The organism is Viscerimonas tarda, from assembly GCF_054601255.1.
Map to the genome: position 1 here is coordinate 1 of NZ_BAAHWV010000007.1, position 57671 is coordinate 57671.

Consider the following 57671-nt stretch of genomic DNA (forward strand, 5'->3'; position numbering starts at 1 on the left):
CTTGTTTGATTGAAAAAATAGTTGTAATTTTGTGCCGTAGTTTTATGCAGACATGGGCAGGACAAGCGTAGTCAAAAAAGACCTCTGCAAACGCTCTAAATCGTACCCCATACGAAAAAATGAAAGCATAAAGTGCTGGTTTATAAGACTTTCCTACACATAATGATATACTCAGTAGAGTTGTATCAAAAGTATAAATAGCACACGGAATACACGGAAAATATGGAGTAACAAATTATTTTTAATTTCTACGTGTTTTATAATTAAAATAAGCTCCGTGTTCATCCGTTCATTCTGTATAATCCGTGTGCGAATATCAACTATTGAGACAGTCCATTGGTGTTTATGATACCAAGCTATTTTTTGTTCAACCGCCGGTAAATTACCGAGAACCAAACAGGTAAAATAATCCCTTTGCATACGGTTGTTATGGCCATTGCCCACCAAACGCCTATTATTCCCATTTGATTTGCCAGCACGTAGGCCAACGGGATGCGCGCTATATTGAATGTGATGCTAATCAGCGCCGGTGGTACGGTTCGCCCTACACCGTTAAACATTCCCTGGGTTGTCAGTTCCAACATCATAAATACCTGAACCAGCCCCATTATACCCAGGTATTCGGCTCCTGCTTTTATGGCATCTTCTTCGGGAACGATTATGCCAAATATACTTCCACCGAATAGTAGAAAACAGATACTGACAACGATTCCAAGTGTCATCATCAGCCGGATGGTGTGTATGTAGGCTTTCCTGCCCCTTTCCAAGCGTCCTGCTGCATAGTTCTGTGCAATAAATGCGCTTAAAGCGGTGGAAAACCCTTGCGAGGTAGTCCATGTAACACCTTCAATCTGTCCTCCGGTAGTTTGTGTCATTAATCCGATGTGTCCGCCATAGACAGAGGCTACACGCGCCAAATTCATATTTATAATTGCATACAAGGAATTCATGATAGAAACCGGCGTTCCCAGATTGAATATACGTCGAATGTATATCTTCTCCGGTTTAACCAAAAAATTAAATCGTCCGATAATTCCTTTCCCAAATTTAAGCCGGTAAGTAAAAGAACCACATATGTATAATTGTGCAATTACTGTTCCGGTAGCAGCGCCATACAGTCCCATTTCGGGAAAAGGACCTATACCAAATATAAGGAATGGGTCGATAATCATATTCAATATCAGCCCCGAAGAATTGATAGTAAATGGAATAAAACTGCGTCCTGCGCCGTTGTATATCCCCGAAAAGCAGAAGGTCATAAACTGAAAAGGGATGCAAATTGTCAGTATGCGCAGATAGGTCGTTGCCTCTTCGGTAACAGAGGGCGGAAGTTTGAAGAATGATAGAATTTCGGGTGCGAAAATCAGGTATATTATTGCCCATATTATACCTATTCCAATAGCTAGAGTAGTAGTATGTGAGGCATATTTGAGCGCTCTCTTAAATTTTCGGCCTCCTATCGACTGTCCGATGGATACTTCCGCCCCAATCATTGTCAGGATAGCCACCGAAGCCGTTAGCCACGACAGCATACCTATCGCCCCAACAGCAGCCTCCGCCCGGCTTCCCAAGCGTCCCACCCAAAACATGGCCATCAGGTTGTACGACATTTGGACAAAACTGGTACCCATCAGCGGCAACGCCAGCTTAATCAGGCTGGAGAATATTTTTCCGTCCGTCAGGTTTTGGATATTTGCACTCATTTTTTTTGTAATTGCGAATAGAGGAGTCTCCTCTACTTAAAAATGTCTTTGCATAGAACAAAAACAAGCTTTTATTGTTCATGGGGTGCAAATATTTATAAACCAAAAAGGGGCTGTGCCAAAAGAACGCTGATTACGCGAATTACGCAAATAAGCCACTATATCTTTTTCTTATTTAATTGATTTTCAACAATAAATGGATTGCGATAATTCGCGTAATCAGCGTAACTCGCGTTCAAAAATATTTTTGAGACAGACTCCTACATTATTCACATCACTCCAACACCTGATAAACCGTATTTAAAAACTTTTCCCACACTTTTGTGTCGGGGGTGCGATTGGTGTACAGGAGGATGATTAGGCCTTCTTTGTGATCGATGATGTAGTCGGTGTTGGCCATGCCGCCCCACGACAGGGCGCCCGGGGATACCATCGGCGTGAAGTTGCTGACTGCCGCCCTGGTTTCTACTTCGGGGTATATCTGGAATCCTAGCCCGAAACCGAAGCCGTTGCCTCCCTTGTTGGGGTGTGGAAGTTGGTCTTTGGCCATCATTTCGATGGTTCTGCGTCCCAATATCCGGTTGTTGTTGAACGCTCCGTAGTTGAGAATCATTTGGCAGAAACGGGCGTAACCTTCTATCGTTCCGTTCAATCCCGAACCGGAGCCTGCATAAAGTCTGTCTTTGCCAAAGGGGTAGCGACCGCTCCACATATCGGGGGCGTGTTCGAGGCTGCCCTTGTTGTCGCGGTATATCTTTACAAAACGCGATTCGTATGCCTTGTCGTAATAATAGGCCATGTCCTTTATGTCGAGCGGCTCAAACAGTATCTCGCGAAGGTACTCCTGCAAAGGTTTTCCCGAGAAATACTCGACCAGATAGCCCCATACGTCCGATGCCGGATGATAATTCCAGTTGCTGCCCGGGTCGTAGGCTAAAGGCGCTTTAACCAGTAATTTAACGTATTCTTCCAAGGTTTTGTAATCGGCGTTCCTGTCCACTCCAATGCCCGTAATGCCCGACGAATGGCTCAACAGGTGGCGTATTCTGACGGGTGATGCGGCTTTGCGGGTAGTGGGAGCCGCGCCGTCTTTCGATTCAACCAGCACCTGATCGGTCATCTCGGGGATATACATCGAAACAGGGTCGTCAAGCTGGAATTTTCCTTGCTCGAAGAGGGTCATCAAGGCAACCGTAGTCATTGCTTTGGTTTGCGAATACATGCGGAAAATATCGTCTTTGGCAAGCGGAATTTTCTTTTCCATATCTTTCCAGCCGAAAGCCTTGTTGTGTATTACCTGACCGTCTTTGGCCACAAATGTGAGTGCGTGGGGCAATAATCCCTTGTCGATGTACTCCTGAAGCAAGCGGTCTATCCGGTCGAGCCGCGACCGATCAACTTTCAATGCTTTGAAATCGGGCTTGTAATTGAATCCCTGAGGATTCTCTTTCTGTTGCCCGTAAACGCCCGAAACGGATAGCAACAGGATAGCGAAGATAAATAGTGATTTTTTCATAATGGTAAATATTCACCTCCCCCAACCCCCTCCTTCTGAGGGGGCTTAAATGCCTCCCCCTAGGGGGAGGTTGGAGGGGGCTGGGTTTATTAATCGGCCAGTTCCAAGCGGATATAATCATACATGATACCGTTGTTAACAGGCCCTTCGGGTACGGTCAGAACCAAGGTATTGCTTCCTTTTTTTATCAAAGAGGCATCGAACGACACGGCACGTTCGTACCATATACCTTGTCGGCCATGACGTGTAATGGTACCATCCCCTGGTAAGTTTTCCAGTTTTCCGGCTGGTTGTCCGTTAACGGCTATATCAACCGAACGAACACCTGTGCCACAAATGGCAAAACGCAATGTAGCCTTCCCTTTGGCAGCCGATGGCATATCGAATACAATAGAGTAGGGGCTTGCCTTGCCCGGAGCGCTTGCTCCACGAAATGGAACCGGTTTGGCGTTCGGGTCGTCATTGTGTGGCACGTGTTGGAAAAACCAATCTTTGGCGAAATTGCTTTTGCCGATGGTATAAGTAATATCGTTCGGAAACAACAGGCCATATTGGAGCGATATTTCGGGATTTGAAAATTCTTCTGCTTTAAAAAATTCCGAAGCATTGCGATTGGGGATTCCTATATCCCATACCTGTTTCCCGTACCTTACCGGCGTCCAGGTGAGTTTGCCCAAATCAAGCGGTTTTCCGGCTTCTACGGTTACATTTTCCGACAGAAATTCGCCAAGTATGCCATCGGCAAATGCGTAAAACGTATATTTTCCGGGACGTACATTGCTTATTTCAAATGTACCGTCGGTACGACCTTTTGTCCAGAACTGATAGTGTTTGGCATCGCGTTGCCAGTTTGTAACGGCTTCGGGCGATCTTTCGGGACGTGCCGAAACGTAGGCTGCATGGGTCAATCCAACGCTCAGGTTCGAGAAGCTTTTGTTATCTCCATCGTTCAAAACGAGTTGCCCCTTAACGGCTACACGCTCTTTTGCGTTGGGATAATCCGTGCCTTTTACCCATTCAAACGGCCATTTTCCGGCTTCTTCCGCGGCGCGGGCTTTGGCATCGTTGTATATGGCCTGAGGATTTTCGCCTGCATTGACATAAATCAAAAAAGGGCCTACTACTTTTGTCCATTGTTCACCGGCAGCTACATTGATTTCCGCTCCACCGTAGTGGCTGCTCCGCCAATAGTTTAGCACGCAGGGCGCTGCCACCGGATTGGTATCGCGGTGTCCCATAAATTCCCACTTCGTTGGGCCGCCACTCATGTATTCCATCGAAGGATTGATGAAGAAAAGTCCCACATTTTTTGTGGTACTCGACCATCCGAATGCCGGATTGATTGATTGCAGGGCTGTATAAACGTACTTATCGCCTTCTTTAAGTTCTTTCGGAAAGTACTTGTTGCGTTGTTCGTCCACGCTCAGCCAATCGAAGAAATCGGCCAATTTGGCGCAAAAGCGGGCTTCGCCAAGTTGCGTATAAGGATAATCGGGCTGATGTTCGAATATGGAGTAGGTGTATATCCCCTGATCTCCTTTTCCGAGGGTGTAGCGAAGTTCTACATCGGCGGCAAACTGACCATCGGCGCTTGCACCGGGGCCTGTTCCCATTTTACGGCCTTTGGCTATGCCTTTTACCGATACTTCGGCCCGTTCTCCTCCGTTTTTCGAAGGGTCTATGGTGATGCGTGTAATTGTTGGGGCAGTACCTCTCGGCCCCATGGCATCGTGCGACCAAAAACCGTATTGATGGTCTGTCATGCCGCGGTTAAGCCCGTTTGGGTTTGCTCCCGGAGGGTCTTTCTCGAGGTCGGGTTCTCCTTCGGGCGTCAGAAATGTAGCGAGCATTTCCAGTCCTTTGTAGCGGAACGACACGAGGTCGCCCGATACTTTGGCTATTTTGGCGGTAACCAGGCCGTTGTCGAGCGTATAAAGTTCATTGCTCTCGGTCAGTGTTACTTTCGTTTGAGAAAAACACGGCTTGGGAGAGCTTGCCAGCAGGAATAAACCGCACAAAGCCACTCCCAGCATTTTGATTTGTCCGAAAAATTTCATGATACACTATTTTTTAGATTGTTGCATTTTTAATCGGCCAGTTCCAGCCTTATATAATCATATACCATACCATTGTTGATGGGGCCTGCGGGTACTGTCAGCACAAGTGTATTTGTTCCTGCTTTCATCAGTTTTGCATCGAAAGCCAGTTCGCGTTCGTACCAAATGCCTTGTGAGCCGTGGCGGGTAATAACGCCGTCTCCCGGCAGGTTATCGAATACGCCGGCAGCTTGTCCGTTTACTGCAACATCAAACGAGCGGGCGCCTGTTCCGCAAATGGCAATACGCAGAATAGCCTTGCCTTTGGGTGCAGACGGAAGGTCGAATGTAACGGTGTAAGGAGTGGCTTTTCCGGGTGAACGTACGCCGTAGAACGGAGCCGATTTGGCGCTCGGGTCTTCGTTATGAGGCACGTGTTGATAGAACCAGTCTTTGCTAACATCGCTTTTCCCAATTGTAAAGTGTACATCGTTGGGAAAAAAGCTGGCATATTTGATGGATATTTCGGTATCGCGGTACTGATCTGCCTGAAAAAACTCCGAAGCGTTGCGGTTGGGGATGCCTATCTCCCACAGTTGTTTGCCTTTGCGTACGGGTGTCCATGTAAGTTTGCCCAAATCAACGGATTTTCCTTTCTCAATAACTACATCGGCCTTGTTATATTCGCCCAACACTCCATTAGTAAAGGCATACAGGGTATATTTTCCGGGACGTACATTGTTTATCGCGAATGTTCCATCGGCATTGCCTTTAGTCCAGAACTGATAGAATTTGCCGTCGCGTTGCCAGTTTGTAATGGCTTCGGGCGATCCTTCGGGACGGGGCGAAACGTAGGCTGCATGAGCCAATCCAACGGTCAGGTTCGAGAATTTGGTCGATTTCAGGCCCAAGTCATCCAAAATAAGCTGTCCCTTGACTGTCGCCCGTTCGGCTTTCGATGGATAATCTACCCCTTTCACCCATTCGTAGGGCCATTTGGCTATTTCGGTTGCAGCTTGTTTTTTTGCATCGGCATAAATGACCGCATGCCCTTCACCCGAATTGGCATAGATAAAGAATGGGCCGATAATTTTATTCCACTCTTCACCCGCTGCAATATTGGCTTCGGCGCCGCCATAGTGGCTGCTCCGCCAATAGTTCAGCACACAAGGCGCTGCTTCGGCATTCGTGTCGCGGTGTCCCATAAATTCTACTTTTGTGGGGCCGCCGCTCATGTATTCCATCGAAGGATTGATGAAGAACAAGCCCACATTTTTTGTTGTACTCGACCATCCGAATGCCGGATTTGTCGATTGCAAGGCGGTATATACATATTTATCTCCGGCATAATGGTCTTTTGGATAATGAAGATCGACTTGCGGGTCAACGCTTATCCAGTCGAAGAAACCGGCCAGCTTGGCGCAATAACGGGCTTCTCCGAACTGTCCGAGGGGATAGGTGGAGTTGTGGTCGAAAATGGAATAGGTATAAACGCCCGCCGCCCCTTGCTCCAGGGTGTAACGGAGTTCAATGTCAACGGTCAGGTTTCCTTCGGCGCCTGTTCCGGGGCCTGTTCCCATTTTACGGTCTTTGGAAATGGCTTTCACCGATACTTCAGCTATTTTTCCTCCATTGGTTTTGGGGTCGATGGTGATGGATGGAATGGCAGGAGCCGATCCCCTGATTCCCATGGCATCGTGCGACCAATAGGCATGAGCGCGGCCACCTATCGACGGTTCGCGCCAGTTGGGATTGTTGGCTGGTGTATCGCCTTTGGCTGCGGGATGAAAATCGGGCGAAAGGGTAGTGGCAAACATTTCGGTACCCTGATAACGGAACGAGACCAAATCGCCCGATACTTTCGATATGCGGACACTCACTATTCCGTTGTCCATCATATAGGTTTCAACATCTTCGGTTAATGTTACCGGTGCATTGGCTGCAAACATAGCCGGAACAGCCAGACAGGCCAGTACGACTGTAAAAATTAGTTTTTTTAGTGTTTTCATTCTTGTTTTTTTATTCTGGTGATTTATTTCTTGTTGTTTTTCTGTATCCATTCGATGATGTTGTTTTGTGTGGCCGTAGTCAGTCGCGCATAATCATCGGGTTCTTGTAAACCTAATTTATCGCTTGCCTTGTATAGCGAATAAACGGCTTTCGCTTGTTCAATGGCCCATTTCACCTCTTTCGGATTGGCTTCCCTGTCCATTGTGGGCTGAACGATAAGCACGGGACGGGGGGCAATGAGGGAAATAACATCCTCAAAATCGTAGGGAAGACGCTGTTCGTTGCCCGCAAAGAATCCCAGACGAGGTATTAGTCCGTACAGATGGCTGTAACGGCTCATGCCACTTGTGCCTTTGTCGGCTGTGTCGGTACGCATGGGTGTGAATCCGCTGACAGATACTACGCCCGAAATCCGCTGGTCGAGTGCGGCAGCATACAAGCCGACCGTACCGCCGAGGGTGTAGCCGAAGAGCGAGATATTGCTTGCGTCAACAATGGCTTCTTTTTGTAGCGCATCTATCGAGTTGCTGACATCCTCAACCATTTTTCCCATGCGCGACCAATGTGGATAGCGTCCGTAGAAAGTTGCCGATTCGCCGGTGCGCATTCCAAAGCCTGTCTGGTCGAATGCCAATACTGCATATCCGGCTTTTACTAGGGCGAGGATGGGGTGCAAATCGCGACGGTAAACCCACATGTAACCCAAGGGATAGTGGTAGCCGTGCAGCCAGATGACCGTAGGCAGTTTGGCGCCTTCGGGAAGGTTTTTGGGGAAGTAAAAATCGCCCGTTACATTGTCTGTGCCGAAGCGTATCCGGCGCGAGTCCACTTCGTTGCGTTCGGGACTGAGCCATCCGTATTCGGGGCTGGTTCCGCTGATAACCCATGCCGGCACATCGGGCGCCAGCTGACCGGGGTTGCCGGTATTTCCCAGTGCAATGGTGGTTGGGCCCGGAATCTCCCGCGCGCCGCCTCTCATAGGCATTTCGAGGGAACTTACGGGCATGGCGGCCGGTGTGTCGCCCAGCATCCAGCTAATGGATTTACGGACTTGCGCAGCCTTGGCATCCCATGCCGACTGCGAAGCAACCGGTTTAAGGGCTTTGTATGCCGGATAGTTTGATATGTCGGTTTTTTCGCCCGAAAGTACGCGCCAATCGGCGAAATTCCAGGGGAAAACAAAGTCGTATGTCCATTTTTGTGTCGATCGACCGAACTGTATATCCAGAAAGTCGATGCAGGCTTCCTGATCGTTACTGCCGTGGAATCCGGGTACATGCATCAGGTTCAGACGCGTTGGCTGTCCGAGTACTTCATATACTTTTTGCGCCGACTGGCAGGCTTGTTCCATCGCCCAACCGTTGGCCACCTGATCGCTCAATCCCCATTCGAGCAAGGCTGCACGTGGCGCAACTAAGCTCAACAGCAGGTTGGCATCAACAGGCAAACGGTCTTCTTTCCCCGAAAAATAGCGGAAACGCGGAATAAACCATCCCGGGAACATGCGAGTGGTGCTCTCGATGCCTTCGCCGCCGCCACGTTCACCGGCATAACGCCAGGGAACTGCGCCGCCCACGCCGGTACTGCCGGCAATAAGAGCCGATATGCGTTCGTCAAGCGCGGCGGCATAACTGGCCATCTTACCATCGCGCGAATAGCCAAAAATAGCAATCTGCTTCATATTCACCTGAGGCGTTGTTGCCAAGTAATCTACCACCATTTGTGCAAGCCAGGCTCGGCGCGGCAATGTCGCAAAATCGTAATCGGGGTAAATATCTTTCAGCGCTTCGGCATCGTCCATCCGGTCGTTTCCGGCATAACCCGCCGAAATGTAGCCGCGGCGAACCAGCGATGGCGCCCAACCGCCCAAATTAGGACAGATAAGCGCCGGAAAAGTTTCGCCCGCCACGCCATCGGGAATCACCAGACGGATACGCACACTGCCTTTACTTTGCGGCCCGAACAACACACGCACATTGCGCAGGGTGTAACCGTTCCCCTTAGTTTCGTCAATCAACTCCACCTTATCAATCGGTGGTTTCGGCGGAAAAGTCCCGGTAACATACTTTTCAAAAAGCTGCCATATTTCGGCGCGCCGGGCTTTCCAGCCCTCAGGAGTGGCATTCACTTGTCGCCCGTCAAAAAAGCGGAAAGGGTCGGGGAGGAGGTTCGTGCGTGGGAGCTGGTCGAAATCGGGAGGCAATTCCCCCGTTTTTTGCTGCCATTCAGTCCATTCGGGAACAGCAATCAGGTTCTTCTTCATCCACTCCAAATAAGCGGCGCGTTCATCGCTACTCATTGGCCGGATAGCGCTACACAACAGCAAAAGCGCAAAACATAGTGTTATTTTTTTCATTTGTTATAATTATTAAGTTTAAAGTTCAAGGTTCAAAGTTTCAAGTTTCAAGTTTCAAGTAGGGACGGGTTTCAAACCCGCCCCTACACAAAGTTTCAAGTTTTTTTTGTAGAGACGTGGCGTGCCACGTCTTCTTTTCCGATTTTATAATGAAACAAACGGCCTTAGCAAGCTGCCCTGTCTCGCAGGGACGGTTTCTGCTTGTTGTAACTACTTTGCGCAGGGCGTTGGTGCAATCTTCCTCTATTCGTATTTTGTAATACAATAGGATATTTTTCTGCTGGCGCAGGCTTGCAGCCTGTGTCCAAAATGAATTTGTATGTAGGACATGGACAATATGTCCGCGCCAAGCCTTAACCCAAGGAGCTGTGTCAAAAGCCTGTCATCTCGTGCCTGACACGGGATCTCCTAACAAACATCAGCTGAATGTCAGGAGATTGCGGGTCGGAGCCCGCAATGACAACCTTAGAAAAAGACTTTTGACACAGCCTCTGGAGGGGCTGCTATTTCTTCCCCACAGCCTGAATCACCACCGAAGCCCCTTCAAGCCCATCGGCAGAAGCTGTTAGCTTAATGGCGCCCGATGAAGCAGTGGCGCGGATAATTGCCATTGCCCGGCCTTTATAGTTGGTTTTTTCGTTGGTTTTGTATCTCTCGTGGCTGAAATTGTTGCTGTTGTCCACCGAAACAATTTCGCCCGGACCGCTGATGTTGAATTTGATTTTGCTTGGGCTGTTTGGGTAGCGGATGCCGTTTTTGTCAACGATGGTGGCCGTTACATACACTACTTCTTCCCAGTCGTTTATTGCTTCTTTCTTTTCGGTTTCGAGGAGTAGTTTCACCGGTTCGGAGGCGGTGGTGTGTTCGTGAACCGCTACCTCTTTGCCGCCGTTGCGACCAATCACCTTAATTGTTCCCGGCGCATAGACCACTCTCCACGAGTTGGGGCCGTCATCCTTTGGGGTTTGTTGTTTGCCGAGCGATGTGCCGTTGAGGTAGAGTTCTACCTCTTCGCAGTTGCTATACACATTCACAAAGGCCGTGTCGAGTTTGTAGGCCGGTGTCCAGTCGTCCAGCCAGCTAGCCCGTTGAGCGGTGTCGCGGCGAACGATATGCGCCATCGGTTCGCTTGTCCACCAGCTTTGGCGTTCCCAGGAGGTGTGCTTCCAGCCGGCGTTACGGTCGAAGAGCGCTTCACTCCACGAAATTTTCGGCCAATCGGCCTCGCCCAAATAGTCGAAGCCCGTCCAGATAAACATGCCGGAGTAGGCGGGGTTGTCTCTGGCTACGAGCCATGCCGAGCGGCTGGGCGTGTTTTCGGTTCCGATAATCTTTCGTCCGGGTTTTTCGCTCCAAGCTGCCAGCAGGCCGGTTTCGGCATAGTTTTGCCCTATCACGTCCAGCATTTCCGAGAAGCCGTTTTCGTACAAGCCCATCATTTTGGCACGGAATAGCGCCATGGTGATTGGACGGCTTGAGTCGATGCTTTTGGTGAGGGCGCGCAAATCGAGGAAGCGTTGTCTTCCCTCGGGACTGTTGACATTGTCGCGGATTTCGTTACCCAGACTGTACAGAACGATGCTTGGATGATTGCGCACGCGTTTCAGTGCAATGGAGGTATCAATATTCCACCACTCGTTGAAGTATAGGTTGTAGGCTTTTTCGCCGTTGGGTTTTGCTGCCGTCCAGGTGTCGAAAACCTCGTCCAGAAGCAACAGGCCCATCTTGTCGCATAGTTCGTAGAAAGCCGGATCCATGGGGGCGTGAGCGCCGCGTATGGCGTTGCAACCAACCGCTTTAAGCCGTTCAAAGCGTCTTTCCCATACTGAGGCCGGTACGGCAGAACCAAGGGCCCCGCCATCGTGGTGAACGCAAGCTCCCAATAACTTGATATTCTTCCCGTTCAACCAGAATCCCGTTTCCGATTCAAAGGAGAAAAAGCGGATACCGAAGGTATTTTTTTGGTCGTCAACCACTTTTTTCCCATCGGAAAGGGTGGTTAGGGCTGTGTAGATATTTGGAGCGGAAATGTCCCACAATTCAGGTGAAGGTACGGCAATTGTCTGGTCGCAAACGATTGTCTCACCGGCTCCAACAGTAACAGAACTTGGTTCCGACTTAAAACTTTTGCCTGATGGAGAGCTGATGGTAGTCTGCACCAATAATGTGCGGCTGGCTTTCGATTTGTTGCTAACCGATGCCTGTACGGCTACCGTAGCCTTTTCGTGGCTGGCTTCAGGCGTTGTGATGAAAACGCCGTAGCGGTCGAGCTGCGTTTGAGCGACTGTAAAGAGTTCCACATGGCGATAGATGCCCGCGCCTGTGTACCAGCGCGAAGCCGGTTGCACGGTATTATCGGCTTTGACAGCCAGAATATTGGCTTTGCCGTCGAAAGTGATGTAGTCGGTTAAATCGTACACAAGAGGTACATAGCCAAAGGGATGATGTCCCAGCAGATGCCCGTTAATCCACACATCGCTGTTGGCCATTATGCCGCCAAATTCGACGAAAACACGCTTCCCAGAATCGGACTTGGGCAGAGAAATAGTTTTGCGGTACCAGCCAATACCGGCGGGCAGGTAACCGCCTCCGCGCTTGGTGATAGCGTTCTGGTCGTAATCGCCTTCGATGCTCCAATCGTGCGGAACGTCGAGTTTGCGCCAGTTGCTATCGTCGAAATTGACTAATTGTCCGTTTTCGACATCCCCCAGATGGAATTTCCAATCTTTATCGATGCCGGTTATCTTGCGGACATTCTGGCCATTGGCCGGAAAACATAAAAACAACAAAATTAAAACGCCAACAGACATGTAAGCTGCTCTGTTAAAAATGTTTAAGGACTTCATGATAATTAGTTTTATGTGTAAATTACAGATGATTTATATTAAAAGCAGTTGAAATTAGAAACTTATTTGCTAATTCGCATTATGATAGGTGATGAAAAAAAACGATGTGATAAAAAATACATGAAAAAGTACGATTTTACATAAAGTTTCAAGTTCAAAGTTAGAGGCGGGTTTAAAACCCGCCCGTACACAATTCTCAATTCAAAAGTAGGGTCGTGGCGTTCCGCGACCTAATAATGTCATTTGATTGGTTAGGAGATTGCGGGTCGGGGCCCGCAATGACAAACAGGTAGGGTAACTTGCACCAAACGAGAATTAATTACTCCGTGAAAAACTCCGTGTTTAAAAAATTCTCTACCTCAAACTTTAAACCTTGAACTTGAAAATTTTAATCGTTTATAATTTTATGGTCTTACAATAAAGTATTACTTTTGTGCCTGTTTAATTTATTAACGTATATCACAAAAAAGTTATGAATATTTCGCACATCGAGCATCTTGGAATTGCTGTAAAAAGCATCGAAGAAAGTCTTCCCTATTACGAAGGCGTTTTGGGTTTGAAATGTTACAACATCGAAGTTGTAGCCGATCAAAAAGTGAAAACTGCTTTTTTTAAAGTAGGTCAAACAAAAATCGAATTATTGGAGCCAACCAGCCCCGATAGTACTATTGCAAAATTCATCGAGAAAAAAGGCGAAGGCATCCATCACCTTGCATTCAGCATTCAGGACGGTGTAGCCAATGCCTTGGCCGAAGTGGAAGCTAAAGGCGTTCAGCTGATTGACAAGGCTCCACGTGCTGGCGCCGAAGGCTTGAGCATTGCATTCCTTCACCCCAAATCAACATGCAGCGTACTGACCGAATTGTGTGAAACTCCCCAATAATCAGCAAATTCGTTAATTTGCTAATTAGCACATCAGCACATTGAAAGTATAAATTATAAACAAAAATACAAAAAACATGAGCCAACTTGAAAAAGTAAAAGAGCTTATTGAACTTCGGGTAAAAGCCCGTTTAGGCGGTGGCGAAAAAAGAATCGAAGCTCAACATGCGAAGGGTAAATATACTGCGCGCGAACGTATAGCTCTCTTATTAGATGAAGGAAGTTTTGAAGAGTTTGATATGTTTGTAGAACACCGTTCTACGAACTTTGGAATGGAAAAACAAAAATTTCTGGGCGATGGCGTTGTTACCGGTTGCGGCACAATGGGCGGACGCTTAGTTTACGTGTTTGCGCAGGACTTTACAGTAATAGGCGGTTCGTTGTCGGAAACGATGGCGCAAAAAATTTGTAAGGTGATGGATTTGGGAATGAGAATGGGAGCGCCGGTGATTGGTATCAACGACTCGGGTGGCGCCCGTATTCAGGAAGGTGTGAACGCACTTGCCGGCTATTCCGAAATTTTCCAGCGCAACATATTGGCATCGGGGGTTATTCCTCAAATATCGGCTATTTTCGGCCCTTGTGCCGGAGGAGCGGTGTATTCGCCTGCCTTGACCGACTTCATTATCATGCTCGAAGGAACTTCATACATGTTCCTCACCGGGCCAAAAGTGGTGAAAACAGTTACCGGGGAAGATGTAAGCCAGGAAGATTTGGGTGGCGCTTCGGTGCATACCACCAAATCGGGCGTAGCTCAGTTCTCTGTGCCGAACGAAGATGACGGTATCGAACTCATTAAAAAATTATACAGCTTCCTTCCTTCCAACAACATGGAAGAAGCTCCACGTGTAGAATGCAACGACCCGGCAGCGCGCATGGATGATTTGTTGAACGACATCATCCCCGACAATCCGAACAAAGCATACGACATGTACGAAGTAATAGGCGCTATTGTTGATAACAACGGCGAATTTTTGGAAGTTCACGCCAATTATGCTAAAAATATTATCGTTGGTTTTGCCCGTCTGAACGGACAATCGGTGGGTATCGTAGCCAATCAGCCACGTTATATGGCCGGTGTTCTGGACATCAACGCTTCGCGTAAAGCAGCGCGTTTTGTACGTTTCTGCGATGCCTTCAACATTCCGTTGGTAACCTTGGTGGACGTACCCGGTTTCCTTCCCGGAACAGGACAGGAATATGGCGGCGTAATTACTCATGGAGCCAAATTGCTGTACGCTTACGGCGAAGCAACTGTGCCTAAAGTAACCGTTACCTTGCGCAAATCGTATGGCGGTTCTCATATCGTGATGAGCTGTAAACAACTTCGCGGAGACATTAACTACGCATGGCCAACAGCCGAAATTGCCGTGATGGGAGCCGATGGCGCTGCGGAAGTGCTGTATGCCAAGGAAATCAAAGCCGAAACCGATCCTGCAAAACAAGCAGAGGTGGCCGAAGCCAAGAAAGCCGAATACAACAAGCTGTTCTGCAATCCGTACAATGCTGCCCGTTATGGATACATTGATGATGTAATTGAACCTCGTAATACCCGTTTCCGTGTGATTCGCGCTTTGGAGCAATTGAGGACAAAAAGGCAAACGAATCCGGCTAAAAAACATGATAACTTACCACTGTAATTTATTGGTGTAAAAGAAAGGAAATTATGAGCAATACAAAAAATGATATTCCGGCAGATGTTTTAGCAGCTATTGCTATGGCATTGTATGATATTCAGGATGAAGTTCACGACCCCGAAAGCAATGTGCTTACACTAAAAAGAGCGCCTCAGGCTTATTTGCCCTGGTGCGATAAAATATTCGGTATGTTGCAAAATCCAAACAAAAAGTAAAAAACATTCGTATGAAACAATTCAAATATAAAATTAACGGCAAAGAATATGAAGTTGCTGTTGACAAAATAGAAGACGCTCAAGCGAAAGTAACCGTTAATGGAACTTCGTATGATGTGGAACTGGAGAAAAAGGAAGTGGAAGAATCTGCTCCTAAAATTCAGCGTCCTGTTGCATCGGCATCAGCAGCCAGTCAACCGGCAGGTTCTACCGCCGGAAACATCAAGTCTCCGCTACCGGGAATCATCATCGACATTAAAGTAAATGTGGGCGATGAAGTAGCAAAAGGACAAACAGTTGCCATTCTCGAAGCGATGAAGATGGAAAATAACATTGCCGCTCCGCTAGCCGGAAAAGTAACGGCTATAAACGTTGCCAAAGGAGATTCAGTTCTCGAAGGCGTTGTTATTTTGGCGATAGGATAAATTTCCCTTTCGATAGTTATATAAATGGTTGTCTCACGCAAGTGGGGCAACCGTTTTTTTGGGGGTAGGGGCGAAATATCTTTCGCCCTTAAATTTTTGATACAGTTTCACGAGACAGCAAATACGAGAATTGGGCGAAAACTATTTCGCCCCTACAAATATTGAATTTAACTCTTAACCTTCCTCAATTCAATCCTGAACGTGGCGCCGATGCCTGTTTCGGAGGATTTGACGTATATTTTGCCTTTGTGGTAGGATTCGATGATGCGTTTGGCGAGCGACAATCCCAATCCCCAACCGCGGGCTTTGGTGGTGTATCCGGGTGAGAATACGGTTTTGAACTTCGATTTTGGGATTCCTTTGCCGGTGTCGGCAATGTCCAGATAGATGAGGGACGAGCCTTCGGTGATGCCAAATGTAATGGAACCTTTGCCTTCCATGGCATCCACCGCATTTTTGGTTATATTCTCAATCACCCAGCTGAATAGCGAACTGTTCAGGCGCACAAATACGGGGTTGTTGGGGAAAGCAAAGGAGAAGTTTACCTTCTTCGATATGCGGTTTTCGAGGTAACTGATGGATTGCCTCACAACATCCCGCAGTTCCACTACATCGGGAGAGGGGGAGGAGCCGATTTTGGAGAAACGCTCGGCTACAACCTCCAGCCGGTTGACATCTTTCTCCATTTCGCGGGCAATGCTCGATTCGGGGTCTTTCAGTTTCAGGTATTCGGTCCATGCTATTAGCGACGAGATAGGCGTACCCAATTGGTGGGCGGTTTCTTTCGACAGGCCGACCCATACCTTGTTTTGCTCGGCTTTTTTGGTGCTCAACAAGGCGAGGAAAGAGGTCAGTATGAATATGGCCAAAACGCCGATTTGTATATAGGGAAATACCTGAAGTTGTTTCAAAGTATAGGAATCGTCGTAATATACATACTGCTTAAACGATTCGTTATCAATAACTATCGGGCTGTGGCTATTCTTAAACCGGATAACCTTTTTGGCCAGAAAAGCCGAATCGTCCTCTTCGGGAAGTTTGATGTTGGTATAAGCCATCACATGATCGCCCGAATCGCATAATATCACCGGAATGGTGGTATTCCCCTCCAGAATATGCAATATCAGGTTCATATCGGTGGCGTCGTTTTCGGTGGCGACAAGGCGGGTAGCTTCGGCCCACAATTCTATTTTCTGCCGTTCTTCTTCGGATAAGTCTTCAACCAGATAATTGGAAACAACGAGCGAACTTATAGCTATAATAATAGCAATGCATACGAATATGTATTTGAAAAGGTCGTTATGTTCTGAGAATTTCATATTCTACAAACGTATATTTAGGCGTTTTATTTTAATAATTAACCACGGAGTAGGGGCAAACCTATGTGTCTGCCCAAATTATGGGGGCGAACACGCAGGTTCGCCCCTACAAACTGTGTATCTGGTCGTGGCACGCCACGTCTCTACAAACTTTAAACCTTGAACATGGAACTTTGAACTATAAACTCATTCAACCAATTCCATCTCCGGGAAATCTGCTTTCAGTTTATCTGTCAATTCGCTGTTTTTGGGTGTTAGCAGAATGTCCTGCGTATCTTCCGTAATTTCTACCGATATGCGTTTGTATTTTGGATGCGAGGCTATTAGCTGGTCGCCTTTTTTACACGGAATGCTGTATTCTCCTTTGTCGCCGGTAAAGGTTTTTGTTGGCGTTCCCTGTATCTCTATCGTTGCCTTGACTACTGCATTTCCGTTTTCGCGGTTGGTAACTTGTCCGGTAACTATTACAATACCGGTATCTTCTTTTGTTTTGGCGGCGTGTCCAAATTGTTTGTCCAGAAAGTACGAGACAACAAGCAATACCAGCATCAATGCGCCTAATTTCCCTTTCATAATCTGATTGTTTTAAATGTAAATATTCATTGTTTCTTACTTGCTAGATAAAGCTTTTCAAGAAATTCCATAAAAATAAGCGCTTTTTTTGTCATCTTTGATAAAAAGCATGTAGTTTTGTGAGAAATTGAAGATATAAAAATTTATACCGCTTTTCGTGAGCGATAACAGAATCGGTTATAGTTGAAATTTTTTAAGACAAATAAGGCAGATTATACAGACGAGGAATTATTGCTTCGTTACAAGGAAACAGGTAAGACCGAATACTTTGGCGACCTGTACAACCGGTATATTCCGCTGGTATATGGTCTTTGCCTGAAATATTTGCAGGATGCCGACAAGGCTCAGGATGCCGTTATGGAGATTTTTGAAAACCTGTTGACGAAAGTTTCGGGTTACGAAATCAAGGTGTTTAAAACCTGGCTTTACAGCGTGGTGAAAAATCACTGCTTCCACCTGTTGAAGGAAAATAAACGCGAAATTTCGATAGATTTCGATTCGCAGTTTATGGAATCGGACGATGTTTTGACTCTATTGGATGAAGGAACAGATGATGAGCGTGAAGCCGTTTTGGGCAAGTGCCTCGAAAAATTGCCCGAGCCGCAGAGAATAGCTATTGCTAAATTCTTTTACGAAGAGATGTCGTATGTGGAAGTCTCGGAATGGACGGGCTATAGCTTGAAGGCTGTGAAGAGTTACATCCAAAACGGGAAACGCAACCTCAAGATTTGTATCGAAAATAATATAAAGGAATGAGCTTACTGAATTACATAACTGGTTTACGAAAAGGGAAAGATGCCCATTGCACCGAAGTTGAGGCGATGCGCGACCCGTTTCTGGCAGAGGCTATCGAAGGATACAATTCGGTGGCAGGCGACCATGCATCGCGGATTGCCGGTATGCAGAAGCAGATTTCGGGACGCAGCAGGCAGCGGAAGACGGCTTTTTGGTTGTCGTCGGCGTGCTCTGTGGCGGCAGTAGCCTTGTTTATCATTTACCTGACCGTGTGGAATAAGCCCTACGGCGCCGGTTATGCCGACACCGAAATACTGTACGTGTATCTGCCCGAAGATTACGATATGGAGAAAAAAGTACTGGACTATAACCTGCCGCCGAATGTGGAGGTAGAGGATGATTTGTTCGCTCAGGTTGTGGAGGTTGATATATACGTCCCCGAGGATTATGTGGAAAAGAAGAAGAGGGAAAGCCGCAACAACGAAAACGCCGGAAGCATGGACGAAAAGCAATTGCCGGTTACCATTTCAAACCTTGACGAACTGTTTGCGCCCGATGAGCCGATAGATATTTATCTGCCCGAAGTCTATGAATCGAAAGAAAAACAAACTGCCACGCCTAAAGTCAAAATAGATAACATTTTGTATTAAAAATCCGGTTTTAACAAGAGTATAGTGTATCTTTGTATCCGTAAAGATAACCGGAGCATGTCGAAGAAAAAGTTTTATGTAGTTTGGAAAGGAGTGAATCCCGGCGTTTATGACGATTGGGACAAGGCCAAAGCACAGGTTATGGGATACGAAGGCGCTGTGTATAAATCCTTTCCATCGAAGGAAGAGGCCGACAGGGCGATTGATGACAATCCGTATAACTACTTCGAGAAAAAAGACAAATCACCCACTTTGAACTATAAAAACAATCCGGCGGTAATACAGGAGAGCCTGGCGGTGGATGCGGCATGTAGCGGTAATCCGGGTTTGCTCGAATACCGTGGGGTGTATCTTAAAACAGGTGAACAGGTTTTTCATCAGGGGCCTTTTGAGCAGGGCACAAACAACATCGGCGAATTTTTGGCGATAGTACACGGACTGGCGCTGCTGAAGCAAAAGCAGTTGTCGATTCCGCTCTACTCCGATAGCGCCAATGCCATTAAATGGGTAAAAGAAAAAAAGTGCAAGACAAAATTGGAACGAAAGCCCGAAAATCTTTCGCTGTTTTACCTGATTGAACGCGCCGAAAAATGGTTGCACGAAAATACCTATACCACCCGTGTACTGAAATGGGAAACGAAAGTCTGGGGCGAAATACCTGCCGATTTCGGACGAAAATAAAACAAATTACGAGAAAATAAAAAATGGTTTATACACTAAAGAAGGTATTTTACAGGGGAGACAGATTTTTTTATGTTCTCCGAAACAGTAACATAAAAAAATGGGGATCGCTGTTATTTAAATCTAACTCACAAATATTGTACGAGACGATTATTCTCAAGAATGAAGGGAATGACAAATACCGGAAAGAGATTGACTTTTTGCAAGAGGAAGGAAAAATCAGCGTATTTTCGTATAAAAAGCTCAAACACTTAGGGGCTATGGTTTCGGGATACGATGCGGAAAAAAACCTGCCATACGTTATGCATAAACACCGAAGGCTCTATTTCCCAATCACATGGACGGAGGCGAAAGTGCGGAAAAGCTATAAAGATTTTATAGAAAATGAAAATATTTTAGGTGGAGGTTACCTGGAAAAATCACCCCATCAATACCAAACCGAAACGTTTCGCATTAAAGCGGGCGATATACTGTTGGATGTGGGATGTGCCGAAGCTTTGTTTGCTTTGGATGTTATTGATAAGATAAGAAAAGTGTTTTTATTTGAATCGAACCCTCTTTGGTTCGCTGCCTTAAAAGCGACTTTTGAAGGAGAGATTGCTTCGGGTAAAGTGGTGTTGATAGAAAAATATGTAGGCGACGAAGATACGGATACAGCAACAACGCTCGACTCTGTTTTGAAGAAGGAAGTTTATGAAAGTTTGTTTATAAAAATGGATATAGAAGGCGCTGAACCGGCAGTAGTGAAATCGTGCGAAAATTTGATGAAAACCGGCAAAGATATTCGCTTTAGCTGCTGTACTTATCATAAACACAATGATGCAGCGCTGTTGAAATCTATTTTTGAAGCGAACAACTATCAAACGGAATTTTCGGAGGGTTATATGTTGTTTACCAGAGATGGCCTGATGCGCTATCCTTTTTTCAGGAGAGGGATTATCCGGGCATCACACAAAGAGGCTCCTGCCGGTTTCGGACGAAAATAAAACTAACGAGCTATGACAAAGATTGATGCATTTAAGGGCTTTACACCCGCAACCATTCAGTTCTTCAAAGATTTGGAAGCGAACAACTATAAGGAATGGTTTGAAGAACATCGCGGCGTATATGAAAAGGAATTGCTGAACCCTTTCAAGCAATTGGTAACGGCTTTGTCTCCGGTAATGTATAATATCGACCCGCGCTTCGAGCTTCGCCCGCACCGGGTACTGTCGCGCATATACCGCGATATTCGGTTTTCTAAAAATAAATCGCCCTACAAAAATCACATGTGGATGACTTTCCAAGCGCCTGTTCAGGCTTGGGAAAATTATCCGGGGTTTTTCATGGAACTCAGCGCCGAAGGGTATAATTATGGCATGGGTTTGTACATGGCCAAGAAAAAAGTAATGGACGACTTCAGAGACCGGCTCGAATACGATGCGGCTGAATTTGAAAAGAATACCCAAAAGAATGTGCTGGAACGAGGATTCCAGATTTGTGGCGAAGACTATAAAAAGCCTTTGGAAAACAATCTCCCGGTCTGTTTTCAGCCATGGTATCAGAAGAAAAGCGTGTATGTATGGAAAACGCTCCCCATTGGAGACGAGGTTTTCGGCCCGCATTTTGCCGATGTGCTGCGCGAGGATTTTGAGGCGCTGACTTGGTTGTATAATTTTATGAAAGAAGAATAAGAATAATATGCTGATGTGCTGATGTGCTGATTGGCGCGAAGCGACAATAAAAGCGTTGTCGTCTCTACTTGTAACTTAAAACTAAAACATGATTTCTTTTCCAAATGCAAAGATAAACCTCGGTTTGAACATTGTTTCAAAGCGGGAAGATGGTTACCACAACCTCGAAACTATTTTTTACCCGATAGCTATTCGGGATGCGCTCGAAATAGTTCCGGCAAAAGATGGCAGGGATAGTTTTATTGAGGCGGGAATGAAAGTGGGGGTGCCCGCCGGAAACAACCTGGTGATGAAAGCCCTTCATTTGATACGGGAGCGTTACTCCATTCCGCCCTTGGAAGTGCATTTGCTCAAGAAAATTCCTTTTGGCGCCGGTATCGGAGGCGGGTCAGCCGATGCATCCTTTATGCTTAAATTGCTGAATACTACCTACAATCTGGCTATTTCGGATGATGAATTGGCCGGTTTAGCGGTTAAACTGGGCGCCGATTGCCCCTTCTTTATCTATAATCGCCCCATGTTTGCCAGTGGAATAGGGGAGGTGTTGGAAGATGTGCAGCTATCCTTGGCAGCTTATTCCATTGTGCTGGTCAAGCCCGATGTGCATATTCCTACCCGGGACGCTTTTGCACTGGTCAAGCCACAGCAGCCCGAAATATCTTTAAAGGAGATTATCAAACGCCCTGTGCAGGAATGGAAAAACCTGATGTTCAACGACTTTGAAAAGAGTATCTTTCCCAACTATCCGGTTATTGAAACCATCAGGCAGCAACTTTACGATTGCGGCGCTGTCTATGCATCCATGTCGGGTTCAGGTTCGTCGGTGTATGGTATTTTTGAGGGAACGCCGGATATTGCGGCTGCATTTCCTGCGAATAGTTTGGTGGTTAGGGTGTAGGGGTTTAACCACGGAGTAATTCGTCTGAACCACGATTTTTACAAGATTAATAAGATTTACAAGATTTTTATTGTAGGGGCAGACCTGTGTGTCTGCCCTGAGAATTTTGTGTTGCGACCATAATAATGGTTAGTGGTTAATATTCAAAGTTCAAGGTTTGCACCAAACGAGGGCAGACACATAGGTCTGCCCCTACGACTTTAAACGTTTACAGACGTGGCACGCCACGTCTCTACAAACTTTGAACTTGAAACTTTGAACCCTACTCAAACCGTATCGACTTAACGGGCGATATTTTTGAGATAAGGTAGGAGGGGCCTATCATCATCAGCAACGAGACGAGGAAGGTTCCCGCATTAATTAATACGAGGTAGAGCAGATTCAGGTCGATGGGCATTTCGGATATGTAATAGACTTTGGGGTCTAAACTTATCAGGCCGAATTGTTTCTGGATAAAGCAAATGCTCAAAGCTATCAGGTTGCCCCAAAACATTCCCCTGATTATCAGGAACGAGGACACATAGAGGAAAACCTTTCGTATATTCACATTGCTTGCCCCCATTGCTTTCAGGATACCAATCATATTGGTTCGCTCCAGAATCAGTATCAGCAGGCCCGAAATCATGGTAAAACCCGATACGGCCAGCATCAGGATAATAATCACCCAAACGTTCATGTTAATCAATTCCAGCCAGTTGAATATGGTTGGGTTCATTTCTTTCACCGACCGGCAGAGGAATGCGCTGCCCTGCCTGTCGCGGTAAGCGGCCATGTCGAAGAACATGTCTTGCTGTACATCGTCCAGCTTGTCGAAGTCGTTCAGGAATAGTTCGATACCGCTCACTTCATCTTTTTCCCAGGCATTCAGTCTTTGTACGATAGCCAAGTCCGTCAGTACAAACAGTTTGTCGTAGTCCGAAAAATTGGTCGCATAGATTCCCTTAATCCTGAATTTTCGGAATTTGACAGGCTCCTGTATAAAATAGCTGATGAACGAATCGCCCGGTTTTAGTTGTAGCTTGTCGGCGATGTATTTCGATATAATGGCGCTGTTTTCGGTGGCCGTGTCCGATTGCTGCAAAATACTACCTTCAACCATGTTCTGTTCAAAGAAGTTCCAGTTGTAATCTTTATCAATACCCTTAAAAACAACCCCTTGAAAATCGTTGTCGGTTTTTATAATTCCGGGTTTGGTAATAAACAGTTCGGCATGTTTAATGTATTCTCTGTCTCTTAAATCGTTCAGGATGGAATCGTTAACGCAAATGGGATGGGTTTCGTACGAAGTGTTATTGTCGAAACTGGTTATTTGTATATGGGAACTGAATCCCACCACTTTATCCCTGATTTCTTTCTTGAAACCAACGACTATGCAAACCGACAAAACCATCGCCGCCAGTCCGAGGGCTATGCCGGCAATAGCGATTTTGATTGCAGGGGAAGAAACTTTTTTATCCTTATCTTCGTTAAAATGAATGCGTTTGGCGATAAATAATTCCAGATTCATGCAATAGCAGGCGTTTTGTTAATTGCTGCAAAGATAAACAATAAAATTCAAAGTTTCGAGTTTTAGTCTTAAACCACGGAGTAATTCGTTAAGGCAGGGTCGTGGCGTGCCGCGACCAAAATACTCCGTGAAACTCTGTAGGGCAAACGCATGAAAAAATTTACTATTACTGTTACGGATGAGCTTCCTCCCTTTGGTCGGAATGACTCGCCTGTTAGTGGTTTAAGGGATGAGAAAGTGGCGGCGAAACCGCCACTTTCTCATCCCCTCTCCCCAAAAGGAGACTGTCATTTCGAGCGTAGCGAGAATTGGAAATAGACGTAGTCAAATCCCTGCTCATATCAGCAACTTTACCGAAAGGTATAAGCAGTAAAATTTTTCATGCGTTTGCCCTGGAAACTCTGTGGTTAAACGATAAAACTTGAAACTTTTATACTACCTTTGCAATTTGTATAACATAAGAATGAGTAAATTATTTGTCCGCATACTGGTTTGTTTGCTATTTGTTCCGTTTGTTGCTAGTGCGCAAAATGGGGAAGAGGTGTTTCGTTTTCTGAATCTCCCAACCTCTACGCATATCAATGCTTTGGGCGGTAATAATGTTTCGCTGGTCGATAACGATATATCGCTGGTTTTCCACAATCCGGCGCTGCTTGGCGAGGAGATGAATATGAATCTCAACCTGAATTATATGTCTTATATTGACGACATTAGCGCCGGTAGCGCGATATTTGGCAAAACCCTCTCTCCGATAAGTACCTTTGCCCTTGGGATGAGTTACCTCGATTACGGCAGTTTTAAACGTACTTCTGCCGATAACATAGCATCGGGTGAGTTTTCGTCCAAAGACATTGTTCTTAATGGCATATACAGCAGGGATTTAACCCCTTATTTGCGGGGAGGCGTAACGGCTAAATTTATCTATTCATCCTACGAAGAATACACATCAACGGCTATTGGCTTCGATTTGGGGCTGAGCTATTACAATGAAGATCGCTCCTTTTCGGCAGGCTTAGCCCTTAAAAATATAGGTACACAGTTGTCGGCTTACGACGAAAAAAGGGCAAGATTGCCTTGGGACGTTCAGCTGGGGTTGACAAAAAAACTGGCAAATGCTCCTCTTCGCCTCTCCCTCACAGGGATGTATCTCACACAGTGGAACTTTGACAAGATAAACGAAGCAAACGGAATAGAATCGACCGGCGATAATTTCACCAAAACATTTTTCAAGCATACGGTGATAGGAGTCGATATTTTACCCTCCCAGAATATGTGGATTGGCGTTGGTTTCAGCCCAAAAATAAATGCCGACCTGAAGTTGCAAGAGGGCAATAAATGGGGCGGATTCAATGCCGGAGCCGGATTTAATATCAAAAAATTCAAGCTGGGATTCTCGTTCGCACAGTATCATCCATCGGCAACCTCCTTCCACTTTAGTTTATCTACCGATTTGTCAATGTTTTAAGGATGCAAATATTATAAGTTCTGTGATCTTTAATATCTGATATTATTACTACATTTGTAACTCAGTTAATGGGGATGAAAACAAATAATATATGGATATGAAACTGTTCTTGGCGTCATTTTTTGCAAAAGACATCGCAAAATTGTTTGAAAACTTTGCAAACGTGGAACTTAAAGGGAAAACTGTAACTTTTATTCCTACGGCAAGCAAAGTCGAAAAAATGGCTTTTTATGTCAATTCAGGCAGGAAAGCGCTTGAAAAATTGGGTTTAATTGTTGATGAACTTGACGTTTCAACAGCAACGCAAACGGAAATTTCCGGCAAATTGCAAAAAAACGATTTTATCTACATTACAGGCGGAAATACTTTCTTTTTGTTGCAGGAATTGAAAAAATCGGGCGCTGATAAACTGATTGCAGAGCAAATAAACACAGGGAAAATTTATATCGGAGAATCGGCCGGCTCTGTGATTATGTCGCCGAATATCGAATATGTCAGATTTTTAGACGATACGAAAAAAGCGCCTGAGTTGGAAAGCTTTGACGGCCTGAATGTTGTAGATTTTTACACATTGCCGCATTATACAAATTTTCCGTTCAAAAAAGCCGTAGAAAAAGCCATTGCCGAATATGGAAATACGCTTGATTTACGCCCAATCAGCAATGCGCAGGCAATTTTGGTTGATGGTGAGAAGGTAGAAATCATACAAAAATGAAAGAACAGATACGAATAATTTTCAACCTGCCTACCAAATCAACTCATTCTCCGAAACAATCATATCCATTTTAATGTCGTGATTGTCGGATGGTATCGTGTCGAGTAGCTGAAAATCGAAGCAGACGCCTATTTTGGGCGCTTTTATTTTGGCCAGGAAGCGGTCGTAATACCCTTTTCCCCGTCCCAGACGATTCATTTTCCGGTCGAAAGCCAGGCCGGGGACTATTACCAAATCAATTTTGTTGTAGTCTGTGAAATCCGTTCCGGCAGGTTCTTTGACGCCTAAAGCCGAGGTTTCATAATTTTCATTGGCGTTGTATGCCCTGAAAATCAAATTACTCCCCGACACAACGGGCAGGAAGAAGTTTTTTTCGTTGCACCATCTTGCTATAAAAGCCGGGGTGGAGACTTCATCTTTCAGGCTGTTGTATATAAAAAGAGTTGTGGCCGATTGAAATATGCCGGTTATTTCCAAAACGGAGAATACTTCTTCCGATTTTTCCTGTAAGCAGGCCAGGGGATAGTTTTTTTTGAGGGCTGCTATTTCCTGCCTTAACGCATCTTTTGTGGGTTTCTTTTCCAAAATCGGGCTACTCTTTATTGTAAGATGAGGCTTTGATACTTTCGGGAAAAGCTTTTCCGGTTTCAATCAGGCTGACTGCTTTTTTCAGTACAATATCATTGGTTAGCAATGTCTGGTAATATCCTTCATCGCCAAACAGGTTTTTGATAATGTAGGCTTCCAGTTGTGTTTGCATCAAATGACTCGATTCCGAAATGAGGTAGGGCCTTTGCCGCACACCTTTACTATCGGCATAACTAACCAGGTTCATCACCAGATTCTGGCGTTTGAGAAACTCAGATAAAGCAGTCCAGTCGGTATATTTGCTTAATTTGGAGCGGTTTTGGTCGGTGTAACTGAATGCATATTCGTGAATCAATCCCGAATTGGCCAGTTTGGTGTAGTACGAATTAACACCGCTCGTATCTCTGGGTATAAATATATCGGGCATGATTCCGTGATTGCCATATACAGGCCTTCCGCCTGCCGTATGAAACAGCGGATAGTTGTCCAGTTTAATGCTGTCCTGGAAGTCGAATTCACCTCGCAGGTAACGCCGCATCAAATCCTGATTGTAATCGTCCGAATTACCTTTTTCGTAGGCCTTTTGGGTGCATCTGCCCGAAGGGGTGTGGTAACGGGCGATGGTTAGCCGTAGCGCCGATCCGTCTTTGAAATCGCGTTGTCCCTGTACCAATCCTTTCCCAAAAGAATGCCGTCCGAGGATTAATCCTCTGTCGTTATCCTGAATAGCTCCGGCAAAAATTTCACTTGCCGAGGCGCTGCCTTCGTCTATCAGTATAACAAGCTGATCTTTTTTGCAGGTGCCCGTACCGTTGGCATAACTATCCTGACGGGGAAATGACCGCCCTTCGGTATATACAATCAGCTGTCCTTTTTCGAGAAACTCGTTAATCATTTCCACGGCGGCGCCTAAGTAACCGCCTGTGTTTTGGCGAAGATCGATTACAAAAGAGTTGCAGCCTGTGCTTTTTAGTTTCGAGATGGCCGATATAAATTCGGGGTAGGTTGTGCTACCGAATTTACTGATTTTTATGTAGCCTATTTCGTTTTTTATAACATACGAAACGTCCACGGTATTCACCGGAATATCGCCGCGGGCAACCTGAATATCCACTATCCCATTGTTTGAATATCGTTTGATGCCGAGTTTGACGTTGGTTCCTTTTTTACCGCGAAGACCACGCAATACATCATCGTTTGTAATTCCTACTCCCGCATAAAGGCTGTCGTTCACAAACACAATCCGGTCTCCGGCCATGATTCCGGCTGCCTCCGAAGGCCCCCCCGATATGATGTTCATAACCACAATGGTATCTTCTTTCAACATAAATTGTACTCCTATTCCGCTGAAATGGCCTTCCAAATCGTCGCCGATTATTTCCATGTCCTTGGCCGAAATATAAACGGAGTGAGGATCTAAGCCCGCAATGAGGGCAGGTATCGAGTTTTCTACCAGCTTCTGAATATCAACCGTATCAACATACGATTCGCTTACATATTCCAATACGGCTTCGAGCTTGTTGCCCCGGTTGAAGAGGCTTCCCCGCGCACTAAAGTTGGCGAATATGTTGCCAATTACGATACCAATGGCTACGCCAAAGGCAATCCACAACGGCATCCATACCGACGATTTTTTCTTATTATTGTAATATCCCATTAAAACAATAAATATGTTTGTTATTAAATCTTCATATCAATAAAAACTACTTCAATGCCGGCACGTTCCAGTAATTCGCAGCCGTCTGCTTTTCGGTAACTCTCGCTATACACCACCCGTTTGATGCCTGCCTGTATGATTAGTTTTGCGCATTCGATGCAGGGCGAGGAGGTTACATACATTGTTGCGCCATAACTGCTGTTGTGCGAACACGCTACTTTGGTTATGGCATTTGCCTCTGCGTGAAGCACGTAGGGCTTGGTTACGCCGTCTTCGTCTTCACAAATATTCTCAAATCCCGAGGGGGTTCCATTGTACCCGTCCGAGATAATCATTTTATCTTTAACAATCAATGCGCCCACCTGACGGCGTTTGCAGTAAGAATTTTCAGCCCATACCGATGCCATCCGCAAATAGCGTGTATCCAATAATTGCTGCTTTTCTTTTTCGGTCATTACAAGTTCATAATGTAAGGGTGTTGCCTCAAAAATCTCTTTCTTCTGAGGTTGTCATTGGCTCAGGCCGATTTAGCTCAGGCTGATTTCCGCCGTTGGCTACAATTCCGCTCCGCTCCAATTGCAGGCTCCGACCCGCAATCTCCTGACAAAAGTACATGCTTTGAACCTCTGTCGGGAGATCCCGTGTCAAGCACGGGATGACAGGCTTTCGAGATAGCCCCTTACGTTTTAATTCTCAATTATATTTCGCGTCCAAAGTTACATAAATAATTATAATTCACGCGAATCAGGGCTTGAAAAATACAGGCCTCCCCCAACCCCTCCAAGGAGGGGAGTTAAAAGCCTCCACTACGGAGGAGGTTGGAGGGGGCTTTAAATCGACAATGTCTTCAGCGTTGTCATTAATCCTTCGGCCAAGGGTTTATTCTTTTTTATTGCTTTGGCAAAGGGCACATGAACAATCACATCATTCTGAATACCTATCATCACATTTCGCTGGTCGTCGTTCAGGGCGTCTATGGCGGCTGCTCCCATGCGGCTGGCAAGGATGCGGTCGCTGGCAGTCGGCGAACCTCCACGCTGAACATGGCCGAGTATGGATACGCGTACATCGTACTGCGGATATTCGTTTTTCACCCGTTCGGCCAATGCCAGGGCGCCACCTGTAATGTCGCCTTCGGTAACCAGCACAAGGCTGCTGTTCTTACTCTTTCTGAATCCGTTGGATATAAATTCTTCCAACTGGTCTTTTTCCAAAGCCATTTCGGGGATAATAGCCGCTTCGGCGCCGGTTGCGATGGCTCCGTTCAAAGCCAGAAACCCGCATTCGCGTCCCATGACTTCGATAAAGAACAGTCGTTCGTGCGATGTGGCGGTATCCCGTATTTTATCCACAGCTTCCATGATGGTATTCAATGCTGTATCGTAACCAATGGTGGTATCTGTGCCGTACAGGTCGTTGTCGATAGTGCCGGGCAGTCCAACAATCGGATAATTATATTCCTGAGCAAAAATGCGGGCTCCGGTCAGCGAGCCATCGCCACCTATAACTACCAAGGCGTCAATGCCTTCCCGTATCAGGGCTTCGTAGGCTATTTTCCGGCCTTCGGGGGTCATAAATTCCTTCGAACGGGCTGTTTTCAGGATGGTGCCGCCTTGCTGAATAATATTACTTACGGAGTTTGTCTTGAACGGAACGATTTCGTCGTATATGAGGCCTCTGTAACCACGCATAATGCCTTTCACTTCCATTCCATTGTATATTGCAGCACGGGTTACTGCCCGTATAGCTGCATTCATTCCGGGAGCGTCTCCTCCCGAAGTCAGAACGCCAATACACTTAATGTTTGCCATAACCTGATAACTTAATCTTTTAATACTACCTTAAAACCTTTTCAATCTTTATTTTTCTTATGTACTTTTCTATTTCTTCCATTTGCCACATGGGAGTAGATGTTGCACCGCATATTCCTATTGATAAGGAATCCTTTATCACATCCGGATCAATTTCGGACGGCAAAGATACGAAATATGAATTTGAATTGTACATCCGGCACTCGGCAAAAAGCACTTTTCCGTTTGAACTTTTTTCTCCGGCAACAAAAAATATCAAATCGTGCGTAAGGGCAAACTCCTTGATATTGGGAATCCGGTTGGAAACCTGCCTGCAAATGGTATCAAAATATTCAAACTTGGCGCTTGCATCCATCCGGCTTTGTATTAAGCCGATAATTTCGCTGAATCCGTCCAAGGGCTTTGTGGTTTGCGAAAACAAGCAAATATTTTTTGTATAGTCGAGCTTATCAAGGTCTTCCTTGCTCTCTATCACTATTGCGTTATCGTTGGTCTGACCGAGCAAGCCATTTACTTCGGCATGTCCTTTTTTTCCGTAAATAACTATTTGCGTACTGTTGTGCAATTCGGCTTTATACTTCGCGTTTATTTTCTTCTGCAGCCTGAGTACAACAGGGCATGAAGCATCAATAATTTCTATGTTATTTTTCCTTGCAATGCGGTAAGTTGAAGGCGGTTCGCCATGGGCGCGCAGCAGCACTTTCGCATTTTTCAGATGGGCGAATTCTTCGTGATTGATTGTTTTGAGACCCAACTTTTCCAGCCGTTCTACTTCCAGGTTGTTGTGAACTATATCTCCCAAGCAATACAACACTTCCCCCTTCGACAACTCTTCTTCGGCTTTTTTAATGGCATTGACCACGCCAAAGCAAAAACCCGATTTTTGGTCTATCTCTATCTTATTCATTTGCCGTTTCGTTATATTTATCAAGGAGCCATTGCTTCTGCTGCTCTATTGTTATGTTGGTGTTATCCAATAGAATAGCGTCATCGGCTTTCCGCAGAGGCCCTTCTGTCCGGTGTTGGTCGGTGTAATCCCGTTGTTTTATATTTTCCATCACCTGCTCGAAAGTGGTAACCGTATCACCTTTTGAACGAAGTTCGGACAGCCGCCTTTGGGTTCGCACTTCGTCCGAAGCGGTAACAAATATTTTCAATTCGGCGTTGGGAAAAACAACCGTGCCTATATCCCGTCCGTCCATCACTATCCCTTTGGCGTTGCCCATTTCCTGCTGAAGCTTTACCATTTTGTGGCGGACAAAGGGAATGGCGCTCACCTCGCTCACCTTGTTGGCAACATCCATGCCCCGTATTTCGGCCTCAACGTTCACACCGTTGAGATAGGTGTCGGCTTTCACCGAACCGGAGTTCAGCTTAAAATCAACCTTTATGTTGTCGATGTTCTCTTTCAACCGGCTTTCGTCCAGTCTGTTACCATCTCCGAAAAGATTATTCTGCAAGCAATACAAAGCCACAGCCCTGTACATGGCGCCACTGTCGATATAAATATAATTGATTGTTTTTGCTAAATCCTTAGCCATTGTACTTTTACCGCAAGAAGAAAATCCGTCGATTGCAATAATAATCTTTTTCATAAGATTCGTTCGAAATTATAACAAAACGCTAATATAACACTCTATTCACCTGCAAAGTTAAGCAATTAATACCAAGAAATTGTTGAAATGAGTGGCAAAAGTAGAAAAGTAGCCCCCCCACCCCCCTACGGGGGGTGGGGGGCTGGACTAAAACGGAAACAGCAGCGGCAAAACAACTATCATCACAACCCCAATCAGTATTTGCAGAAACAGTCCTACTTTTATGTAATCGGTAAAGGTATATCTGCCGGCTGACATCACCAGCGCATTGGGTGGGGTGGAGAACGGACTGGCAAAACACATACTGGCGGCAACCGTAACAGCAAACAGAAAAGGGTAGGGACTTACGCCCATGCTCAATGCGGCTTGCATGGCTATCGGGGTGAAGAGGACGGCGGTTGCGGTGTTGCTTATAAACATGGTGAGCAGGGATGTGCTGAAATAGATACCTGCCAACAATGCATAAGGCCCTATTGAACCCAGATTGCCTACCAAGCTGGTCGAAATAGCGGCGGCGGCCCCCGTCTTCTCGAATGCCAGCGACATGGGCATCATGGCGGCAATAAGCACCACGCTTTCCCAATTGATGTTTTTATAGGCTTCTTCCATGTTGCGCAGGCATCCGGTGATGATCATCAATATGGCGGCAACCATTACGGCGGTTACTGCCGGAACAATATTCAGCGCCATGGTGAGTACCATCAACACCATAATGGCTGCCGCTAAGGGGGCTTTCTGATCCAGCGTAATTTTCGACGCTTCTTCCAGAGGCTGACCGACTACCACCAGCGAGTCTTGCCTGTCGTCCAGATTGCTGATGTCGTTCCACGAACCTTGTACCAGCAAGGCATCACCCGAGTGCAGTTTTTGCTCTTTTATGTTGTACATTTTATATTCCTCTTCGCGCTGGATGCCCAAAACGGTAACATTAAATTCTTCCCTGAAGCGGGTTTCTTCAACCGTGCGGTTCACCAATTTGGAGTTGGGCATGATGATGATTTCGGCAATCCCCACCTCTTGAAAATCGGAAAAAGTCTTGCTCGACTTGTTGCTGCTAAGCAAAACGCAATTATTTTCGGCGACAAAGGCTTCGATATTTTTTTCGTTCCCATAGCAGTGGATAATATCTCCTTTCTCGATGAGGGTATCGGGCCCCACAGCTTCCAGCATTTCTCGCTTCTTAAACGGGGAGGAACCGGCAGATTTATCTATTTTTACGATATTGATGTCGTATTTTGTGCGGATTAGCAACTCACGCAACGATTTGTTATTCAATGCCGAATCGTCTGAAACCTGTATGCGGGACAGTTGTTGTAATTGGTATTCTTTTACCAGTTCGTTCAGCGATTTGCGGTTCTTCTTTTTACCGGAAGTGTCCTTATCGTCCTTGGATAAAAATAGTTTGCTCAAGAGAGGCAATACAATCAACCCGGCTACAATACAGACAATTCCGACCGGCGTAAAGGAGAAAAAGGACAAAGCCTCGTATCCGGCATTCTCCAATGCCTCGCTGATAACCATATTGGGCGGTGTACCAATCAGGGTGAGCATCCCTCCCATACTGCTGGCGAAGGCCAAGGGCATAAGAAACTTTTTGGGCGATATATTGGCGCTGTTGGCCATGCTGACGATAATGGGTATCATCACGGCCACCGTACCGGTATTGCTGATAAAGGCCCCGATAAAGGCCGTTACCAGCATCACCAGTATAAATAATTTGGCCTCGCTGTTGCCCGCCAGTTGAAGTATTTTGCTACTGAGCATTTTGGCCAGGCCGGTCTTAAATATCCCCGCGCCAACAACAAAAAGTCCGATCATCATAATAACAACCGGATTGGAGAATCCCGACAAGGCTTCCGATGGGGTCAGGATGCCCGACAGCATCAAGGCCAACAAGGCGCACAATGCCACCAAATCGGAGCGTACTTTTCCTCTCATGAAAAATACAGTAGCAACAATCAGGATAGCTATCGTGCTGTTTATGGGGGTAAAAAGGGTTGCCAACATAATTTATTTGCTTTATCTTTGCTTGAGAATTATTCCCGTCAGCCCCTGAAGCAATTCAAGCTGGCGGGTTTCGTTTTTTTCAAAAAGTCTCAAACACTTCGCGAATTTACAATTTTATTATTAAACGGCAAAACTCGGCTCACCAGCAAAACTGTATTTAGTGCAGGGGACGATACTTATTTATACGACGATTGTCCGTAGGACATCCATATCAATAGAAAATTAGCTTTCAAAATTTGTACCTTCAGTAATTCCGGCATGTTCATATATGGCATTATTACATGCTTCTACCAAATCCTTGATAAAATATCGTCGTCCGGGATTCCTGAAACACCGATCCAGTACCTGATACCTGATTTGGGCGTGTTTATTTGTTGCCATAGTATTTATTCTCCATTTTATTATCTACCAACAAGACAGGTTATTCGCTTTGTATTGTATATCTTCCGCTAAGGTACAAATTTTTGAGAGCAATACATAATCTATTGAAATATTTGCCTGAATATCATCACATTCGGATGTTTACCGATTCAAACAGACAAGTGTCCCAGCGCAATAACATTCACATTATCTTTGCGGGTGTAGGATGACGAGCCTGCAATGATGACGTTAAGCGAGGTGCATTGGGCGGCTTTTTCCGGCGTGAGACGGGTGAGTAATTTTTGCAAATTGTTTGCTGCCTTATCAATGGATTCGGAGGATCCGAGTTTTATTTCAAATGCCGCCCATGTTTCGTCGGGAAGTTCTACTACCGCATCTATTTCCAGTCCTGACGAATCGCGATAATGATACACTTTTCTGCATGTATTAAGCTTGTTACAAATTCAAATACGATTTTGTCGTATTCTTAAGTCATGTTTCGTATTGTTCTGAACTACGATTTTGTAAAGCACAGAGGTATGAATTGATTTGAATATGTAAACCCTTTAAAACGAAAATCATATCCCTTATAAACAACAAACAATGGACGGAATCCGAACACCGGACAAAAACATTACTCATTCTTGAGCCAAATAGTCATCATCCTGTTATTTTGATAAGAAAATCAAATTTCTTTGAAAGGTTGTTGCTTAGATAGAAAATTTCATCAACTTCCTTGCTAGCATTGGAGAATATTTTTTTAATTGTTTGTATTTCAACGCTATATAGGAAATATTTATTCTCCTTTCTGGATTTTTACTAACTCGATTTATGTTCATTAACAATTTAATCGCAAATTAAATGAACTTTAATTTGCGAACGTTGTTTTTTATTACATAGCTATAAACAATATCTGTGCTTTACTTCAAGTACAAAAAAACTAACTGATTAAATCGTTCATACCATGCTAAGTCCCAATTCTTGTTTTTCAAAGAAAGAGAAGATTGCATTCTTCCTATTTTTTCTTACATGCTTTGTTTCATTGTTAACATCCTCTATTTATATCGATAATACACATTTAGGTGTCTATGGATATGTATTTATTTCACTTATTCTATGGGGATATATTCTGCTATTCTGTTTTAAGAATGATAAGAAAATTGATTTTAACAGAACAACTATATGCTATGCCATCTTTATTATCTATATCCTGATTATAAATGTAGATAATGTAAATTTTAACATATTAAAACGTGAAAAATTTATTGTCTTGGCCTTTTCCTTTATCCATTTTGTGGCATTGTTTTCATATTTCAACCGGAATTTAGAGAAAATAGTTTCTATAATTGCCATATTTAATTCAATCTTCTTATTTTCAGCAGTTTTCCAATCCTGCTATTTCTATTTACAAATGATTGGCTTGTTGGGAAATACTCATCCTTATTTTGAGATGGGGGGTACATTGGGTAATCCGAATATCCTGGCAAACTACTTATCTCTTTGTGTCGTTTTTTCTGTTAGCTACATCCTTTTTCTAATAAAATCAATACAGAAAAAAGATAACCCTAAAGTAAGAAAAAAGATTACTTTAATTGCGTTAGGTGTTCTAATTATTTTACCTGTCATTCTTTTATGCAAATGTCGGACGGCATGGATTGCCCTGTTTATGGGAGGATTGGCAAGTTTGATTTTCAATTATCCCGCTTTCTGGAAAAGTAAGAAAGGAATTGTGTTATCGGTATTTTTGATTATATCGGGCATCTTCTTTGTTGGACAGTTATACTCTTTTAAACAGCAATCGGCTGACAGCCGTTTATCTATTTGGACGGGGATGACCGAAATGATCAAAGAAAAACCGGTAACAGGGTATGGTTATGATAGTTTTGAGAGGCTATATAATTTGAAACAAACCGAATATTTTGATCAATTACCCGCATCTGATAAGAACTATCTGGAAGGACGTTATGTTGAAGTTGCCTACAATGATTATCTTGAAATTTGCTTCGAAAGTGGAATTATCGGTTTAATATTGTTTTTATCTATCTTTGTTTTTGCTGTTTATCCTTTGTTGCGTTCACGAGGGAAGAACAATCCTAACCCGTATGCTATTGTGGCTGTTCCTGTATTACTGGCATGGCTTGTTACCGGACTTTTCAACTACAATCTGATAGCGCCCTTCAATATGCTATTTTTATCGTTTGCCTTATCTCTTATCGGGCTAACACGGCCTGTATATACTTTCAATTTGAGAAAGATAGCTGTGCTGTGTTTATTTGTACTTGTTCTTTTCGTTTTTGTAAAAGCATATAACATGTCTAAAACAGAAACTACTCTAAACGAACAGGTTAAGTCTGGAAAAGAATTTCATGGGAACTACGAAGACCTGAACAGGCAATATTCAACTTTAGAAAAAACAGGTAAGAATTTGTATTCTTATGCATTGTTTCTTCAACGATGTGGATTTAAAGATAAGAGCATCGAAAAACTGGAGGAAGCAAAAAATCTTTCTTCCAACTACAATATCTACATTGCTTTGGGACGGATGTATGGGGAAACAGGCAACTTGGATGCCGCTATTCAAAACTACCGCATTGCATCAGGAATGGTACCATATTTACTAATACCGAGGTATGAACTAACGCTTTTATTGGACAAGGCGGGCGACAAAGCAGCAGCGCTTGCAGAAGCACAATTAATTGGTGAAATACCGATTAAGGTTGCATCGAAAAAAGCAGATAATATTAAAAGACTGGCGAAGATGTATGTTGAAAAAGCCGGACATGGGAGTGATGAAGACCATGATCACGAGCATGAACATCCTCATCCCAACCATAATCGTAACCTTAAAGGAGTTAATCCTAATCTGGGGTTACACAAAAAGCATGTACACAATGCTTTTTGTAACCATCACTAATTATTCGGAAAATTCTGCGATACACGCAGAAGATATATTTATTTAAAAACACTATTTTATGAAGAAAATCTTTTTTACAGCAGCATTGCTATTCTCATTCTTATGCTCTCCGGTTGTAGGGCAAGAATCAGCGGAACAAAAAGCCGAGTTGAGAACACAGAAACAAATGGCCGAATCACCTGAAGCGGCCGGCATGAGTCAACAACTGAAGGATGACTACAAGGCTCTCCTTTACAGGATGAACCTGGAAGTGGTAAAAGCAGGACAGGATTATCCGCCCGAGTTTGAAGAATATCTCGCCAAGATCGATGATATACGCAAGCGATATAATGAACCTTTGGGCAAGGTTGTTGAGGTATCCAACAATGAGCAGGTGCATCTTGACCGCCTCAGGAAATTGAAGTCGCTTATCGAAATGACTCCGCAGCAAGAAACCGACGCCGGAAAAATACTGATGGCCGCGTCTCAGCGGAAACCGGCGAAAACCCTCGAAGGGCAAATCATGGACGTGAACGCCATGCGCCAAAAAAACACCCAACTCAGGAGGTTGTTCACTCCCCAGCAAAACAGGGTGTTGATGCAAAACGATTTCTTTTTGGAAACCCCGGAACGCGAATGTGCTGTTCAGGATTACCTGAATGGGATAAAACGGAATACCGAATTGCGGAAAGACCAGGAAACGGCGTTGAAAGAAATCATCAGGACTTATTATCGCATGGAGGATATTGCCAAATTGGAAACAGACCAGCAACATGCCGATTCCATCAAGCACGAAGCATCCCGGTTTATGTTTGAGAAACTAAATAAAATATTAGTCGAAGGACAATGGGAAGTCTATTTGGTGAATTGTAGCAAGTCGGCGGCAACAAAAGCCACAGCCCAGAAAATGAGGGTACTTAAAAAGCACGACCAATATACCGAAGAACAACTGTCGCGCTTCGATAAAGAAATATACAGTTTCATTCTGAACGAAAATATCCTGCGTCTGCGCCATAAATTTGACGAGAAGAAGTTGCAGGACGGGTTGCGCGAAATGAAAAAACTGGAACCTATGAGCTTGCGAAAAGCTTCGGCTCTCGAAAAACTGAGCGACAATGCCAAAGCATACAGGGGTACTTATCAATGGTAATAAGGAGGAAAGAAAGATGAAAAAATACCTATTTTTATTTGTCCTGCTGATGGCAGGATACGCGGCCACGGCGCAAAATACGCCGGGCACAAGCGCAAAGGCTGCGAGCAACCGCCTGAGCCAGTCCGATAAGGAAGCCGTGGGCAAGGCTCACCGCTATATGGCGGGAATGGGAGCGCCACAGAGTTACGAAAAGGCTGTCGGGATATTTGAAGGCTTGGCAGCGAGAAACATTCCGTATGCATACAATGCACTCGGCATCATGTATCGTGAGGGAAAAGGCGTGGAACAGGATATACCCAAAGCCATCGAGTATTTTGAGAAAGCTGCCAAACTTAATTATTTGTCGGCATTCTACAACCTGGGACTTATATACGCCTATACCGATGAAATTGAGCAGGATTTCGGCAAGGCTTTCGAGTATTTCCGCAAGGGCGTGGAACAGAATGAGCAGGGATGCTGCTACCAGGCCGGATACATGGCTTTTAAAGGATTGGGAACAAGCCAGAGCTACGAAAAGGCGGTAGAATATTTTGCCAGGGGAACCGAACTTGGTCGGCCGGCCTGCAAATTTATGCTCTCGGAGTGTTACGCCAACGGTTACGGGGCGCCACAGGACATGGAGAAGTCGCTGAAGATGAAAGAGGAATTGGCTGTTATTGGCTACACCCATGCCGTGCACTTCTTTGTGGAAAACAAGCAGGAAGAAACCGTACAGAGGCTGCGGTCGGAAAAGCGCGCGGCGCCGGCAGAGGAGTACAGGCGGATAGCGCCGGTCGGTTTCGACAGGCAGGATATTACCGGAGAATGGACGGGAAGCATGATTACATACGACTTCTCGGGCAAGCGCATCGAAAGGGAAGAACCTGTCGATCTGAGGATTGAGCGGACAGGAGAGCTGCTGCAGGCTGTTTGGACGCAGGGAGAAGCGGAATACCGCATGGCAGGCGTACAGAAAGACAGCCTGCTGGTTTTCGAGAATGCCAAAGGAATAGTTCTTTCGGAAAAGGAGGCTATACCTGTTGAGTGGGAAATGAAGAGCGCTTCGATTGAAATCAGGCAGGGAGCGGATGCCCCCTTGCTGGTCGGCAACCTGAAGATGTACTCGCAAACGACTATGGAACCCGGGCAGCCAACCATGATATTGATGACCCGCGCAGGATACGCGGCCAATGGCCTGGACGAATTGTCGGACGAAGTGCAGACACGCCTCGACATATCGCCCAATCCGGTGAAAGGCCATGCCAACATAAGCTTTACGCTGAAGGAAGAGGGGCCGGTAACAATCTCGCTATATACCCTGAACGGGGCCAAACTCTACGACCTGCACAGCGCCGCATATCCGGCAGGAACGCATACCTACCGCTTCGACAGCCGCCTGCAGGCAGGACAATACCTTTTGTTGCTCGAGCATAAGGGGCAGCGAAGGAGTAAATTATTAATCCAGCAATAGAAACGGAGGGAAATATGGGAAAAATAATAAAAAGATACGGTAAATACGCTATATTTGTCCTGCTGTTTCTGGTAAACATCGGAATAGAGATTCAGGATGGAGCGATAAGCGTGGAGGCTGGCGTAAAGGCCTGTGCCTACTCGAATGAGTATGATGAAATAACATTCCACTGCACCCTGTGCGGAAATGATATAAATAACTGTTCTTGTTATGGGGTTGTAATTTGTGCTTACTGCAAGCAATCAGGTTGTGATGGTCTTTGCCGGTACACTTGTAGCTATTGTGGTATGCTTTTTTGTTATGGCGATTGCCAGTTTGGTTATGGCATTTCCTGCCAATACTGCGGCAGTTTGTATTGCGACGGGACATGCGAATGGAGCCAGGCCTGCTGGTATTGCGGCGACATATACTGTTACGGCTGGTGTTTGAACACGTGTAATTATTGCGGCAGTTCGTACTGTTACGGCAGTTGCCAGAATCAGAATGTGTGCAATTATTGCGGGCAGTCGGGTTGTTATGGCGGGTGTCTGAATGTGTGCAGCAATTGCGGTCAATCGTGGTGCCAGGGCGAATGCCAGCAGGATGATTGCGGCCCAACATGCAATATTTGTGGCGGTAGCTTGGGCGGCTCGCTGAGGCGGGGGAAGCTGCGGAGCGGTAGTAGTTGTACGGGGTGTGTATGTACTGACCCTTGTGCAATGGCGAATGCAATATTGAATAACCCATCAGTAAATGCGGCCTTTAATGATGTTCATGGAAAGGTTAATCAATTGGATGAGTGGGGAATGACTGTGAGTGCAAAGTTTCTAAATCCTGATGGTACTGCGGCGAATCCCTTTTTTGTGGCGCCAACATTCGTTAGCAGCAATCTTTATACTGATGGACAGAGGACATCCATTGGCATGCAAGAGTCATGGAACAACAGTGACGGGTATTCCTTTTCAATGGTACACTCCCACCCGAACGGCGGGGAGAATGACTGTTTTTCGGTAGCAGACATATACACATTGAAAAATATGCTTAATCACTACAATAAGTACAAGCACGACCAGGATTCGCTTGCGCTGATTGACCCTGATTTTGCGGATTATTACCAGAAACAACTGAATTTTATCGAAAACAACACTTCCCTCGTAGTTATCGGCCTGGGGGCAACCTATGCTGTTACTGTGAAGGATTGGGAAGAGTTGGATAATATTCTTAGCAACAATACTGTAAATACAGCGAAAGCACAGGTGGAGATTTACAAAAGTAATGCGTATAAATATGATCACGATGCAGCTCTGTTAAAATATTTCGGTAGCGCCATTAACTTGCATAAAAGTCCGAGAGACGAACTGGACTTTAATCAGTATTACCAGCCAGACCCAAATGATTCTAAAAAAACCAAATTAATCGGATGTCCATAAAACAAATCGTTATGAAGAAAAATAAATTTTATATATTGTTATTAGCGATCAGTCATATCCTGATTTCGTGCAAATCGTCTTATACGGCAATAAACGATAAAACAATAGGAATAGTGTTTAATATGCCAAAAGGAGCAGACTCAATCAACCCTGAAACCTTGGTTAACAAATATTCGTATAAGTTTTATTGGGGCAATGGTACAGACGGTATTACAAAGAATTATCCACACAAGCCCAATATGGATTATACTTACCAAATCAATAAAGATGTAATTATCGGGTTTATCTGCTTGGAAGATCCTTATCCTTTTAAAAATGCAGAAGAAGATAGAAATCAGTTTATAAGGTCTGTGAGGTATAATACTACCAAAATAGTTCAAAAAGTAGAAGAAGAATACATTAACGGGCGTTTATTCCAGTTATGCTTTTACAAAGAACCCCAAAATAATGAGGATTGTTTTGTGTCATTCGGAAGTGACGGAACAAAGGTAAATAGAATCGGGGGTGAAATTCGTTTCCCAGCCAGCTACCCGCTGGAGGAAATCGAAAAGCAAACCACCAAAATCTTGTCAGGAATTAAATTTCAGTTTTAGTTAATCATTTATTAACCAGCAGGCTGTATGTAAGCAGCCTGCTGGTTTAAAATTGCTATTGTTATGAAGAAATTTAGATTTTGTATAGTAATTATCTGTTGCTGTTGTTTGATTTCATGTAAGTCGTCTTATACGGCAATAAATGACAAGAAAGAAGGTATCGTATTTAAATTGCCTAAAGGTGCGGCACATATAGACAATCCGAAATCCATGGAAAACCAATATTCTGGAGAATTTTACAAAGAAATATCAGGCAGGATTTTCATGTGGGATAATGTTTATCGGGTCAATGAGGAGATTGTGATAGGTTTTAAATATGTAAATCGTCGTGTTGTAGATGCTTCTGAAATGGAAAAGGAAAGGGGTTTGTTTGGATATGTAAATAAAGAGAAATCTGACGGAAAGAACTTTAAAATGAAAGACGTGATAGTTAACTCCCGGTTATTCTGGCTGTGCTTTCGTAAAGAGAAAGGCAATGATGTTGATTATTTTGTTTCATTCAAAAGCGACATGACAAAAGCAAATGGTATATGGGGGGGGATTCGTTTCCCAGCCAGCTACCCTCTGGAGGAAATAGAGAAGCAAACCACCCAAATCTTGTCAGGTATTAAGTTTAAGTTTTAGTTAATCATTTATTAACCAGCAGGCTGTATGTAAGCAGCCTGTTGGTTTAAAATTGCTATTGTTATGAAGAAATTTATATTTTGTATAGTAATTATCTGTTGCTGTTGTTTGATTTCATGCAAGTCGTCTTATACGGCAATAAATGACAAGAAAGAAGGTATAATAATCAATTTACCAAAGAATACCATTCCAATAAATCCGGACTCATTAAAGGATAAATATTCAGACCTCTTTTACAGAATACTTAATTTGCCATATCCTAGCAAGGGAACCGAAATATTTACATGGGATCATACGTTCCAAATTAATACAAATATTATCATTGGTTTTAACTGCAAAGATGGAAGAGTATATGAGAATATGGAGAGAGAAAGGAGACGCTTTGAATATGCGATTAATTCTGCTTCGGATGGAGTAAATTATAAAACGAAAGATGAAATAATTAATTCCCGTTTATTTTGGTTAGGACTCTATAAAGCAAAAGATAATGAAGAAGATTATTTTGTGTCTTTTCGGAGTGATGGTTCCAAAGTAAATCATGTATGGGGCAAAATCCGTTTCCCAGCCAGCTACCCGCTGGAGGAAATAGAGAAGCAAACTACCAAAATTTTGTCGGGTATTAAATTTCAGTTTTAGTTAATCATTTATTAACCAGCAGGTTGTATGCAAGCAGCCTGTTGGTTTAAAATTGCTATTGTTATGAAGAAATTTAGATTTTGTATAGTAATTATCTGTTGCTGTTGTTTGATTTCATGTAAGTCGTCTTATACGGCAATAAATGACAAGAAAGAAGGTATAATAATCAATTTACCAAAGAATACCATTCCAATAAATCCGGACTCATTAAAGGATAAATATTCAGACCTCTTTTACAGAATACTTAATTTGCCATATCCTAGCAAGGGAACCGAAATATTTACATGGGATCATACGTTCCAAATTAATACAAATATTATCATTGGTTTTAACTGCAAAGATGGAAGAGTATATGAGAATATGGAGAGAGAAAGGAGACGCTTTGAATATGCGATTAATTCTGCTTCGGATGGAGTAAATTATAAAACGAAAGATGAAATAATTAATTCCCGTTTATTTTGGTTAGGACTCTATAAAGCAAAAGATAATGAAGAAGATTATTTTGTGTCTTTTCGGAGTGATGGTTCCAAAGTAAATCATGTATGGGGCAAAATCCGTTTCCCAGCCAGCTACCCTCTGGAGGAAATCGAAAAGCAAACTACCCAAATCTTGTCAGGAATTAAGTTTCAGTTTTAGTTAATCATTTATTAACCGGCAGGCTGTATGTAAGCAGCCTGTTGATTTAAAATTGCTATTGTTATGAAGAAATTAAGATTTTGTATCAGGAGCCCGGGCTGTTGATGACCCGCGCCATATATCCGGCAGGAACGCATACCTACCGCTTCGAGAAACCTGTTCAGGCAATTACTTGCTTATCCTCGAACACAAGGGCCAGCGCAGAAGCAGACTGCTTATCAAACAATAACATGGAGGGATAAAAAATGAAAGAGATATGTAAAAAAATACATGAAAAGTCTTATCTTTATCCTCGTATTCCTTGTAAACATCGGAATAGAGATTCAGGATGGAGCGGTAAGCGTGGAGGCTGGCGTAAAGGCCTGTGCCTACTCGAACGAGTATGATGACTGGTCAACGGTTAACTGTTCCGCGTGCGGAATGAACGTTGACGACTGTACCTGCCGGATAGTTACAGCCTGCGCTTATTGCCGTTGGCAATATTGCAATGGTGAATGCCAGCTTGTCTGTCAATATTGCGGCGACCCATACTGTTACGGCAACTGCCAGTATCAGAACGTGTGCAGCTATTGCGGGCAGTCGGGCTGTTCGGGCAGTTGCCAGCAACAAAACGACGATTGCGGCGAAACGTGCAATGTTTGTGGCGGTAGCCTAGGTGGCTCGTTGAGACGAGGGAAGTTACGGAGCAGTTGTGTAGTGTGCGTATGTACTGAGGATGATTACAATACTGGATATTTTGCATTAACCGAAGGTCTGTTTGCGTTGTTACACCCTATAGCGGCAGCAAAATTCAGTTCCAACGCAACTAAATCAGAAAATAAAGCCAATGAATATGAGTTGCGAAACAAAAAAAAAGGAGAATTTGATGCTTTTAGACATGCTTATTGGTGCGCCCTCAATGTTGTAAGTGAAAATGAAACTTTAGCACGTCAAGCAGGATATGCACACGAAAATACCCCAACTGACCCACCTCAAACTTCTCAAGAAAGGGAAATGGATTTATATAACAATGAGGTTGGGTATTGCATCGGAAATACTGCAAAACAAAATGGATGGGATGAAGATAGAATTGTGGCAGAAGTTCTAGCTATGTTAGGTAATGGTTTATTAATGACGTTATATTAAACATGATATTATTATGAAAAATCTATTTAAAATCATTTTAGCAATTGTACTTTTTATATTGCTATTGATATTTTTCAATTATAAAATCGAAAGTACGAGTATTCAAAATGAATTAAGAGCGATACAGACTGATTCCATTTTTACATTCGGAAATTTGACTATTAATGGATGGGATACTCTCTATATGATGCAATCGTATGGCTATTCTAGTATAGAAAAGAAAAATTTGTCTATTCCAATATTGACAAGAAAAAAAATTCGTCATAAATCTCTTTATGATGGTTTTTTCTTTTTGCTTTTTACGAACAATCGCAAATTGACCGATTATGTGATACTCCCACGAACTATTGCGAATTTTGATTTTATTGAAATTCCAGACGAACTATTAATAATATTGCCTGATGATAAATTTATTATGTCTCAAAACCGGATTGTGCAATATAATGAGAAATAATGAAAAATTGTTTAAAATATTTTTTGTCAGGTATTAAGTTTCAGCTTTAGTTAATCATTTATTAACCGGCAGGTTGTATGCAAGCAGCCTGCTGGTTTAAAATTGCTATCGTTATGAAGAAATTTAGATTTTGTATAGTAATTATCTGTTGCTGTTGTTTGATTTCATGTAAGTCGTCTTATACGGCAATAAATGATAAGAAAGAAGGTATAATAATCAATTTACCAAAAGGTTCAGTCCCGATAACACCTGATTCATTGGAAAACCAATATTCAGGGGAATTTTACAGAGTAACCCATATAAACCTTTCTCAAAAAGTTATAAATGAAGTATTTACATGGGATTATATTTATCAGGTTAGCGAGGATATTGTGGTAGGATTTGAGTATATAGAACGCCGTGTTATAGATGCATCTGAAATGAAAAAGGAAAGAGGCGCATATAAATATGCAAATAAAGAGTTATCTGACGGAACGAATTATAGCGCTAATGATGTAGTTATCAATAACCGCTTGTTCTGGTTGGATTTTCGTAAAGTAAAAGACAATGACGCTGATTATTTTGTTTCATTTAAAAGCGATATGACAAAAGCAAATGGAGTATGGGGCAAAATCCGTTTCCCAGCCAGCTACCCTCTGGAGGAAATCGAAAAGCAAACTACCAAAATTTTGTCAGGTATTAAGTTTCAGTTTTAGTTAATCATTTATTAACCGGCAGGCTGTATGTAAGCAGCCTGCTGGTTTAAAATTGCTATTGTTATGAGGAATTTAAGATTTTGTATAGTAATTATCTGTTGCTGTTGTTTGATTTCATGTAAGTCGTCTTATACAATAGTAAGTGACAAAACAATAGGAATAGCGTTCAGGTTGCCAAAAGGAGCAGACTCAATCAATCCTGAAACTTTGGCTGATAAACATTCACATAAGTTTTATTGGGGTGACAGTCGAGCTTATGGTACAATGGATTATACTTACCAAATCAATAAAGATGTAATTATCGGGTTTATCTGCTTGGAAGATCCTTATCCTTTTAAAAATGCAGAAGAAGATAGAAATCAGTTTATAAGGTCTGTGAGGTATAATACTACCAAAATAGTTCAAAAAGTAGAAGAAGAATACATTAACGGGCGTTTATTCCAGTTATGCTTTTACAAAGAACCCCAAAATAATGAGGATTGTTTTGTGTCATTCGGAAGTGACGGAACAAAGGTAAATAGAATCGGGGGTGAAATTCGTTTCCCAGCCAGCTACCCGCTGGAGGAAATAGAGAAGCAAACTGTCCAAATCTTGTCAGGAATTAAATTTACAAAATAAATTATCTATGAAATTAACAAGAAACTTACTCATGCTTTTTCTCTGTGTTACAAGCTATTGTAATGCACAAGACGATGTCGCCAAAGCGCTCAATCTGGCAGGCGCAAATAGAGCCGAACTGGAAAAAGCGCTTGAACATTACAGGGGAAAAGATGAACGAAAATACCAGGCGGCATGTTTCCTTATTGCCAGTATGCCTTATCACCAAAGCGACAGGATGATTATGCTGAATGACGAACACCATCGGTTCTTTGCTAATGCTTCTTCTCTTTTTAAAGAGGCAAAGGTGGTTGATGTAAAAAAAGTAGTGAAGGAAAACGACCATATCGAATTTAGAAAGAAATTAGCTTTGGCCTTTGATACGCTCCCCTTACCAATCAACAAAGGAATGGCAGCCGATATAAAAACTATTTCGTCCGATTTTCTTATTGATAATATTGATTCGGCGTTTGATGTCTGGGAAAATAATCCTCTACTTAAAAAAATGTCATTTGATGATTTTAAAGAGTTTATTCTTCCTTACCGGACAAGCTCGGAAACGCTTGGTTTGAAACGCTCGGAAATCAGGAAAATGTATGAGAAAATACTGTCTAAAGATGGGTATAATACTATCCGCTTTGCTGTCGAGAATTATAAGGATTTTATGATAAAGCAGCATTGGGTCTATGAATTTGTTCATTCAAAAGCTAGTTTTGACATGTATGATCTTTTTATATCCTCTCCCAAACCCGATTGCCATGAAGAAATCTCCTGGACATGCAATTTTTTAAGAAGCTGCGGCATTCCCGTTGTCTATGAATTTACATCGCAGTGGACAGAAAGGGAGAAACGCCATTTTTGGTGTGCATCACCCGACTCAATCGGCGTTGTCATGCCATATACCGCCCCATACCGGAATTTGGGCGAAGATTGGGATTCGGATATAAAGTATGCAGGTAAAGTATTCCGAAAACAATTTGGTGTCAATAAAAAATCACCTTATTTTCTACATGCTAAAGATGAATACATCCCACACATATTGTCTTCTCCGCTTTTGTCGGATCAAACGCACAGGTATCATCAGACAATTACATTGAGGATTCCCTTTTCGAGCGAAACACCTAACAATCTGGCATACTTGTGTTTTTTTGGCAGGAATGGCAACAATCCGGTTGCTTGGGGAGTAATTGATAAAGAAAAAAAAGAAGTAATGTTTGAACAAGCGCCGATTAATATACTCTTCTTTCCGGCTTATTATGAGAATAATAAACTGAAAAGTTTTGGCAATCCCTTTATTCTCTATTCTAAAGGAGATATTGATTATATACCCAAACCAATGACCATTCAAAAAGAAAAGTCGAGTTGGGATATTACCCTGAAAGATAATAATATTCACATTACTGGAAAGATAAATCAGGCGCCACGAAATTTAATCTACCATCCTGTTATTCCAAACCATCAGAAACTTCAGCAGATGCATCTGTTGCGAAAATTTCCGCCTAAACGGCATCTAACAAAAGAACAGGAAAAATTTGTGGGAAGTTATATCTTGGGGAAAAATGAAATAAAACAAAAATACGATACCCTACTGGTTGTTGATAAAGTACCGGGGCCATACATACAGGATTTGTATTTGAATAAAAAAGGGAAATACAGATATTATAGCATACGAGCGCCTAGAGGTAAAAGAATAAGAATTGCTTATCTCGAACTTTTAGCGGAATATAGCAAAGACCATATTTGTAGAAAACCGGTTCCCCTTCCTGCTTTCTCAGATGATATGCCTCTTGATGACAATCAACTATATAAGATAAATGGCGTTCCTATTTGGGAAAAAGATACGCCTCCTGCATTATTCAACAGAAACTTGGAAACATTTGAAGATTTAGTATCTTTTGAAATGGATTTTAGTACACCTGTACAGATTGAGCGAGTTAGATTCGCTCCTGTAAATGCCAATAATATGATTGTGATAGGAGACCGATACAAATTATCCTATTACGACAAAGAATGGAAAGAACTTGAAACAACTATGGCAACAGCAAATTACCTTTCATTCAACAATGTACCAACCGAAACCATTTACTGGTTAAAAAATTTGGACAATGGAGTTGAAGAACTAATCTTCTTCTATCAAGATGGAAAGCAGTATTTTGACCTGAAAGAATATCTTTCTCAATGAGAGGTTTTTAGTGAGTCAGGGCTGACATCCACAAACAGCCTATCAGCCCAGACCGCTAAATTCATTCTATTTTCCTTTCACCTCCTCCACCTTCCGCCTCAAATCATCAACCTTAGCATCATCCCACCTAGCCCGCTCCATCCGTTCCGCCAACTCCCTGACAAGCCGCTCATATTCATATACTTAACAAGACCTCCCATAAAAAGGTGGTCGTAAGAAAATAACATCCAAACAATGACCCATAATAGTCAAAAATAAAAGCAGTTTTGCAAAAAGTGGTTCTAAACCGTTTCTCGACATAGTGTAACTGATAGAGTATCATAGTAGATTGTGTATTGCTTTCAAAATTTGTACCTTAGCGGAGGATATACAATCTCAACACGAAGCGATGATGTCTGAGGCAGGTTGTGATTAGCATTACAATTTACAATTTTCCCCGTAGGGGATACACTAATGAACAGATGAATGTCCTACGGACAAGCTATGAGGGGATTAGACTGTTTTCTATTGATATGTAAGCCCGATGGGCTATAATTTGTAAAGAGTGTTGTCCCTTGCTGGACTAAACAGATGATTTTGCTGGTGAACCAAATGATACGCAACATCAAAAAATATCAGTAATACGATTCGATACGCAAAGATACGCTTATGATATGAATACTTCATTTCTATTGATTGCTTTGCAAACGTAGAGTTCCATTAACGTTTTAATACCTTACACTCTTTTGTGCTTTTGTGTAATCGTAAATTCAAAAAAGGATTGTTTTTGGCAAAGTATTTGTTGTTTAGCTTGTCGTAGCATATTTTATACTACTTTTGTGTGTTTTACTATGGATATAAGCGTAGAATAGGAAATCAAAGATGACAAAAATATGAGTAAGGAGAAAGATTTTGTGCCCGAAGAGGACATAAATAACGAGGAACTGACAAATGAACAGCCGGTAAATGACGAACAGCCGGATGACAATGCCAATCTGTCTGTATCGGAGGAGGATTGGAAAGAAAAATACGACGAATTAAATAATTCGTACTTGCGCCTTCATGCCGAGTTCGACAATTACCGAAAAAGAACCTTGAAGGAAAAGACAGACTTGCTAAAGACGGCTGCCGAAAATGTAATGGTGGGCATTTTGCCGGTCGTGGACGATTTTGAACGTGCGTTGGGAACTATATCCGAAGCCAAAGAGTTGACTGCGGTGAAAGAAGGAGTGGACCTGATTTACAACAAATTTGCAGACTTCCTGGGCAAAAACGGCGTAAAGAAAATGGATGTGATAGGAAAAGCTTTCGATGTGGACAAGCACGAAGCCCTGACTACCATACCTGCCGAAAACGAAGCCTCGAAAGACAAAATTGTTGACGTCATTCAACAAGGCTACGAATTGGGAGACAAAGTAATCCGCTACCCGAAGGTAATAGTAGCGAAATGAAATAAAACGAGCCCCTCCAACCTCCCCGTGGGGGAGGCTAAAAACTCCCCCCTGTGGGGGGCGGGGGGGCTTAAAAAGAGATAAGCAATGGCTGAAAAAAGAGATTATTACGAAGTGCTGGGTGTAAACAAATCGGCAACCGCTGAGGAAATAAAGAAGGCATACAAAAAGAAAGCAATACAATTTCACCCCGATAAAAACCCCGGTGATGCTACGGCTGAAGAAAAATTCAAGGAGGCAGCCGAAGCTTATGAAGTATTGAGCGACGAGCAAAAAAGAGCCAAATACGACCGCTACGGACACGAAGCGCCCGGCGGTTATGGTGGCCATCAGGGTGGCGGCTTCAGTATGGATGATATATTCGCACAATTCGGTGATATATTTGGCGGGCATTTTAGCGGCTTCGGTGGAGGCGGCAGAGGCCAGCACATCAATAGAGGATCGGACTTGCGGGTGCGCGTCAAGCTCAACATGAAAGAGATTGCTTCGGGCGCCGAGAAGAAGATAAAAGTGAAAAAATATGTGGCTTGTTCGCATTGTAACGGAACAGGCGCCGAAAACAGCACTGCCTATACTACTTGCAACACCTGTAACGGCCACGGTGTTGTTACGCGCGTGGTGAACACCATGTTGGGACAGATGCAAACCCAATCGACATGCCCTACTTGTAACGGCGAAGGGAAAATTATTACAAAAAAATGCGCCTTTTGTGCCGGCGAAGGGATTGTCAGGGAAGAAGAGGTTATCACTTTGAATATTCCCGCAGGTGTGGCAGAAGGTATGCAGCTGTCGATGAGCGGAAAAGGAAATGCTGCCCGTCGGGGAGGCGTGAACGGCGACCTGCTGGTGGTGGTAGAAGAAGAAAAACACCCCGAATTGCTTCGTGATGACAACGACTTGGTTTATAACCTGTTGCTAAGCTTTCCGATGGCAGCGATGGGTGGAAATGTCGAAATTCCCACCATCGAAGGCAAAGTGAAGGTGAAGATTGAACCCGGCACCCAACCCGGAAAAGTTTTGCGCCTGAAAAACAAGGGGCTGCCAAGCATCAACCGCTATGGAACCGGCGATTTGTTGATAAATGTAAGCGTATATATCCCCGAAAACCTCTCCGATAGCGAGAAAACTATTTTGTCGGGATTGGAGAATGCGCCCAATTTTCAGCCGAATAATACGGTTAAGGAAAAAATATTCAGCTATTTCAGAAAAATGTTCGATTAACTGGTGTTGCTTGAGTAAGTATTTAATGATATATTTCGAAGTTGTACCGGCTGTTGTATAGGGTAAACGCATGAAAAATTTTAGAACTACTGTTACGAATGAGATTCCTCCCTTTGGTCGGAATGACTCGCCTGTTAGTGGTTTAAGGGAGTAGGAAGTGGCGGCGAAGCCGCCACTTCCTACTCCCCTCTCCCCAAAAAGGAGACAGTCATTCCGACCAAAGGGAGGAATCTCAGCTCATATCAGCAATTTTACCGAAAGGCATAAGCAGTAAAATTTTTCATACGTTTGCCCCGGGCTGTTGTATATATGCCTGCCAAAACAATAAAAATTAATTAAATCTTTTACCAAAATGAAAAAAAACGGTCGTGTATTGTTGCTATTTATAGCATTCGTGTTGTGCATGAGTGAGGAAATTATGGCTGTGGAAAATAGGCTCTATTCTCAAAAAGCGATAGAATCCCTGGCTATGAAAACCTTTCTTAGTAATAAAAAGGAGCAGCAATTGGCAACGGCGCAATGGGATTATGTGCCCGGACTGGTTGCTTTCAGTGTGTTGAAGGCATGGGAGCAATATCCCGAAATCACAGCCTATTACGACATTGTGAAGGCCTACGCCGATCATGCTTTGCAGGGAAAGGATGTGGTAACGGTAGGCGATAGCAACATTGACGACCTGGCCGCCGGAAAAATATTCTTCACGCTCTACGAAACCGAAATGAAGAAAGGAAATACCGCCGATGCCCTGCGCTATAAAAATTGTGTAACTTTTCTACGCAACAAACTGAAATACGACCACAAGCGAATAGATGCCTCCAAACCCGGCGCGGGCGGATTTTTCCACAAAGCGCAATACCCCAATCAGATGTGGCTGGACGGATTGTATATGGGAACAGCCATGTATGCCGGTTGGCAGAACTGTTTCGGTGAAGAGGCCGGTGAAAAGGACAACACCGATTCGTGGACGGATATAGCATCACAGTTTATCACCATCCATCACTATACATACGATGCAGGGAAGCAACTGAACTACCATGCCTGGTCGGCAGACCCCAGCGGCGCCGATTCTTTTTGGGCTAAGAAAACGGCTCCACAACTGGGCTGTTCTCCCGAATTTTGGGGAAGAGGCATGGGATGGTACTTCGCCGCACTGACGGATGTTATTGAACTCATGCCCAAAACGCATCCCGATTATCCGGCTTTGTGCACTATTATCGGAGAAGTGGCGGCAGGCCTGGCCAGGTATCAGGATCCTGTTTCGGGTTGCTGGTACCAGTTGTTGCAATACGATGGGCAGAAAAAAGCTTCTGCCGCAGGCGATGTGGTGCAAGGAAAAGTTTACAACGCCGGAGAATCGGCCAATTACCTCGAGTCGTCAGCCTCGTCCATGTTCACATACGCCTACCTGAAAGGCATACGCCTGAGCATTCTGGACAAAACCCTATACGAACCTGTCGCTCTGAAAGCTTACAACGGCCTGATAGCGCAATTTGTTCGTCCCAAGGCAAATGGCGATATGAGCATTATTCAATCCTGTGCTTCTGCCGGATTGGGGCCTGCCAAAGACCCCTCGCGTTGCGGAACGGTAAATTATTACTTGTGTGGGAGCGATGTAACGGTTACACAAAACGAAGGAAAAGCCATCGGCCCGTTTATCATGGCCAGTTTGGAGTACGAAATATTGAAACAGGAATTAAGCATTGCTCAACCAACGAGCAACAACCAACACGAAATTGAGTACATAAACGGCTGTATCAATAATCCGAAAAAAGTAGCCATTAAGTTATTCAACAGTGATGGCATATTGATTATGGCCTCCAGAGATAGCTGCATCAACGTCAACTCCATGTCTCCGGGCTTGTACATTGCCGAAACTAAGAGTGGCAGGGCGCTGAAATTTATAAAGTAAAGCCCCCTAAATCCCCCGTGGGGGGGCCTTAATTCCTAAGAAAAATTAAAATCTTGGGCCGATTGTATTTGAGTAAAATATTTTTCCCTACATTTGGTGTTACGCATTTGTCATATAACTCAGAGGGTTTTATTCAGTCCCCTTATTTAGTTAAAACAAAAAAGTAAAACCAAGACCATGAAAGAATTAAAAATGTTTATCGATGGAAAATTCATCGATAATGCCTCAGGAAAATGGATTGATGTTCTGAATCCTTCAACCGAAGAAGTTATTGCCCGTATGCCCGACGGCACTGTAGAAGATGCCAAAAAGGCGATTGATGTGGCAGAAGTTGCTCAACGTCAATGGGAAAAAGTTCCTGCCGTAGAACGCGGAAGTTATTTGATTAAAATAGCCGCCGGTATCAGGAAAAGAGAAAAAGAATTGACGGATATAATTGTACAAGAAGGTGGAAAAACACAAGGCTTGGCTAATGTAGAAGTCATGTTTACTGCCGATTATCTCGAATATATGGCAGGATGGGCGCGCCGTTACGAAGGCGAAATTATCCAGAGCGATCGTCCGAACGAAAATATATTCTTATTCAAGAAACCCATCGGTGTAACAACCGGAATACTTCCCTGGAATTTCCCGTTCTTCCTCATTGCCCGTAAAGCGGCTCCTGCATTGCTTACAGGGAACACGATTGTTGTGAAGCCAAGTCAGCAAACGCCAATCAATGCATACGTTTTTGCCCAGATAGTGGAAGAAGCGGGCGTGCCTAAAGGCGTATTCAACCTTGTAAATGGTCGCGGTTCGGTTATTGGACAGGAATTGGCCGCCAATCCTAAAGTGGGTATGGTAAGTTTGACGGGAAGCGTTTCGGCCGGACAGCAAACAATGGCTGCCGCTGCGCCCAACGTAACAAAAGTATCGCTGGAACTGGGCGGAAAAGCGCCTGCAATCGTAATGGATGATGCCGATTTGGATTTGGCTGTGAAGTCTATTATTGCATCCAGAGTTATCAATACCGGACAGGTTTGTAACTGTGCCGAACGTGTGTATGTGCATAAGAGTATAAAAGCGGCATTTATCGAAAAACTGATTGCCGGATTTAAACTGGTGAAATATGGCGATCCAAGCCAGACAAAAGACCTGGATATGGGGCCGCTAATCGACAAGGCCGCTCTTGCATCGGTAATCGAAAAAGTAGAAAAAGCCGTGAATCAAGGTTGTAAATTGCTATACGGCGGAAAACGCGTTGGAACAAAAGGATACTTCTTTGAACCAACCATCCTCGACGGAGCAACCAACAAGATGGATATTATTCAGGAAGAAACTTTCGGCCCAGTATTGCCAATCGTTGAATTTTCGGACATCGAAGACGCCATCAAATGGGCGAATGATTCGGAATTTGGTCTGACATCTTCTGTTTATACACAGAATTTGGATACCGCATTCAAATTGGTTCGCGCCCTCCGCTTTGGCGAAACATACATCAACCGCGAAAACTTTGAAGCCATGCAAGGATTCCACGCCGGCTGGCGCAAATCGGGAATCGGCGGTGCAGACGGCAAACACGGTTTGGAAGAATACCTCCAAACACACGTGGTTTATCTCGAAACTAAAGGATAACGACTATAATTTGTTATAAATGAAAAAGGGGCTGTTTCTCGAAAGAAGGTAGTCCCTTTTGTGTATTTTGTATGTTGTTTACAAAAAAATAACAGATAATTCATCTTTTATTTGATTATTATTGCCATATTTGTAAACCAATTTCAAAAATGAGATGATTATAAGCTTTTCTATTCAAAATTTTGGTTCAATAAAAGACAAGCAAACTTTGTCTTTTGAAGCCGATAAATCCACTCATCTGGAAGATTATTATGTTGTTCAGCCTATTGACGGACTGAGGTTACTCAAATTAGGATTGATATACGGTGCAAATGCATCGGGAAAAACAACCGTTCTGAAAGCGCTTGATTTTTTGAGAGGAATCGTATTGCAACCGAAAGAAAAAAAAACAGACACTTTTGACTTTAAGCCTTTTTTATTTGATATGGCTACTCCCAAGCAAAATACTATCTTTAGTATCGAATTTATCCAGAGTGAAACTCGTTATTCATACAAAGTAGAGTTAAATGAGAAAGCTATTGTCAGGGAAGAATTGTATTCTTACAATCCAAAAAAATCCAATGTTTTTACACGAACAACAGATATTGAAGTTGAAGCGACAAAAGTAAAATTTGGCAATAAAATTAATATAGACAAAAATACGGCACAACTTTTTGAAAATATAACCCTTTGGAACAATACTGTTTTGGGTGGTTTCTTGAAAATTAATTTCTTCGCAAAGGAGTTAAAGGATGTTATAGATTGGTTTCGTGATTATCTTTTCCCAAATAGGTTGGCGCTTAGCCATAACTATATTGAAGAAGAGATGTTTGAAGCAAATAAGAATATTATTCTTGATATTATCAGAAAAGCAGATTTCAATATCTCAAATATTATAGTCAAACCGCGGACAATTGATGAATATTCATCGGTTAGAAACATAGAAGATAAAAAAGCATTAGAAGGTTGGGTAAGGCATCAAAATGAAATGGGATTTAAGGATATAAAATTCCAACATTCCATAAATAGCAAAAATTATTTACTTGATTTCAATGATGAATCGGATGGAACAAAAAAGTATTATAGAATGGCCGGAGTCCTTTTTCTGCTAATAAAGTCTTCAAAAGCTTTTTCTATTGACGAGTTGGAAGCATCTCTACACCCTGATTTATTTGTCCATTTTTTATTGTCCTTTTTAGTCAATTCAAAAAAATCTCAGCTTATTGCGACTACTCATAATCGGGAGATTCTGAATAACAGGGATATATTCCGCAATGATGTTATCTGGATTACGGACAAGTACGATAATTGCGCTACCGAACTATATTCCATTGCCGATTTTGACACCTCTGTCATCAGAGATACCAGCAATATTTACAATGCTTATAAAATTGGCAAGCTGGGCGGGGTGCCTGATTTAGGGGATTATTATATTGACGATGAGGAAAAGTAAAAACATCCCCCCAAAAGGCAACCAGTTTGCATTTGTTGTTGATGGCAAATGTGAGCTTTGGTATATGCAAATGCTGAAACAAAATGAGCGAACAATTAATATTGCATTAAAACCTGAACTTCCACAGAAAAAGAAGTTAGCCGAACAATATGATAGAGTTATTGAATTATCAAAAGATTACGACAAAGTATTTTGGATTCTTGATTTAGATGTTATTATTAAGGAAACTCGGGAAGCTTCTAACGGAACAAAAGCTGCTTTACAGGAATTAGAAAAGTATCACAAGAAAATTGCCAAAAATGGAAAGTGTAAAAATATTGTGATAATCCTAAATAATCCTTGTTTGGAGTACTGGTATTTATTACATTTTGAAGCCACTTCTAAATACTTTGATTCTTGCGCCAAATTACTACCTGAATTAAAGAAACACAAGGAACTTGCTGATTACGAGAAAACTGAAAAATATTATAAAAGACCAAACCATGACATTTATACAAGGCTTAAACCCTATTTACCAAAAGCAATAGCGAATGCAAACAAGTTGAAAGCATTTGATTTTGATAATGTTGAATCGGGATTAAGTGAAATGCAATTGCTTTATGAAGAGGATGGAATAAAGCAGATTTTAGAAGTAAAATAGGGCTATTCAGTATTGAATAACCCTAAATAATTACTTTCTTTTTATCCTTTTTCAATTTCCCTATTCCACTTTAATACTAACCCCATACCTGTATTTCCCCGGTTTTATTTGGTAATGATTAAGTACGGGCAGCCCCCACGAGCTGTCGCCTCCTACGCCCATTTGTGCGCAGTCGATGTTGACGATGTTGTTTTCGTGTGGCGTTAACTCGAAATCGTGCGCGGTTTTTTCCAGTGTTTCCTGTGTGTAGGGCCATGCGCTGGCTGAAAACGAGTTATTGATGCCGGTAAATACGATGCGGGTGTTGTTGTTGCCGAGGCTCAACCAGCGGAGGTCGCACCTGTTTGCATTTTCTTGCGGATAGGCGTAGGGCGTGATCCATTCTCCGATCGTTGATTCATAGATGCCATACGCTGCCGATGTTTGGCGGTCGAGGTAGTTTTCGTGTGGGCCTCGTCCGTACCATTTGATGTGTTGCAGGCTTTTTTCTATCTCAAACTGCATTCCGATTCGTGGTACGTTGGGCGTTTTGGCCGGAATATCCAACTCAAAATCAACTGTAACGGTTCCATCGGGATAGATGCGCTGTTTGACAGTTCCTTTCGACAACGAGTTTTCAAACACATAATTGCTTATTGCCGTAATCGTATTTTCGGCGGAGGTTTCAATGCTCAAACTGCTTAGTTTATAGTTGTTTGAATCGTCATTCCATACCTTCATTTTTTCATCCACTTTCCAGCCTTTGTCGTTGTCGGTGAGTGCGCGCCAGAAGTTTATCCTTGTTTTGTTTTTGATAATGGCTCGTCCGGCTTTGGAATAGCCGGAAATTAATCCGGTCGATTTATCTATTCCGACACTAAAATCATCGCCCTCAATCAAATAGCTATCGGCTGTTTCGCTCTTCTTCAACTCCGAAAACGAACCGGATGCAATCGTCAGTTTGGGCAGTTTTTCGGAAAGGAGAAGTTGTTCCCATGCCACCACATGCCCCTTATCCGCCCACAATTGCTTGTCTTTGAGGGCTAGTTTAATCGTCAGAAAACACTCGTTCCCGGGATTGAATTTCAGCGTGTTGGCTAGCGTTATTTGTTGGCTCTCGAAAGGCTGAATGCTTGTTG

Annotated in this window: 53 protein-coding genes (1 of these 53 running past the window's edge); 33 read left to right on the forward strand and 20 right to left on the reverse strand. The window is 43.5% G+C overall.

The annotated features are described in order from the left end of the window. Positions 1–356: 356 nt before the first annotated feature. The 6 genes from ACYPWY_RS04365 to ACYPWY_RS04390 all read right to left on the reverse strand — a co-directional run bounded on the left by ACYPWY_RS04365 (position 357) and on the right by ACYPWY_RS04390 (position 12467). The gene (locus ACYPWY_RS04365) at positions 357–1703 is read right to left on the reverse strand and encodes an MATE family efflux transporter (protein ID WP_459684212.1); all 1347 of its coding nucleotides are present in this window, start codon (positions 1701–1703) and stop codon (positions 357–359) included. A 274-nt stretch (positions 1704–1977) separates the two neighbouring features. After that, positions 1978–3219 (reverse strand): serine hydrolase domain-containing protein, encoded by a 1242-nt coding sequence (locus tag ACYPWY_RS04370; RefSeq protein ID WP_459684213.1) that lies wholly within the window; start codon positions 3217–3219, stop codon positions 1978–1980. Between the two features lie 89 nt (positions 3220–3308). After that, positions 3309–5276 (reverse strand): polysaccharide lyase family protein, encoded by a 1968-nt coding sequence (locus ACYPWY_RS04375; protein WP_459684214.1) that lies wholly within the window; start codon positions 5274–5276, stop codon positions 3309–3311. Between the two features lie 29 nt (positions 5277–5305). Next, positions 5306–7264 carry a polysaccharide lyase family protein gene (locus ACYPWY_RS04380; RefSeq protein WP_459684215.1) on the reverse strand — a complete coding sequence of 653 codons (1959 nt, stop codon included), beginning with the start codon at positions 7262–7264 and terminating at the stop codon, positions 5306–5308. A 23-nt stretch (positions 7265–7287) separates the two neighbouring features. After that, positions 7288–9621 (reverse strand): alpha/beta hydrolase family protein, encoded by a 2334-nt coding sequence (locus ACYPWY_RS04385; protein WP_459684216.1) that lies wholly within the window; start codon positions 9619–9621, stop codon positions 7288–7290. 503 nt (positions 9622–10124) lie between these two features. Beyond that, the gene (locus ACYPWY_RS04390; RefSeq protein WP_459684217.1) at positions 10125–12467 is read right to left on the reverse strand and encodes a sugar-binding domain-containing protein; all 2343 of its coding nucleotides are present in this window, start codon (positions 12465–12467) and stop codon (positions 10125–10127) included. Between the two features lie 472 nt (positions 12468–12939). Here ACYPWY_RS04390 and mce point away from each other — a divergent pair, with 472 nt between their 5' ends. The 4 genes from mce to ACYPWY_RS04410 all read left to right on the forward strand — a co-directional run bounded on the left by mce (position 12940) and on the right by ACYPWY_RS04410 (position 15626). Beyond that, on the forward strand, positions 12940–13350 hold the full coding sequence (gene mce, locus ACYPWY_RS04395; protein WP_459684218.1) for a methylmalonyl-CoA epimerase: 411 nt from the start codon (positions 12940–12942) through the stop codon (positions 13348–13350). 76 nt (positions 13351–13426) lie between these two features. Continuing rightward, positions 13427–14989 carry an acyl-CoA carboxylase subunit beta gene (locus ACYPWY_RS04400; protein WP_459684219.1) on the forward strand — a complete coding sequence of 521 codons (1563 nt, stop codon included), beginning with the start codon at positions 13427–13429 and terminating at the stop codon, positions 14987–14989. 26 nt (positions 14990–15015) lie between these two features. Continuing rightward, on the forward strand, positions 15016–15201 hold the full coding sequence (locus tag ACYPWY_RS04405; RefSeq protein ID WP_459684220.1) for a hypothetical protein: 186 nt from the start codon (positions 15016–15018) through the stop codon (positions 15199–15201). Positions 15202–15212: 11 nt separating this feature from the next. Continuing rightward, positions 15213–15626 (forward strand): biotin/lipoyl-containing protein, encoded by a 414-nt coding sequence (locus tag ACYPWY_RS04410; RefSeq protein ID WP_459684221.1) that lies wholly within the window; start codon positions 15213–15215, stop codon positions 15624–15626. Between the two features lie 167 nt (positions 15627–15793). Here the strand turns inward: ACYPWY_RS04410 and ACYPWY_RS04415 are convergent, their stop codons facing one another. Together ACYPWY_RS04415 and ACYPWY_RS04420 are read right to left on the reverse strand one after the other, a co-directional pair. Next, positions 15794–16945: a sensor histidine kinase gene (locus ACYPWY_RS04415; RefSeq protein ID WP_459684222.1), complete on the reverse strand. Its 1152-nt coding sequence runs from the start codon at positions 16943–16945 to the stop codon at positions 15794–15796. 186 nt (positions 16946–17131) lie between these two features. Then, a complete protein-coding gene (locus tag ACYPWY_RS04420) occupies positions 17132–17518 on the reverse strand; it encodes a carboxypeptidase-like regulatory domain-containing protein (RefSeq protein ID WP_459684223.1) in 387 nt (128 codons plus the stop codon). 183 nt (positions 17519–17701) lie between these two features. Between ACYPWY_RS04420 and ACYPWY_RS04425 the strand changes: the two genes are divergently transcribed. From ACYPWY_RS04425 to ispE, 6 genes are all read left to right on the forward strand, one after another. Beyond that, on the forward strand, positions 17702–18274 hold the full coding sequence (locus ACYPWY_RS04425) for an RNA polymerase sigma factor (protein WP_459684224.1): 573 nt from the start codon (positions 17702–17704) through the stop codon (positions 18272–18274). Next, on the forward strand, positions 18271–18903 hold the full coding sequence (locus ACYPWY_RS04430) for a hypothetical protein (RefSeq protein ID WP_459684225.1): 633 nt from the start codon (positions 18271–18273) through the stop codon (positions 18901–18903). The genes ACYPWY_RS04425 and ACYPWY_RS04430 overlap by 4 nt, the downstream gene beginning before the upstream one ends. Before the next feature lie 57 nt (positions 18904–18960). Beyond that, positions 18961–19584 (forward strand): ribonuclease H1 domain-containing protein, encoded by a 624-nt coding sequence (locus ACYPWY_RS04435; RefSeq protein WP_459684226.1) that lies wholly within the window; start codon positions 18961–18963, stop codon positions 19582–19584. 137 nt (positions 19585–19721) lie between these two features. Next, positions 19722–20570, forward strand: a complete 849-nt coding sequence (locus ACYPWY_RS04440) for a class I SAM-dependent methyltransferase (protein ID WP_459684227.1) — start codon at positions 19722–19724, stop codon at positions 20568–20570. Positions 20571–20582: 12 nt separating this feature from the next. Then, positions 20583–21257, forward strand: coding sequence for a DUF2461 domain-containing protein (locus tag ACYPWY_RS04445; protein WP_459684228.1), 675 nt, complete (start codon positions 20583–20585; stop codon positions 21255–21257). Between the two features lie 88 nt (positions 21258–21345). Next, positions 21346–22155: a 4-(cytidine 5'-diphospho)-2-C-methyl-D-erythritol kinase gene (ispE, locus tag ACYPWY_RS04450; RefSeq protein WP_459684229.1), complete on the forward strand. Its 810-nt coding sequence runs from the start codon at positions 21346–21348 to the stop codon at positions 22153–22155. Between the two features lie 262 nt (positions 22156–22417). On the opposite strand, the gene ACYPWY_RS04455 is transcribed toward ispE, so the two are convergent. Beyond that, positions 22418–23662 carry an ABC transporter permease gene (locus ACYPWY_RS04455; protein ID WP_459684230.1) on the reverse strand — a complete coding sequence of 415 codons (1245 nt, stop codon included), beginning with the start codon at positions 23660–23662 and terminating at the stop codon, positions 22418–22420. Positions 23663–23812: 150 nt separating this feature from the next. Here ACYPWY_RS04455 and ACYPWY_RS04460 point away from each other — a divergent pair, with 150 nt between their 5' ends. From ACYPWY_RS04460 to ACYPWY_RS04470, 3 genes are all read left to right on the forward strand, one after another. After that, positions 23813–23980 (forward strand): hypothetical protein, encoded by a 168-nt coding sequence (locus tag ACYPWY_RS04460; protein WP_459684231.1) that lies wholly within the window; start codon positions 23813–23815, stop codon positions 23978–23980. Positions 23981–24125: 145 nt separating this feature from the next. Then, positions 24126–25127: a type IX secretion system protein PorQ gene (gene porQ, locus ACYPWY_RS04465; protein ID WP_459684232.1), complete on the forward strand. Its 1002-nt coding sequence runs from the start codon at positions 24126–24128 to the stop codon at positions 25125–25127. A gap of 91 nt (positions 25128–25218) precedes the next feature. Further along, complete coding sequence (locus ACYPWY_RS04470; RefSeq protein ID WP_459684233.1) at positions 25219–25842, forward strand: Type 1 glutamine amidotransferase-like domain-containing protein; 624 nt, start codon at positions 25219–25221, stop codon at positions 25840–25842. A 30-nt stretch (positions 25843–25872) separates the two neighbouring features. Here ACYPWY_RS04470 and ACYPWY_RS04475 read toward each other — a convergent pair whose 3' ends face one another. The 9 genes from ACYPWY_RS04475 to ACYPWY_RS04515 all read right to left on the reverse strand — a co-directional run bounded on the left by ACYPWY_RS04475 (position 25873) and on the right by ACYPWY_RS04515 (position 34294). Further along, complete coding sequence (locus ACYPWY_RS04475) at positions 25873–26427, reverse strand: 5-formyltetrahydrofolate cyclo-ligase (RefSeq protein WP_459684234.1); 555 nt, start codon at positions 26425–26427, stop codon at positions 25873–25875. A gap of 7 nt (positions 26428–26434) precedes the next feature. After that, on the reverse strand, positions 26435–28087 hold the full coding sequence (locus ACYPWY_RS04480; RefSeq protein WP_459684235.1) for a S41 family peptidase: 1653 nt from the start codon (positions 28085–28087) through the stop codon (positions 26435–26437). Between the two features lie 23 nt (positions 28088–28110). Further along, positions 28111–28542, reverse strand: coding sequence for a deoxycytidylate deaminase (locus ACYPWY_RS04485; protein ID WP_459684236.1), 432 nt, complete (start codon positions 28540–28542; stop codon positions 28111–28113). 375 nt (positions 28543–28917) lie between these two features. Continuing rightward, positions 28918–29898 (reverse strand): 6-phosphofructokinase, encoded by a 981-nt coding sequence (gene pfkA, locus ACYPWY_RS04490; protein WP_459684237.1) that lies wholly within the window; start codon positions 29896–29898, stop codon positions 28918–28920. Between the two features lie 25 nt (positions 29899–29923). After that, a complete protein-coding gene (locus tag ACYPWY_RS04495; protein WP_459684238.1) occupies positions 29924–30805 on the reverse strand; it encodes a 4-hydroxy-3-methylbut-2-enyl diphosphate reductase in 882 nt (293 codons plus the stop codon). Next, positions 30798–31493, reverse strand: coding sequence for a (d)CMP kinase (gene cmk, locus ACYPWY_RS04500; RefSeq protein ID WP_459684239.1), 696 nt, complete (start codon positions 31491–31493; stop codon positions 30798–30800). Before cmk ends, ACYPWY_RS04495 begins: the two co-directional genes overlap by 8 nt. A 147-nt stretch (positions 31494–31640) precedes the next feature. Then, entirely contained in the window at positions 31641–33476 is a 1836-nt protein-coding gene (locus ACYPWY_RS04505; RefSeq protein WP_459684320.1) for an SLC13 family permease, read from the reverse strand. 246 nt (positions 33477–33722) lie between these two features. Further along, the gene (locus ACYPWY_RS04510; protein WP_459684240.1) at positions 33723–33881 is read right to left on the reverse strand and encodes a hypothetical protein; all 159 of its coding nucleotides are present in this window, start codon (positions 33879–33881) and stop codon (positions 33723–33725) included. 149 nt (positions 33882–34030) lie between these two features. Next, positions 34031–34294 carry a hypothetical protein gene (locus ACYPWY_RS04515; protein ID WP_459684241.1) on the reverse strand — a complete coding sequence of 88 codons (264 nt, stop codon included), beginning with the start codon at positions 34292–34294 and terminating at the stop codon, positions 34031–34033. A 530-nt stretch (positions 34295–34824) separates the two neighbouring features. Between ACYPWY_RS04515 and ACYPWY_RS04520 the strand changes: the two genes are divergently transcribed. The 9 genes from ACYPWY_RS04520 to ACYPWY_RS04560 all read left to right on the forward strand — a co-directional run bounded on the left by ACYPWY_RS04520 (position 34825) and on the right by ACYPWY_RS04560 (position 43496). Then, complete coding sequence (locus tag ACYPWY_RS04520) at positions 34825–36774, forward strand: O-antigen ligase family protein (RefSeq protein WP_459684242.1); 1950 nt, start codon at positions 34825–34827, stop codon at positions 36772–36774. A gap of 58 nt (positions 36775–36832) precedes the next feature. Then, complete coding sequence (locus ACYPWY_RS04525) at positions 36833–37903, forward strand: hypothetical protein (protein ID WP_459684243.1); 1071 nt, start codon at positions 36833–36835, stop codon at positions 37901–37903. Between the two features lie 16 nt (positions 37904–37919). Beyond that, positions 37920–39356: a T9SS type A sorting domain-containing protein gene (locus ACYPWY_RS04530; RefSeq protein ID WP_459684244.1), complete on the forward strand. Its 1437-nt coding sequence runs from the start codon at positions 37920–37922 to the stop codon at positions 39354–39356. A gap of 14 nt (positions 39357–39370) precedes the next feature. Beyond that, positions 39371–40765 carry a hypothetical protein gene (locus ACYPWY_RS04535; protein ID WP_459684245.1) on the forward strand — a complete coding sequence of 465 codons (1395 nt, stop codon included), beginning with the start codon at positions 39371–39373 and terminating at the stop codon, positions 40763–40765. An 11-nt stretch (positions 40766–40776) separates the two neighbouring features. Then, on the forward strand, positions 40777–41358 hold the full coding sequence (locus ACYPWY_RS04540; RefSeq protein ID WP_459684246.1) for a hypothetical protein: 582 nt from the start codon (positions 40777–40779) through the stop codon (positions 41356–41358). Between the two features lie 63 nt (positions 41359–41421). After that, positions 41422–41982, forward strand: coding sequence for a hypothetical protein (locus ACYPWY_RS04545; RefSeq protein WP_459684247.1), 561 nt, complete (start codon positions 41422–41424; stop codon positions 41980–41982). A 63-nt stretch (positions 41983–42045) separates the two neighbouring features. Further along, the gene (locus ACYPWY_RS04550; protein ID WP_459684248.1) at positions 42046–42618 is read left to right on the forward strand and encodes a hypothetical protein; all 573 of its coding nucleotides are present in this window, start codon (positions 42046–42048) and stop codon (positions 42616–42618) included. A 63-nt stretch (positions 42619–42681) separates the two neighbouring features. Further along, a complete protein-coding gene (locus ACYPWY_RS04555; protein ID WP_459684249.1) occupies positions 42682–43254 on the forward strand; it encodes a hypothetical protein in 573 nt (190 codons plus the stop codon). An 80-nt stretch (positions 43255–43334) separates the two neighbouring features. Beyond that, on the forward strand, positions 43335–43496 hold the full coding sequence (locus tag ACYPWY_RS04560) for a hypothetical protein (RefSeq protein ID WP_459684250.1): 162 nt from the start codon (positions 43335–43337) through the stop codon (positions 43494–43496). Positions 43497–43647: 151 nt separating this feature from the next. Here the strand turns inward: ACYPWY_RS04560 and ACYPWY_RS04565 are convergent, their stop codons facing one another. Then, positions 43648–43860, reverse strand: a complete 213-nt coding sequence (locus ACYPWY_RS04565) for a hypothetical protein (protein ID WP_459684251.1) — start codon at positions 43858–43860, stop codon at positions 43648–43650. A gap of 156 nt (positions 43861–44016) precedes the next feature. On the opposite strand from ACYPWY_RS04565, the gene ACYPWY_RS04570 reads away from it, so the two are divergent. The 11 genes from ACYPWY_RS04570 (at position 44017) to ACYPWY_RS04620 (ending at position 56553) form a co-directional block, all read left to right on the forward strand. Next, positions 44017–44379 carry a DUF6973 domain-containing protein gene (locus ACYPWY_RS04570; RefSeq protein ID WP_459684252.1) on the forward strand — a complete coding sequence of 121 codons (363 nt, stop codon included), beginning with the start codon at positions 44017–44019 and terminating at the stop codon, positions 44377–44379. Between the two features lie 13 nt (positions 44380–44392). Next, on the forward strand, positions 44393–44833 hold the full coding sequence (locus ACYPWY_RS04575; RefSeq protein ID WP_459684253.1) for a hypothetical protein: 441 nt from the start codon (positions 44393–44395) through the stop codon (positions 44831–44833). A gap of 113 nt (positions 44834–44946) precedes the next feature. Then, on the forward strand, positions 44947–45528 hold the full coding sequence (locus ACYPWY_RS04580; RefSeq protein ID WP_459684254.1) for a hypothetical protein: 582 nt from the start codon (positions 44947–44949) through the stop codon (positions 45526–45528). 63 nt (positions 45529–45591) lie between these two features. Further along, positions 45592–46146: a hypothetical protein gene (locus ACYPWY_RS04585; RefSeq protein WP_459684255.1), complete on the forward strand. Its 555-nt coding sequence runs from the start codon at positions 45592–45594 to the stop codon at positions 46144–46146. 7 nt (positions 46147–46153) lie between these two features. After that, a complete protein-coding gene (locus ACYPWY_RS04590; protein WP_459684256.1) occupies positions 46154–48307 on the forward strand; it encodes a hypothetical protein in 2154 nt (717 codons plus the stop codon). Between the two features lie 872 nt (positions 48308–49179). Further along, positions 49180–49737 carry a nucleotide exchange factor GrpE gene (locus tag ACYPWY_RS04595; protein WP_459684257.1) on the forward strand — a complete coding sequence of 186 codons (558 nt, stop codon included), beginning with the start codon at positions 49180–49182 and terminating at the stop codon, positions 49735–49737. A gap of 87 nt (positions 49738–49824) precedes the next feature. After that, complete coding sequence (gene dnaJ / locus ACYPWY_RS04600) at positions 49825–50958, forward strand: molecular chaperone DnaJ (protein WP_459684258.1); 1134 nt, start codon at positions 49825–49827, stop codon at positions 50956–50958. Between the two features lie 352 nt (positions 50959–51310). Continuing rightward, positions 51311–52867, forward strand: coding sequence for a glycoside hydrolase family 88/105 protein (locus ACYPWY_RS04605; RefSeq protein WP_459684259.1), 1557 nt, complete (start codon positions 51311–51313; stop codon positions 52865–52867). Positions 52868–53044: 177 nt separating this feature from the next. After that, entirely contained in the window at positions 53045–54481 is a 1437-nt protein-coding gene (aldA, locus tag ACYPWY_RS04610; RefSeq protein WP_459684260.1) for an aldehyde dehydrogenase, read from the forward strand. A 154-nt stretch (positions 54482–54635) separates the two neighbouring features. Then, a complete protein-coding gene (locus ACYPWY_RS04615) occupies positions 54636–55913 on the forward strand; it encodes an AAA family ATPase (RefSeq protein ID WP_459684261.1) in 1278 nt (425 codons plus the stop codon). Next, complete coding sequence (locus tag ACYPWY_RS04620) at positions 55900–56553, forward strand: RloB family protein (RefSeq protein WP_459684262.1); 654 nt, start codon at positions 55900–55902, stop codon at positions 56551–56553. The genes ACYPWY_RS04615 and ACYPWY_RS04620 overlap by 14 nt, the downstream gene beginning before the upstream one ends. Before the next feature lie 60 nt (positions 56554–56613). Here the strand turns inward: ACYPWY_RS04620 and ACYPWY_RS04625 are convergent, their stop codons facing one another. Then, positions 56614–57671 carry the end of a glycoside hydrolase family 2 TIM barrel-domain containing protein gene (locus tag ACYPWY_RS04625; RefSeq protein WP_459684263.1) on the reverse strand. Its footprint extends 2110 nt past the window's final position, so only the last 1058 of its 3168 coding nucleotides appear in the window; the start codon falls outside the window, past its right edge; the stop codon is at positions 56614–56616.

Bases quoted from the DNA above. Each gene is read 5' to 3' on its own strand.
- ACYPWY_RS04365 (WP_459684212.1), bottom strand. From the start codon at position 1,703: ATGAGTGCAAATATCCAAAACCTGACGGACGGAAAAATATTCTCCAGC.
- ACYPWY_RS04370 (WP_459684213.1), bottom strand. From the start codon at position 3,219: ATGAAAAAATCACTATTTATCTTCGCTATCCTGTTGCTATCCGTTTCG.
- ACYPWY_RS04375 (WP_459684214.1), bottom strand. From the start codon at position 5,276: ATGAAATTTTTCGGACAAATCAAAATGCTGGGAGTGGCTTTGTGCGGT.
- ACYPWY_RS04380 (WP_459684215.1), bottom strand. From the start codon at position 7,264: ATGAAAACACTAAAAAAACTAATTTTTACAGTCGTACTGGCCTGTCTG.
- ACYPWY_RS04385 (WP_459684216.1), bottom strand. From the start codon at position 9,621: ATGAAAAAAATAACACTATGTTTTGCGCTTTTGCTGTTGTGTAGCGCT.
- ACYPWY_RS04390 (WP_459684217.1), bottom strand. From the start codon at position 12,467: ATGAAGTCCTTAAACATTTTTAACAGAGCAGCTTACATGTCTGTTGGC.
- mce (WP_459684218.1), top strand. From the start codon at position 12,940: ATGAATATTTCGCACATCGAGCATCTTGGAATTGCTGTAAAAAGCATC.
- ACYPWY_RS04400 (WP_459684219.1), top strand. From the start codon at position 13,427: ATGAGCCAACTTGAAAAAGTAAAAGAGCTTATTGAACTTCGGGTAAAA.
- ACYPWY_RS04405 (WP_459684220.1), top strand. From the start codon at position 15,016: ATGAGCAATACAAAAAATGATATTCCGGCAGATGTTTTAGCAGCTATT.
- ACYPWY_RS04410 (WP_459684221.1), top strand. From the start codon at position 15,213: ATGAAACAATTCAAATATAAAATTAACGGCAAAGAATATGAAGTTGCT.
- ACYPWY_RS04415 (WP_459684222.1), bottom strand. From the start codon at position 16,945: ATGAAATTCTCAGAACATAACGACCTTTTCAAATACATATTCGTATGC.
- ACYPWY_RS04420 (WP_459684223.1), bottom strand. From the start codon at position 17,518: ATGAAAGGGAAATTAGGCGCATTGATGCTGGTATTGCTTGTTGTCTCG.
- ACYPWY_RS04430 (WP_459684225.1), top strand. From the start codon at position 18,271: ATGAGCTTACTGAATTACATAACTGGTTTACGAAAAGGGAAAGATGCC.
- ACYPWY_RS04435 (WP_459684226.1), top strand. From the start codon at position 18,961: ATGTCGAAGAAAAAGTTTTATGTAGTTTGGAAAGGAGTGAATCCCGGC.
- ACYPWY_RS04445 (WP_459684228.1), top strand. From the start codon at position 20,583: ATGACAAAGATTGATGCATTTAAGGGCTTTACACCCGCAACCATTCAG.
- ispE (WP_459684229.1), top strand. From the start codon at position 21,346: ATGATTTCTTTTCCAAATGCAAAGATAAACCTCGGTTTGAACATTGTT.
- ACYPWY_RS04455 (WP_459684230.1), bottom strand. From the start codon at position 23,662: ATGAATCTGGAATTATTTATCGCCAAACGCATTCATTTTAACGAAGAT.
- ACYPWY_RS04460 (WP_459684231.1), top strand. From the start codon at position 23,813: ATGAAAAAATTTACTATTACTGTTACGGATGAGCTTCCTCCCTTTGGT.
- porQ (WP_459684232.1), top strand. From the start codon at position 24,126: ATGAGTAAATTATTTGTCCGCATACTGGTTTGTTTGCTATTTGTTCCG.
- ACYPWY_RS04470 (WP_459684233.1), top strand. From the start codon at position 25,219: ATGGATATGAAACTGTTCTTGGCGTCATTTTTTGCAAAAGACATCGCA.
- ACYPWY_RS04480 (WP_459684235.1), bottom strand. From the start codon at position 28,087: ATGGGATATTACAATAATAAGAAAAAATCGTCGGTATGGATGCCGTTG.
- ACYPWY_RS04485 (WP_459684236.1), bottom strand. From the start codon at position 28,542: ATGACCGAAAAAGAAAAGCAGCAATTATTGGATACACGCTATTTGCGG.
- pfkA (WP_459684237.1), bottom strand. From the start codon at position 29,898: ATGGCAAACATTAAGTGTATTGGCGTTCTGACTTCGGGAGGAGACGCT.
- ACYPWY_RS04495 (WP_459684238.1), bottom strand. From the start codon at position 30,805: ATGAATAAGATAGAGATAGACCAAAAATCGGGTTTTTGCTTTGGCGTG.
- cmk (WP_459684239.1), bottom strand. From the start codon at position 31,493: ATGAAAAAGATTATTATTGCAATCGACGGATTTTCTTCTTGCGGTAAA.
- ACYPWY_RS04510 (WP_459684240.1), bottom strand. From the start codon at position 33,881: ATGGCAACAAATAAACACGCCCAAATCAGGTATCAGGTACTGGATCGG.
- ACYPWY_RS04520 (WP_459684242.1), top strand. From the start codon at position 34,825: ATGCTAAGTCCCAATTCTTGTTTTTCAAAGAAAGAGAAGATTGCATTC.
- ACYPWY_RS04525 (WP_459684243.1), top strand. From the start codon at position 36,833: ATGAAGAAAATCTTTTTTACAGCAGCATTGCTATTCTCATTCTTATGC.
- ACYPWY_RS04530 (WP_459684244.1), top strand. From the start codon at position 37,920: ATGAAAAAATACCTATTTTTATTTGTCCTGCTGATGGCAGGATACGCG.
- ACYPWY_RS04535 (WP_459684245.1), top strand. From the start codon at position 39,371: ATGGGAAAAATAATAAAAAGATACGGTAAATACGCTATATTTGTCCTG.
- ACYPWY_RS04540 (WP_459684246.1), top strand. From the start codon at position 40,777: ATGAAGAAAAATAAATTTTATATATTGTTATTAGCGATCAGTCATATC.
- ACYPWY_RS04545 (WP_459684247.1), top strand. From the start codon at position 41,422: ATGAAGAAATTTAGATTTTGTATAGTAATTATCTGTTGCTGTTGTTTG.
- ACYPWY_RS04550 (WP_459684248.1), top strand. From the start codon at position 42,046: ATGAAGAAATTTATATTTTGTATAGTAATTATCTGTTGCTGTTGTTTG.
- ACYPWY_RS04555 (WP_459684249.1), top strand. From the start codon at position 42,682: ATGAAGAAATTTAGATTTTGTATAGTAATTATCTGTTGCTGTTGTTTG.
- ACYPWY_RS04575 (WP_459684253.1), top strand. From the start codon at position 44,393: ATGAAAAATCTATTTAAAATCATTTTAGCAATTGTACTTTTTATATTG.
- ACYPWY_RS04580 (WP_459684254.1), top strand. From the start codon at position 44,947: ATGAAGAAATTTAGATTTTGTATAGTAATTATCTGTTGCTGTTGTTTG.
- ACYPWY_RS04585 (WP_459684255.1), top strand. From the start codon at position 45,592: ATGAGGAATTTAAGATTTTGTATAGTAATTATCTGTTGCTGTTGTTTG.
- ACYPWY_RS04590 (WP_459684256.1), top strand. From the start codon at position 46,154: ATGAAATTAACAAGAAACTTACTCATGCTTTTTCTCTGTGTTACAAGC.
- ACYPWY_RS04595 (WP_459684257.1), top strand. From the start codon at position 49,180: ATGAGTAAGGAGAAAGATTTTGTGCCCGAAGAGGACATAAATAACGAG.
- dnaJ (WP_459684258.1), top strand. From the start codon at position 49,825: ATGGCTGAAAAAAGAGATTATTACGAAGTGCTGGGTGTAAACAAATCG.
- ACYPWY_RS04605 (WP_459684259.1), top strand. From the start codon at position 51,311: ATGAAAAAAAACGGTCGTGTATTGTTGCTATTTATAGCATTCGTGTTG.
- aldA (WP_459684260.1), top strand. From the start codon at position 53,045: ATGAAAGAATTAAAAATGTTTATCGATGGAAAATTCATCGATAATGCC.
- ACYPWY_RS04615 (WP_459684261.1), top strand. From the start codon at position 54,636: ATGATTATAAGCTTTTCTATTCAAAATTTTGGTTCAATAAAAGACAAG.
- ACYPWY_RS04620 (WP_459684262.1), top strand. From the start codon at position 55,900: ATGAGGAAAAGTAAAAACATCCCCCCAAAAGGCAACCAGTTTGCATTT.